The organism is Pedobacter sp. AK017 (genome assembly GCF_014200825.1).
GTDB classification, from domain to species: domain Bacteria; phylum Bacteroidota; class Bacteroidia; order Sphingobacteriales; family Sphingobacteriaceae; genus Pedobacter; species Pedobacter heparinus.
This window is the reverse complement of sequence record NZ_JACHCW010000009.1, coordinates 115,343-173,013: the sequence shown is the minus strand read 5'-3', so window position 1 is coordinate 173,013 and position 57,671 is coordinate 115,343. Positions and strand designations below refer to the sequence as shown.

General features: G+C 40.9%; 38 protein-coding genes (2 of these 38 running past the window's edge). 13 read left to right on the top strand and 25 right to left on the bottom strand.

The genetic code is table 11. The annotated features are described in order from the left end of the window. The 6 genes from purL to HDC92_RS14535 form a co-directional block, all read left to right on the top strand. On the top strand, positions 1-2,310 hold the 3' portion of the coding sequence (gene purL, locus HDC92_RS14560) for a phosphoribosylformylglycinamidine synthase (protein WP_183875539.1). The gene continues 1,359 nt to the left of window position 1, outside the view; 2,310 of the gene's 3,669 nt are visible here — the last part of the coding sequence; the start codon falls outside the window, past its left edge; the stop codon is at positions 2,308-2,310. Positions 2,311-2,361: 51 nt separating this feature from the next. Further along, positions 2,362-3,093, top strand: coding sequence for a head GIN domain-containing protein (locus tag HDC92_RS14555; RefSeq protein ID WP_183875537.1), 732 nt, complete (start codon positions 2,362-2,364; stop codon positions 3,091-3,093). Positions 3,094-3,151: 58 nt separating this feature from the next. Continuing rightward, the gene (locus HDC92_RS14550) at positions 3,152-5,662 is read left to right on the top strand and encodes a DUF2339 domain-containing protein (RefSeq protein ID WP_183875535.1); all 2,511 of its coding nucleotides are present in this window, start codon (positions 3,152-3,154) and stop codon (positions 5,660-5,662) included. Next, positions 5,649-6,551 (top strand): hypothetical protein, encoded by a 903-nt coding sequence (locus HDC92_RS14545; RefSeq protein ID WP_183875533.1) that lies wholly within the window; start codon positions 5,649-5,651, stop codon positions 6,549-6,551. The genes HDC92_RS14550 and HDC92_RS14545 overlap by 14 nt, the downstream gene beginning before the upstream one ends. A gap of 149 nt (positions 6,552-6,700) precedes the next feature. Continuing rightward, entirely contained in the window at positions 6,701-8,887 is a 2,187-nt protein-coding gene (locus HDC92_RS14540; RefSeq protein WP_183875531.1) for a glutamine synthetase III, read from the top strand. Positions 8,888-9,001: 114 nt separating this feature from the next. Further along, positions 9,002-10,183 carry an AIR synthase related protein gene (locus tag HDC92_RS14535; protein ID WP_183875529.1) on the top strand — a complete coding sequence of 394 codons (1,182 nt, stop codon included), beginning with the start codon at positions 9,002-9,004 and terminating at the stop codon, positions 10,181-10,183. On the opposite strand, the gene HDC92_RS14530 is transcribed toward HDC92_RS14535, so the two are convergent. The 5 genes from HDC92_RS14530 to HDC92_RS14510 form a co-directional block, all read right to left on the bottom strand. Then, positions 10,184-11,137, bottom strand: a complete 954-nt coding sequence (locus HDC92_RS14530) for an SGNH/GDSL hydrolase family protein (protein ID WP_255484537.1) — start codon at positions 11,135-11,137, stop codon at positions 10,184-10,186. Positions 11,138-11,238: 101 nt separating this feature from the next. Next, complete coding sequence (locus HDC92_RS14525; protein WP_036674144.1) at positions 11,239-12,138, bottom strand: type IX secretion system membrane protein PorP/SprF; 900 nt, start codon at positions 12,136-12,138, stop codon at positions 11,239-11,241. A 65-nt stretch (positions 12,139-12,203) separates the two neighbouring features. Then, the gene (locus HDC92_RS14520) at positions 12,204-19,094 is read right to left on the bottom strand and encodes an MBG domain-containing protein (RefSeq protein ID WP_183875528.1); all 6,891 of its coding nucleotides are present in this window, start codon (positions 19,092-19,094) and stop codon (positions 12,204-12,206) included. 165 nt (positions 19,095-19,259) lie between these two features. Continuing rightward, positions 19,260-20,456, bottom strand: coding sequence for a helix-turn-helix domain-containing protein (locus HDC92_RS25335; RefSeq protein WP_183875526.1), 1,197 nt, complete (start codon positions 20,454-20,456; stop codon positions 19,260-19,262). A 181-nt stretch (positions 20,457-20,637) separates the two neighbouring features. Beyond that, positions 20,638-21,159 (bottom strand): DinB family protein, encoded by a 522-nt coding sequence (locus HDC92_RS14510; protein WP_183875524.1) that lies wholly within the window; start codon positions 21,157-21,159, stop codon positions 20,638-20,640. 116 nt (positions 21,160-21,275) lie between these two features. Here HDC92_RS14510 and HDC92_RS14505 point away from each other — a divergent pair, with 116 nt between their 5' ends. Then, positions 21,276-23,441, top strand: coding sequence for a S46 family peptidase (locus HDC92_RS14505; RefSeq protein WP_183875522.1), 2,166 nt, complete (start codon positions 21,276-21,278; stop codon positions 23,439-23,441). A gap of 89 nt (positions 23,442-23,530) precedes the next feature. On the opposite strand, the gene HDC92_RS14500 is transcribed toward HDC92_RS14505, so the two are convergent. The 12 genes from HDC92_RS14500 to HDC92_RS14445 form a co-directional block, all read right to left on the bottom strand. Further along, on the bottom strand, positions 23,531-24,700 hold the full coding sequence (locus HDC92_RS14500) for an AGE family epimerase/isomerase (protein ID WP_183875520.1): 1,170 nt from the start codon (positions 24,698-24,700) through the stop codon (positions 23,531-23,533). Positions 24,701-24,708: 8 nt separating this feature from the next. Beyond that, complete coding sequence (locus HDC92_RS14495; RefSeq protein ID WP_183875518.1) at positions 24,709-25,647, bottom strand: DUF4434 domain-containing protein; 939 nt, start codon at positions 25,645-25,647, stop codon at positions 24,709-24,711. Continuing rightward, on the bottom strand, positions 25,648-26,334 hold the full coding sequence (locus HDC92_RS14490) for a GDSL-type esterase/lipase family protein (RefSeq protein ID WP_183875516.1): 687 nt from the start codon (positions 26,332-26,334) through the stop codon (positions 25,648-25,650). Positions 26,335-26,336: 2 nt separating this feature from the next. Further along, positions 26,337-27,014, bottom strand: coding sequence for a GDSL-type esterase/lipase family protein (locus HDC92_RS14485; protein ID WP_183875514.1), 678 nt, complete (start codon positions 27,012-27,014; stop codon positions 26,337-26,339). Between the two features lie 31 nt (positions 27,015-27,045). Further along, on the bottom strand, positions 27,046-28,338 hold the full coding sequence (locus tag HDC92_RS14480) for an MFS transporter (RefSeq protein WP_317618095.1): 1,293 nt from the start codon (positions 28,336-28,338) through the stop codon (positions 27,046-27,048). Between the two features lie 30 nt (positions 28,339-28,368). Continuing rightward, the gene (locus HDC92_RS14475) at positions 28,369-29,769 is read right to left on the bottom strand and encodes a DUF5009 domain-containing protein (protein WP_183875512.1); all 1,401 of its coding nucleotides are present in this window, start codon (positions 29,767-29,769) and stop codon (positions 28,369-28,371) included. A 3-nt stretch (positions 29,770-29,772) separates the two neighbouring features. Then, complete coding sequence (locus tag HDC92_RS14470; protein ID WP_183875510.1) at positions 29,773-30,792, bottom strand: phosphodiester glycosidase family protein; 1,020 nt, start codon at positions 30,790-30,792, stop codon at positions 29,773-29,775. A gap of 1 nt (position 30,793) precedes the next feature. Next, positions 30,794-32,200, bottom strand: coding sequence for an alpha amylase family protein (locus HDC92_RS14465; RefSeq protein WP_183875508.1), 1,407 nt, complete (start codon positions 32,198-32,200; stop codon positions 30,794-30,796). A gap of 72 nt (positions 32,201-32,272) precedes the next feature. Next, the gene (locus tag HDC92_RS14460; protein ID WP_183875507.1) at positions 32,273-33,952 is read right to left on the bottom strand and encodes a DUF5018 domain-containing protein; all 1,680 of its coding nucleotides are present in this window, start codon (positions 33,950-33,952) and stop codon (positions 32,273-32,275) included. Between the two features lie 29 nt (positions 33,953-33,981). Beyond that, the gene (locus HDC92_RS14455; protein WP_183875505.1) at positions 33,982-35,685 is read right to left on the bottom strand and encodes a RagB/SusD family nutrient uptake outer membrane protein; all 1,704 of its coding nucleotides are present in this window, start codon (positions 35,683-35,685) and stop codon (positions 33,982-33,984) included. 10 nt (positions 35,686-35,695) lie between these two features. After that, positions 35,696-38,887 (bottom strand): SusC/RagA family TonB-linked outer membrane protein, encoded by a 3,192-nt coding sequence (locus HDC92_RS14450; RefSeq protein WP_183875502.1) that lies wholly within the window; start codon positions 38,885-38,887, stop codon positions 35,696-35,698. A gap of 33 nt (positions 38,888-38,920) precedes the next feature. Beyond that, the gene (locus HDC92_RS14445; protein ID WP_183875500.1) at positions 38,921-40,789 is read right to left on the bottom strand and encodes an FAD-dependent oxidoreductase; all 1,869 of its coding nucleotides are present in this window, start codon (positions 40,787-40,789) and stop codon (positions 38,921-38,923) included. A gap of 300 nt (positions 40,790-41,089) precedes the next feature. On the opposite strand from HDC92_RS14445, the gene HDC92_RS14440 reads away from it, so the two are divergent. Then, positions 41,090-42,310 (top strand): ROK family transcriptional regulator, encoded by a 1,221-nt coding sequence (locus HDC92_RS14440; protein WP_183875499.1) that lies wholly within the window; start codon positions 41,090-41,092, stop codon positions 42,308-42,310. Here HDC92_RS14440 and HDC92_RS14435 read toward each other — a convergent pair whose 3' ends face one another. Together HDC92_RS14435 and HDC92_RS14430 are read right to left on the bottom strand one after the other, a co-directional pair. Beyond that, the gene (locus tag HDC92_RS14435; protein WP_255484536.1) at positions 42,311-43,489 is read right to left on the bottom strand and encodes a copper amine oxidase; all 1,179 of its coding nucleotides are present in this window, start codon (positions 43,487-43,489) and stop codon (positions 42,311-42,313) included. It lies immediately after the preceding gene. 45 nt (positions 43,490-43,534) lie between these two features. Beyond that, positions 43,535-44,344: an alpha/beta hydrolase gene (locus HDC92_RS14430; protein ID WP_183875495.1), complete on the bottom strand. Its 810-nt coding sequence runs from the start codon at positions 44,342-44,344 to the stop codon at positions 43,535-43,537. A 460-nt stretch (positions 44,345-44,804) separates the two neighbouring features. Between HDC92_RS14430 and HDC92_RS14425 the strand changes: the two genes are divergently transcribed. Next, on the top strand, positions 44,805-46,031 hold the full coding sequence (locus tag HDC92_RS14425) for an ROK family protein (RefSeq protein ID WP_183875493.1): 1,227 nt from the start codon (positions 44,805-44,807) through the stop codon (positions 46,029-46,031). 40 nt (positions 46,032-46,071) lie between these two features. On the opposite strand, the gene HDC92_RS14420 is transcribed toward HDC92_RS14425, so the two are convergent. The 4 genes from HDC92_RS14420 to HDC92_RS14405 all read right to left on the bottom strand — a co-directional run bounded on the left by HDC92_RS14420 (position 46,072) and on the right by HDC92_RS14405 (position 49,515). Continuing rightward, on the bottom strand, positions 46,072-46,488 hold the full coding sequence (locus HDC92_RS14420; RefSeq protein ID WP_221270967.1) for a DUF6691 family protein: 417 nt from the start codon (positions 46,486-46,488) through the stop codon (positions 46,072-46,074). A 1-nt stretch (position 46,489) separates the two neighbouring features. After that, on the bottom strand, positions 46,490-47,047 hold the full coding sequence (locus tag HDC92_RS14415; protein ID WP_255484535.1) for a YeeE/YedE family protein: 558 nt from the start codon (positions 47,045-47,047) through the stop codon (positions 46,490-46,492). Between the two features lie 14 nt (positions 47,048-47,061). Then, positions 47,062-47,364, bottom strand: coding sequence for an RNA recognition motif domain-containing protein (locus HDC92_RS14410; protein ID WP_015808806.1), 303 nt, complete (start codon positions 47,362-47,364; stop codon positions 47,062-47,064). Between the two features lie 522 nt (positions 47,365-47,886). After that, positions 47,887-49,515: a hypothetical protein gene (locus HDC92_RS14405; protein WP_183875489.1), complete on the bottom strand. Its 1,629-nt coding sequence runs from the start codon at positions 49,513-49,515 to the stop codon at positions 47,887-47,889. Positions 49,516-49,677: 162 nt separating this feature from the next. On the opposite strand from HDC92_RS14405, the gene HDC92_RS14400 reads away from it, so the two are divergent. The 4 genes from HDC92_RS14400 to HDC92_RS14385 all read left to right on the top strand — a co-directional run bounded on the left by HDC92_RS14400 (position 49,678) and on the right by HDC92_RS14385 (position 55,037). Next, entirely contained in the window at positions 49,678-51,915 is a 2,238-nt protein-coding gene (locus tag HDC92_RS14400) for a peptidase domain-containing ABC transporter (RefSeq protein ID WP_183875487.1), read from the top strand. Positions 51,916-51,917: 2 nt separating this feature from the next. After that, entirely contained in the window at positions 51,918-53,246 is a 1,329-nt protein-coding gene (locus tag HDC92_RS14395) for an HlyD family efflux transporter periplasmic adaptor subunit (RefSeq protein WP_183875485.1), read from the top strand. 89 nt (positions 53,247-53,335) lie between these two features. Further along, positions 53,336-54,049 (top strand): hypothetical protein, encoded by a 714-nt coding sequence (locus HDC92_RS14390; protein ID WP_183875483.1) that lies wholly within the window; start codon positions 53,336-53,338, stop codon positions 54,047-54,049. Then, on the top strand, positions 54,027-55,037 hold the full coding sequence (locus tag HDC92_RS14385; RefSeq protein WP_183875481.1) for a hypothetical protein: 1,011 nt from the start codon (positions 54,027-54,029) through the stop codon (positions 55,035-55,037). The genes HDC92_RS14390 and HDC92_RS14385 overlap by 23 nt, the downstream gene beginning before the upstream one ends. A 98-nt stretch (positions 55,038-55,135) precedes the next feature. Here the strand turns inward: HDC92_RS14385 and HDC92_RS14380 are convergent, their stop codons facing one another. Beyond that, positions 55,136-56,329, bottom strand: coding sequence for a hypothetical protein (locus HDC92_RS14380; RefSeq protein ID WP_183875479.1), 1,194 nt, complete (start codon positions 56,327-56,329; stop codon positions 55,136-55,138). Between the two features lie 10 nt (positions 56,330-56,339). Continuing rightward, positions 56,340-57,671: the 3' portion of a TonB-dependent receptor gene (locus HDC92_RS14375; protein ID WP_183875477.1), read on the bottom strand. 1,254 nt of this gene lie beyond the right edge of the window; only the last 1,332 of its 2,586 coding nucleotides appear in the window; its start codon lies beyond the right edge, outside the window — the gene reads right to left on this strand; it ends in the stop codon at positions 56,340-56,342.

The window sequence follows — 57,671 nt, the reverse complement described above, 5'->3', positions numbered from 1 at the left end:
GGTGGCCACTTAAACTGCTTATCTGAACTGGTTGAAGAAACAGGCGGAAAGATAGACCTGGATAAACTGCCTGTGGGCGACCCTACCCTTTCAGCCAAAGAGATCATCGGCAACGAATCTCAGGAACGTATGGGCCTGGTCATCGGACAGGAGCACATCAATACTTTGCAAAAAATTGCCGACCGTGAGCGTTCGCCGATGTATACCGTAGGTACGGTTACCGGCGATCATCGTTTTACTTTTGAATCGGCCTCTACCGGTGTAAAACCGATGGACCTGGAGCTGAAGGATATGTTTGGCAGCTCGCCAAAGGTGGTGATGGAAGATAAAACGATAGACAGGAAATACCTGCCTGTTACTTATGACGCTGCACAGCTAAATACTTATTTGGAACAGGTATTGCAACTGGAAGCAGTGGCCTGCAAAGACTGGCTGACCAATAAGGTAGACCGTTGTGTGGGTGGCCGTGTAGCCAAACAGCAATGTGCCGGCCCACTGCAATTGCCGCTAAACAACTGCGGGGTAATGGCTTTGGATTTTCAGGGAAAAGAAGGTATTGCAACATCTGTAGGACATGCCCCTTTGTCTGCGTTGATCGATGCAGGTGCAGGAAGCCGTATCGCCATTGCAGAATCTCTTTCAAATATTGTATGGGCACCTTTAAAGGACGGGTTGAAAAGTGTTTCGCTTTCGGCCAACTGGATGTGGGCCTGTAAAAATGAAGGTGAAGACGCCAGGTTATACGAAGCGGTAAAAGCCTGCTCTGATTTTGCCATCAGCCTGGGTATCAATATCCCTACGGGTAAAGATTCCCTGTCTATGAAGCAAAAGTATAAAGACGGTGACGTTATTGCCCCAGGAACGGTGATCATTTCGGCAGCTGGTAACTGTAACGACATTACCCGGGTGGTAGAACCTGTACTGCAAAAAAATGGCGGTGCCATTTATTACATCAACCTTTCCAATGATACCTATAAACTGGGCGGATCGTCATTTGCGCAGATCCTGAACAGGATTGGCAATGAAACACCTGATGTGAAAGACGCAGCAACCTTTAAAAAGACATTTGATATCCTTCAGCAACTGATAAAGGAAGGTAAAATACAGGCCGGCCACGATATAGGCAGTGGTGGTTTGATCACTACTTTACTGGAAATGTGCTTTGCCGATCGCGACCTGGGGGCCAGCCTCGATCTTTCGGCCCTGGGTGAGCAGGACATCATAAAACTGCTTTTTGCAGAAAATATTGGTATAGTGTTCCAGGCTGATGCCACTGTTGAAGCCAGCTTTGCCGCAAATGGCATTGCCTTGCATAAAATTGGCGAGCTGAGCACTACTGCAACGCTGACCATTAAAAATGGTTCGGCTGAAAGCTTAAACTTTGATGTTGACCAGCTGCGTGACGTATGGTTCAAAACCTCTTACCTGCTGGATAAAAAACAAAGCGGGCCGGTTAAAGCCAAAGAGCGTTTTGACAATTACAAACACCAGGTATTGAAATATAATTTCCCTGCGCATTTTGACGGCAAAAAACCGGTTATTGATGCTTCAAAACCAAGGCCAAAAGCAGCCATTATCCGCGAAAAGGGAAGTAACTCTGAGCGTGAACTGGCGAATGCCATGTACCTTGCCGGTTTTGATGTAAAGGATGTGCACATGACCGACCTGATTACAGGCCGCGAAACACTGGAAGACATTCAGTTTATTGGTGCCGTTGGTGGTTTCTCTAATTCTGACGTTTTAGGATCAGCCAAAGGCTGGGCTGGTGCTTTTATGTATAATGAAAAGGCCAGGGTGGCGCTCGAAAATTTCTTTAACCGTCCGGATACCCTATCTGTAGGTGTTTGTAACGGTTGTCAGCTCTTTGTAGAACTGGGCCTGATCAATAAAGACCATGCTGAAAAGCCAAAAATGCTACACAATGAAAGCCATAAACACGAAAGTATATTTACATCGCTAACAGTGGCCGAGAACAATTCGGTTATGCTGTCTACCCTTGCGGGAAGCACGCTGGGGGTTTGGGTTTCACATGGTGAAGGACGTTTCCAGTTGCCTTATGCAGAAGATAAATACCGCATTGTAGCTAAATATGCTTATGAAAGCTACCCCGCCAGCCCGAATGGTTCAGATTACAACACCGCTATGCTGTGTGATGAGACGGGCCGACACCTGGTAATGATGCCACATATTGAGCGTTCCTTATTCCAGTGGCACTGGGCAAATTATCCTGAGGGCCGTAAAGACGAAGTATCACCATGGATGGAAGCTTTTGTGAATGCCAGGAAATGGATTGAAGACCTTAGGCCCTGATCATTTTGTTAATATCGTGCAACAAATTGTGAAATCCAACGTCTTATACTCATGAAACCTATACTTCCAATACTATTTGCAGCCCTGTTGTTTTCGGCCAGCGTTAAATCACACCCCGTTATACCTGTTGTGCAAAAAGCAGCTGCAGCCGCTTCAGAGGAAAGGACGGTAAAAAACTTTAACGGCATTATCGCTGGCGGCCCTATTCAGGTTGTGGTTAAATTTGGCAATACAGAAAACCTCAGGTTTGAGGGCGACAAGGAAGCCATCGCTACCTTGGTTAGCGAAGTAAAGGGTGATAAACTTGTGATCAGGCCCCAAACCAGTTGGGTAAGCTGGGCAAGGAAATATGAAAATAAAAAGATCGTAGCATATGTTACTGCACGTCAGCTTAGCAGTCTGACAATGAGTGGAGATGGCAGCATTACGGTATCAGGAACGGTTACGGCTACAGAATTTGCAGTAACCCTTAGCGGATCTGGCTTTATACAGGCAAATGTAGAAGCCGATAAAATTACAGGGGTTGTGAGTGGTTCCGGAGCGGCAAACATTAGCGGCAAAGCAGAACAGGCCAGTGTTACCTTGAGTGGCGCGGGTAGCTTTGGCGGCAAAGTACTTACAGTAAATGAACTTTCTGCACGCATTAGCGGTAAGGGGAGTATAAATGTAAATACCAATGGCAAAATAAAAGCGGTGATCAGCGGATCGGGCCATGTATATTATAGTGGAAACCCGGAAATTCAAAAAACAGTGCTTGGCTCAGGCGATGTAACAGAAAGGTAGTCCAACATCTGCATTACTTTTTTATTATCTTTAAGCCCGAACCAAACATCTGCCCTCTATGTTTTTAGAAACGGTTATTTTTATTGTCGTTATTATTCTGCTGATCACTGTACTGCAATTAAAGAAGAGCTTAACGGAAAAACTGGATTTTCTATACCTTAAAATTGAACAGCTATCCAAACAGCTGGAAAAAACCGGGTTTCAGGAGATAAAAACTGAGACCAAACCAGAAAAAGAGAAGCCGGCTGTATTACAGGAGCCTTTTAAGCCTTTTAAGCCTTTTACACCCTATGCACCGAAAGATGTATTTAAGCCCGAAGCTGTCATTATACCAGAGCCGGAACAGCAGATTGTGCCAGAACCGGCAGCCACTGTTCCAGAAGAGATAGCAACTGCTAAACCCGAACCTAAAACTGAACCTGTTGCGGCCATTACTGCCCCGGTACAACCAAGGTCAGGCATCCCTCCTTTCGTACCACCACCGGTTAAAAAACCCTCTTTCAGTGAACGGAACCCCGACCTGGAGAAATTTATAGGAGAAAACCTGTTCAATAAAATAGGTATAGTGATCCTGGTATTGGGTATGGGCTTCTTCCTTAAATATGCCATAGATAAAGACTGGATCAACGAGATTGGCCGGACCAGTATTGGCTTCGTTTGCGGGGGTATTTTAATTGCGCTTGCACATAAGCTGCGTAAATCATTCAGCACTTTCAGCTCCGTATTGGTTGGCGGTGGTATAGCTATCCTTTATTTTACCGTAACAATCGGCTTTCATCAATACCAGCTGTTTAGTCAGACCATGGCTTTCATCCTCACCATCCTGATTACTGGTTTCACCGTTTTACTTGCCATCAGCTATAACCGGAAAGAGCTGGCCCTGTTTGCCATACTGGGTGGCTTTGGTGCCCCTTTTATGGTAAGTACCGGTGAAGGGAACTACGTTGTACTCTTTACTTATATCCTGACCTTAAATATTGGCATGCTGGTGCTGGCCTATTATAAAAAATGGCCTGTTATCAATATCGTCTGTTACCTGTTTACCTTAGTTTTATTTGGCGGATGGCTGCTGAGCAAAGTGCTGGAAAACGATAGCAAAGTTATACCTTATGCAGGTGCCCTTATTTTCGCATCGCTGTTTTACCTGGTGTTCCTGATCATGAACATCATCAATAACATTAAAGAAAAAACAGAGTTCAATGCCCTTGAAATTGGTATTCTGCTGAGCAACACCTTTTTATATTATACGGCTGGGATGCTGATTTTAAGCCATCTTGGCGGGGGCGATTACCGTGGCTTGTTTACAGCATTGATAGGTGTAGTAAATTTAGCTTTTGCTTATGCCCTGTACAAAAATGATAAGATAGACAGGAACCTGATCTATTTGCTGATCGGCCTGGTGCTCACTTTTATTAGCCTGGCCGCACCCGTACAACTAAAAGGCAACCAGATTACACTGTTCTGGGCTGCCGAGAGTGTATTGCTGCTCTGGCTTTCGCAAAAATCGGGCATCACACTGATCAAACAATCCTCAGTTATTGTACTGGTACTAATGGCCATCAGTTTGGTGATGGACTGGCAGCAGGTTTATGGCAGCAGTATTTACAACACCAGCAACCGCCTGCCTATTCTTATAAACAAAGGTTTTATTACAGGCTTAGTGGTAGTTATTGCACTGACATTATATTCGGGCCTGTTAAGATCGGAAATCAAGTCCATATTGTTCAGGGAAGTAAAAACTTCCAGGACCATCCTTGCCATCGCTGCTATTGTAATTGGATACCTGGTTATTGCCCTTGAGTTAAACCAGCAGGCCTGCAATTATTTTCCTCTGATCAGGATACTTGCGCTGGCCTGCTACAGTTACCTTTTTCTTTGTATTTTATTGGTAGCGATACGCAATGCAGAAACTGAGGAATTTAAATTTGTTGTAGGTACATTGGCGGCAGTTTGCCTGTTCTGCTATATCCTGCTCTTCAATCCGGAAACCATAGCTTTAAGGAACAGTTATCTGGAAAAAACGGGCAGTTTAAACAATTACCTTTTCCATTACCTGATGGTACTATTAATTGGCTGCACCATTTACAGCTTGTATAAGACAGAAAAACGTATTGGCGCTGTTGCGGGTATGGTTGCATTTCAATGGTTCTCGGCTTTTATGATCCTGTATGTGGCCAGCGCAGAGCTGGACCATTTACTGGTGATGTCGCAATACACAAAAAGCAGATCTATAGCTGCCATACTCGATAGTTCGCATAAAACAGGTTTTGCCATTTTATGGGGATGTTTTGCCTTGTTATGTATATATATAGGTATGAAGTGGAAATCAAAGAACATCAGGATCATTTCCATCACCCTCCTGGCCCTCACTTTACTCAAATTATTCATTTTTGATCTGAGAGGCCTATCTGAAGGCGGGAAAATTGCTGCCTTTATCTCACTGGGGATATTGCTGCTGGTAATTTCATTTATGTACCAGCGGTTAAAAAACCTGCTGCTGGCCAGCGATACCGAGACACCAGCTGCAACAGATATTGCCGATAAAGACGAAAGGCATGATGAATTGTAAGGCTTATGTGCTGATTTTTCTGCTGGGTTACAGCCTGAGCGGCATGGGCCAGAATTTTAAATGGCGGGCCCCGCTTCAAAAAGTTGACAGCAGCGGCTTTTACAATATTGGGTTAGGCCCTGAACTGGTCTCAAAAACGGCCAGTACTGATCTGGCAGACATCAGGATATATGAGAAAGATAAAGAGATTGCCTGGCTGCTGAGAAAAGGCACAGATAGCACAGATACCATAGGCAGGCTAAATATCAGCCATTACAGCCTGATACCTTACACCGTATTTAAAACAAGGGAAATAAAGACCAGCAAACAATCTGTTGTTGAAATTAATTTTGATAAAGCTTATCAGATAGATAAATTAAGGTTAACCGTTGATGGCTTCAAATTTTACAGACGGGAAGCCTGGCTGGCCAAAAAAAACGGCGACATCAGGCAGAAAGGGAATCAAGATCCTTATCAGCTGATGGACAGCTTTATTATTTTATCAGGAAAAACAACAATAATTGAGCTAAAAGGCGCAAACAGATATAAAACCTTGTACCTGATCATAGAAAATGAGGATAATTTACCGCTGACTGTAAAAAAAATTGAAGCTTATCAGCAAAATATGCATTTAACTGCTTATCTTGAAAAAGATAAAACCTATATCCTTAAAACCGGAGCTCAGGATATGAGTTTCCCAAGGTACGACCTGAGTTATTTTAACGATAGCATTAGCAATGGGGTGCCTTTTATTAAAGTTGGGAACTTTAGCCAAAACAAGGCTGAAGTAAAAAAGGCAACAACTTTTTTCAACAGTAAGGCTTGGATATGGGCAGCGCTTACGGCATTAATTGGCATTCTCGGCTATCTATCCTACAAGATGATCAGGGAGATGCAGAACAAGAAGTGATTTTTTGTTAAATTCACATCAATTTGTCAGAAAAAAACCTCAAAATTCAAATAATTCTTTGAATACTTATCTACATTCGTATTTTTACAAACAATTTATTGAAAATATTCAATAAAAAACTTATTTTTGACCAAACTTTAAACAAATAAATGAAAAGCTTAAGAACAATTGCATTAAAAGAGGCGCAAACAAGAGTTTCACCAGAAGTAAAGTCTCCTTCGGATAAAATTTCTGATTTTTTCGGCGTAAATGTTTTTGATAAGAAAAAGATGAAAGACTACTTATCAAAAGAAGTATTTCAGAAACTTATTTCCTCAATTGAACAGGGTGAGTTAATTAACCATGAAGATGCCAATCACATTGCAACAGCCATGAAAAGCTGGGCAATGAGCAAAGGTGCTACACATTACACCCACTGGTTCCAACCACTAACCGGTACTACTGCCGAGAAACACGATTCATTTTTTGAGCCAAGCAGCGATGGTGCAATTGAAAAATTTGCAGGAAGTGCATTGGTTCAGCAAGAGCCTGATGCTTCAAGCTTCCCTAATGGTGGTATCCGCAATACTTTCGAAGCCCGCGGTTACACTGCATGGGATCCATCTTCACCAGCTTTCATTATGGAAAGCAAAGCAGGTAAAACGCTTTGTATCCCAACCGTATTTGTATCTTATACAGGCGAAGCCTTAGATTATAAAGCACCTTTGTTAAAAGCACTTGCTGCTATGGATAAAGCTGCAGTTGATGTTTGTCAGTACTTTGACAAAAGCATCACTAAAGTAAATGCATCACTGGGTATTGAGCAGGAATATTTCCTGGTTGACCTTGCCCTATACAACGCACGTCCGGATTTAGCTTTAACCGGCCGCACCCTGTTTGGTCACATGTCGGCCAAAGGACAGCAACTGGAAGACCATTATTTCGGTTCAATTCCTGAGCGTGTATTTACTTACATGGTAGACTTTGAGAACGAAGCGTTGAAACTGGGTATCCCTTTGAAAACCCGTCACAATGAGGTGGCTCCTTCTCAGTTTGAATGTGCACCTATTTATGAAGAAATCAACCTTGCGATCGACCACAACCAGTTACTGATGGATTTGATGGAAAAAGTTGCTTTAAGACATAACTTTAAAGTGCTTTTACATGAAAAACCTTATGCAGGCATCAACGGTTCAGGTAAACACAACAACTGGTCGTTAATAACCGATACCGGCAAAAACTTATTGTCGCCAGGTAAAACACCTAAAAACAACCTGATGTTCTTAACGTTCTTCGTGAACACCATCAAAGCTGTACATGAACATGCCGACCTGTTGAGGGCTTCTATCGCTTCTGTAAGCAACGACCACCGTTTAGGTGCAAACGAGGCTCCTCCTGCAATCATTTCTATCTTCCTTGGTTCTCAGCTGGCTGAAGTCCTGGACGAGATCGAATCGTCGAGAAGCATCATTAAAAAAGTGAAAAACGAAGATTCATTGTGGTTGGGTATTCCTAAGATCCCTCAGATCTTGTTAGACAATACCGACCGTAACCGTACTTCTCCGTTTGCTTTTACCGGTAATAAATTTGAGTTAAGGGCTGTAGGTTCTTCAGCAAACTCTTCTGCCCCGATGACCGTGTTAAACACTATCGTGGCAGATCAGCTGACCAAATTTAAAATTGAAGTTGATAAACTGATCAAAAAAGGCGAGAAAAAGGATGTGGCCTTGTTAACTGTGATCAAAAAATACATTAAAGAATCGAAAGACATCCGTTTTGAAGGCAATGGATACAGCGATGAGTGGGCTGCAGAGGCAGAAAAACGTGGTTTATCGAACATTAAGACCACTCCGAAGGCTCTGGATGCTTATGTGAGCGAGAAATCGACTGAGCTGTTTACCAAATTAAACATCTTTAGCGAACGCGAACTACATGCCCGTCATGAGATCCTTTTGGAAAGCTATTACAAAAAGCTGCAGATCGAAGCAAGGGTAATGGGTGAGGTGACCAACAGCATGATCATTCCTGCTGCCATTGCTTACCAGAACTCATTGATCGAGAATGCCAAAGGATTAAAAGACCTTGGCCTTTCAGGTGATGCATTGGCAACGCCGTTGGCGATCATCAATAAATTGTCTGAGCACTTAAATGTGGTTAAAACCAGTATTGATGCCATGCTTGAGCAACGTAAAAAAGTAAATGCAATTGACGAAAGCCGTGAAAAAGCAATTTCTTATGATGAGAAGGTAAAATCATATTTTGATACCATCCGCTACCATACAGATAAATTAGAGCAGATCGTAGACGACAGTGTATGGCCTCTGCCTAAATTCAGAGAGTTGTTGTTTTTAAAATAACCAAACCTCAATACCAGAATTTTTTTAGTTTTATAACCCTGGCCTTCATTGGCCGGGGTTATTTTTTTAATCAAAAGCCCTAACATTCGGGCGTTTGCTTATCTTTGCAGCAACATGAGTGATAACAGGTACAACCAGCGTGGCGTTTCTGCCTCGAAAGAAGATGTGCACCAGGCCATCAAGAATATAGATAAAGGTATTTTTCCCCAGGCCTTCTGTAAGATCATCCCTGATATTTTAGGCAATGATGAAAACTTTTGCAATATTATGCATGCAGATGGCGCCGGCACCAAATCTTCACTGGCTTATGTGTACTGGAAAGAGACCGGCGATATTTCTGTATGGAAAGGAATTGCCCAGGACGCGATCATCATGAATATTGACGATCTGATCTGTGTAGGTGCTACTGACCACATCCTCCTGTCTTCTACTATCGGCCGGAATAAAAACCTGATACCGGGCGAGGTAATTGCAGCGATTATCAACGGTACAGAAGAAATTTTGGCCGAACTGCGTGCACAGGGCATTTCTATTTATTCTACTGGTGGCGAGACTGCTGATGTTGGTGACCTGGTACGTACCATTATTGTAGATTCTACAGTTACCTGCCGCATAGAACGGGATAAGATCATCAGCAATGATAAGATCCAGGCTGGTGATGTCATTGTTGGACTTTCTTCTTACGGTCAGGCGAGCTATGAAACGGAATATAATGGGGGCATGGGTTCCAACGGCCTGACTTCTGCCCGTCATGATGTGTTCGATAAATCGGTGGCCAATACCTATCCGGAGAGCTTCGATCCTGCAGTCCCTTTTGACCTGGTATTTTCGGGTGCTAAAAAGCTTACAGATGAGGTTAAGGTTGATGAACATACAACGGTTACTGCCGGTAAACTGGTGTTATCTCCTACCCGGACTTATGCACCGGTGATCAAAAAAGTTTTGAATGATTTCCGGTCGCAGATCCATGGCATTGTACATTGCAGCGGCGGTGCACAAACCAAGGTACTGCACTTTGTAAATGACAATGTCCATATCATTAAGGACAATTTATTTCCAATACCCCCACTATTCCGTTTGATACAGGAGCAATCGGGTACCGACTGGAAAGAAATGTATAAGGTATTTAACATGGGGCACCGCATGGAACTGTATGTTCCTGCAGCAATTGCTGAAGCTATTATTGAGATCTCAAAAAGCTTTAACATTGATGCTCAGGTTATTGGACGCGTTGAAAGCTCGGCCCGCAAACAGGTAACTATACATAGCGAAAAAGGGGAATTCACTTACTTTTAATTATTTCATTAAGCTGCTGATCTGTTCATCAATTTCAGCTGCTTTAATTGTTGCTTCCTCCAGGGGCAATCCTTTTTTCATTGGACGTTTGTGCCCTGCAGCAGTTAACCATGCATCCTTCATGAGGTCCTGCTTTTGGGCAATCAGCTTTATGAGCTCATATTTCTTGGAATGTGTTACTGCAGCTGGCAGATCGGCTGCCGTGCTGACTTTTTTCTCGCCCAGGTACAGTAAAAGCGCTTTTGCCATTATCCAGTGCCCGGTTTCACCGGGGTGTACACCATCGGCAGCCAAATAAAATCCATTGATGTTTAAGGCTGCATCTACCTTCCGGTGTGCTTCCAGGTATTTTTTCATGGGATAATGCAGATCTGCTACCTCCCAGTTCTTTGCTTTCTTCTGGCCAAGCAACCAATCAGAATACTTGTCCAGAACTTCTGAATAGCCCTTTTTTCCACCTCTAAGTTCATCATAAACCGGCGGGGTAAGGTGAACAATGCGGATGCCTTTAGCAGCATATTTATCGTGCAGCCAGCTGATGCCATCCTTAAATTTTTGAAAACGGACATTGTCGAATGGCATGTACAGACCATCGTTCATTCCGTAACAGGCAAATACCAGGTCAGGTTTGGTTAGTGCCATTACACGGTCCAGCCGTTCATGAAGGTCGGGCCTCGGAAACTTACCACCCGCATGCCCTGCTTCGGACAAACCGGAAACGGTTTCGCTGGGCAGGCCCATATTGATGAATTCGATTTTCTGACCTGGATAGTTCATCATGCAATAGGCTTCTATATCAACAATATACTGACCGGCATAGGTAATGCTGTTGCCCAGGAACAATACTTTTTTTGTACCAGCCGAAAAAGGCTGTGCAAATGAACTCATGTGCTGGAACAACAGGCAAATGCCTGCAAGAAACGCCAAATACAATTTAACTGATGATGATCTCATTTCACTAAATTAGGTGTTTAAAATGAATGATCACGATCAGTATTGGCAATTTATTCAGCGATATTGGTTAAGGCGCGCTGCTTTACAGAAAAATTACCTGGTTATTTTTCAATTTTACTCAGGTTCAATCTCAGGTTCAGTTCAAAACTGCCATTGGTATAACTGCTCAAAGCTGAAGTCTGGGTGGTATAGGTGCCGCTGATCAGGTATTTCTTTCTGAAGTCCATGCCCAGGCCAAAAGTTGCATTTTCTGTACTGTGGTACATGGCCAGTAAAAACACCTGTTTGTTGGCAATGCCAAACTGTGCCCCTGCATCCCAGATGTTGTCAAAGCCCTGTACACCCCTGTAGGCTACTTTAGGTTCTACATCCATACCCTCTGCTCCTTCGCTGATCCCGATCTTGTAACTTGCTGCCGTATAAAAAGTAGCTACATCGGCCAGTTTGATCACATCCTTTTTCAATACACTTTTCAGGTTGGGCACAGAAGCCTGTATGTTCAGTTTCCCGGAAGTATAGGCTACACCAAAATCTCCGTCCAGGTAGGTTTTACGGTCGTTGTACTGCCCTACCATCGGATCGCTGGGATTGCCATAAATGTCTGCATTTTCCAGGCGCTGGCTCATGAAGCCCAGGGACACCCCAAAATGCAGCTGATGGTTGTTGTCGTTCAGTTTAAGGTGATAGGCATAACTGCCCACTACCCTGGTCTGGCGCTGCAAACCTGCACTTTCATTGTTTACCGTAAGGCCCAGGCCAACTTTGTTAAAGCCATAATCGGCAGTGAGGTTTTGGGTCAATGGCGATCCGGGTACATTGCTCCATAGCTTACGGTAAGCCCCGTTTAATTTTAAGCCCTGGTCTGCACCAGCAAAGGCAGGGTTGATCAGGTACTGGTTGGTATAATATTGCGAAGATAAGGGGTTCAACTGGGCTTTTACTGTGCTGCCCCCCATTGCCATTAGGATTATGATGGTGAATGTTTTATGTATTGCGTTCATTTTGTTTTTGTTGATGGTTTAGCCTGCAGGAACGGGAAGGGCCCTGCAGGTTTTTAAATACCTGATTAATCTTGTCTGATAACTGTAATGAAGCCTTTGAATTTAGGTCTGCTGCTTCCGAAATCGATGACATAATAATAAGTACCTTCTGCCAAAGGTGAACCGTTTAATGTAGCATCCCAGCTGTTGTCGTACCCTTTTTTACCGTAAATGAAACGACCGGCCTTGTCAAAGATCCTGACCTCATTGTTTGGATATAGGTCGATGTTATCGATTACCCATTTATCATTCAGCCCATCTCCGTTCGGGGACATGATATTGGTAGCCTTTATTGTGGCAAAGTCTTCCAGTACAGTTAGCGTAAAGCTTTTGGTTGCTGTACAACCGCTGGCATTGGTTACTGTTACCGTATAAGTTGTGGTCTGGCTTGGTCTCAGCTCCAATACTGCAGTATTTTGTCCTCTTATAATACCATTTGCATTTGCCCATACATAGCTGCTGCCACCTGTAGCGGTTAACAATACAGTCTCTCCTTTGCTGATCTCCGTTCCTTTATCACTGCTGATGGAAACTACCGGCAGGGCGTTTACAGTAAGGGTAAAAGTTCTGCTATAGGTATCAATGCCCCCGTTTGCCGTACCCCCATTGTCTTTTACAGTTACGGTTACCCTGGCTGTTCCGGCCAGGGCGCCAGCTTTAATGCGGTAAGTTAATGTACCGGTAGCACCGCTGCCACTAACGTTTAAAGCATCAAATAAACCCGCATTGTTACTGCTCACAGTTAAAGTGGTGGTTTGTGTGGTTTCGGGGCCTGCACTGATGCCAGTTAAAGCAACTGTTTGTGCTGCTGTTGTAAAGCAAATGGTCTGATCGGCAATAGCAGCCAGTGCAGGCGCTTCGTTTACATCGGTTAAATTGATGCTCAGTTCCTTTTCCAGCCAAAGGCTGTTTTGAGTGGTCGACCTTACCCTTATTTTATAGACGGCCTTATTTTCATAATCAAGGGCAGCGCTGGTGTTGATTTTATTTCCGTTAATGGCAAACAGGGAATTGTCGGTATCCCCTGCTCCTGCAGCCAGTGTATAAGTAAAGATGGCCGAAGGATCATCGGAAGTACTGCTCAGTGTACCGGCATTTGTGCCTGCCGGACTGTTTTCATAAAGCATTACCCCAGCAAGACTGATGCTGGTTGGCGCACCTGGTTTAATTTTCAGGTTACCCGGTACATAACTGATGCTATAATTTGCAGCTGCTGCGCCGCCAATATTGATAACATAATCACCAATAGGACTGTTGGTATTTGCAGTGGTAGTTATTTGCGGCTGGGCAGTCAGTGCAGCATTGCTTTCGTTGTTCACAAAGCCATTATAACTTGCAGTCAGGACAGGATTGGCTGTACCTGCAAACTTCTCTTTGTTATCGGCTGTAATGATCAGGGCTTTTTTATTTACGCTCAAAACGCCGTTAACGTAGCTGATGGCATAATTGTTTAATCCTGTGCCTATGGCTGCCGATGGAACAATAGCATAAGGCTGGTCGGCTACTGTTGCAGCTGCTGCTGCGCCATTACTGGTCAAAGTTACGCTGTTTACCACATCGTTATTGATTAAACCTGTTGCACTAAACGCTGTGCCTGCAAAGTTTAGGGTTTCGCCGTAGGTCTTTACCGCCGGCAGGGCCGTTATGGTCAGGCTCCTTTGCGCCACGGTAAGTGTACCATCCGTATTGCTTAATGTATAATTGCCCAGTTTACCCTGCGGATCTGCAAGTGTGGCCACAATTGGATAGTTTACCCCCGCAGCAGCGCCGGCCGCTGCACCTGTGCTGGTCCTGCTAAGGCTGATGAGGTCACCATTTTGCAAACCTGTAAGGCTTCCTGTAAAGTCGGCATTACCCAGGCTTTCTCCATAGGCTTTAGTCCTGCTGTCATTTACAACTACCAGGGCCTTTGGATCAATGGTTAAAGTACCGTTTACATAACTGATGGTATAATTGCTTAGTCCGGTACCACTTGCAGCCGAAGGGACAAGCGGATAGGGACCACCGGCTACTGTAGCTGTTGCCAGGGCACCCGGACTGGATAAATTTACGCTGCCTACTGTATTACCGTAAACCAGGCCTGTAGCCGTAAACTCTGTTCCGCTAAAGGTTAGTGCAGTTCCATAAGTTTTGTTTAGCTGGGCAGCTGTGATGGTCAAAGGTCTTGGGCTAATGGTAAAATCAGCACCTACAAAATTCAGCGTATAATTGCTGCCCAGTTCCAGGGTACCCCGGCTAACCGGGTAAGTATTTACAGTTTCACCGGCAGTTCTGTCCAGTTTGCCCTTAAAGGCATCACCAGGTATAAGGGGTTCAGAGAGTGTATATCCAAACTCAGGGTCCGGCTCACCGTAAACTTTAGCGCCGGTACTTGCTGTTACAGTTACGGCCCTGGCTTCAATTGCACCGGTTACAGCTACATTTGCCAGTTTATAATTGGCTTTGTCGGCCCCTGTTAAATTTAAGTCTGCAAAGGCAACCGGCTTTGTGCTTCCGGCATTTGGATTGTCGTAACTGGCCGATCCGTAAGTTACAGCCAGCTGGTCGTTGGCAATAAGGCCATCGGCTACAGAAAAATCAATAAAATTAACAGTGGCTGCTTCATTTCCATCATATGTTTTACGCACCTGGTTTACCCTTGCAGTTATTGTCCGTGCTGTTATACTTCCTGTTGTGCTTAAGGCCCCTGTAGTCAGACTGTAGTAGTCTTTCTTCGCACCCGAAAGCACAAAACCATTGACCAGCACTGTTTTGTTTTCGCCGGCATTTTTACTGTCAAAACTTGCCGTTCCGCTTACTGTCAGTACATCAGACCCCACCAGGCCTGTTAGCTGGTAATTGCCTTCGCTCAATGACACAGCAGTTGTGCCATCATAGCTTTTGGTGATCAGTGGTGCGGCAGACAGGCTCAGGCTCAGTGCTTTGGGAAGAACGGTTAAGGTTGCCGTAATCGTTGCAGAAGTATAATATCCGTTTGCGGCCTGTGTAGCGGTGATGGTGGTGCTTCCGGGCTTAAGTAATTTAATGGAGCTGCCGTTAACAGCCGCTACAGCAGGGTCGCTGCTGCTGTAAGTAAACGCGCCATCCGCATTGTTACTTTGCGGAGCCGTAATGGTGAAATCTGAGTCGCCATATTGTTTGCTCAGGTTGGCAAAATTACTCAATGTGGCCGGGCCGCTTACGGTAATGTTAAAAGTCTGGTTTGTGCTACCTGCAGTATTGCTGGCTTTGAGCACTACAGGATGCACACCGATGTCTTTAACCCGTGGGGTACCAGTCAGTACAGCAGCCAGTTCGAGCATGTTAATGGTGTTTTCTGAAAAATTGTTGTAATACAGGTTTTCTGAATCATCGAGCAGCAATCCGAGTACATTTCTGGCTTCAGTCAGTTTAGTGACGGAAGAAAGGTCTGCTGTATATTTTGTGAGACCGTAACCCGCCACATACAATGCACCGCTTTTGTCCATATCCAGGTTGTAGGCAAAAACATCCGGAATCAGTGTACTCACTGTTTGTCCGTCAAATTTAGCGATCCTTGTGATGGGGTAAGACTGACCGAACAAAAGGTTCCCTTGCTGGTCGAATACAAGGCCATTAAGATTTGCACCCGGCACATCCAGAAAAGTCTGGTAGGTTTTTGCGGTAGTGTTTATTTTAATGATCTTGGTTTGCATGGCGGCATAGAGCTCATTGTTGTGTACAGTAAAGCTCATGGGTCCGTTAATATTGGTGATGACATCCGACTCGCCTGCTGCAGGGTTTGCCAGCTGGATGCGGGTGATCTTACGGTCATCTACCCGGCTGATGTAAAGATAGCCATTGTACACAGCTATTCCATAAACCCTTCCGGTAACGCGGTTTGCCCAGGGCAGGATGGCCCCATTGGATTTATTGATCTTATAAATGGCCTGTCCGTTGTATTCGGTACTGTAGATGTTGCCCTCGCTATCCTTTGTAAGACCGGACATTTCGAGCGTAGAGGTGGCCAGCACAACCGGATTATATTTCTGGCCATCTAATGTCAGCCAGTCTGGCAAAGTTGGGGCAGCAATGCTGGTTTCCAGACTGCCTTCTTTGCTGGCTTTGATGGAATAACTATAGGCCTGGCCAACAGTTGCGGCAGTTAGGGGCTGGCTGGTAAAAGCAGGTTTGCCTGTTATGCGCAGTGTAGCTGTTATTTGGCTCTGGGTAAAGTAGTCGTACGCCTGCTGGGTAGCGGTAATAACCACCTGCCCTGGTTTATGGATGGTTACCATGTTTCCAATAATGGAAGCTACAGCAGGATTGCTGCTGGTATAAGTAAATGTACCGAGGGCATTGTTGCTTTGCGGAGCGGTAAGTGCAAAAGGTGCATTACCCTCTGCTTTATCCAGATCAGGGAAATTACTCAATGTTGCCGGACCGGTTACCGTAATGTCAAAGTCCTGGTCCTGATTGCCATTGGTGTTTGTAGCCTTGAGTTTTATAGCGTTTACACCAGCTACAGTTGGGGTTCCGCTTAAAATACCCCCGTCTGTAATGAAACTGACATTGAAGTTGCCCTGGTCGCTTATATACAGATTACCGGAAATGCTGCTCATTGCCAGTCCGAAAACCAATTTGAACTGTGCATCGCCAGACAGGCCTTCGGCAAAACCGGATGTCCCCTTACCGGCATAGGTGCTAACTACACCTGCAGGTGTAACTTTGCGGATGCGGAAATTATTTCTGTCTGCCACAAACACGTTGCCGCTGGCATCAACAGCTACCCCTACAGGCATGTTAAACCTGGCGTTGGCCTGTGTCCCATCGGCAAAATCGGCGGTGCCGTTTCCTGCTAGTGTAGTTACTACCCCGGCTGCAGTAATTTTACGGATGCGGTGATTGTCGCGGTCTGCTACATACACATTGCCCGCGGCATCGGCAGCAAGGCCTGTAGGAAATGCAAACTGGGCTGCAGTACCTGTGCCATCTTTAAAACCTTTTACTCCGCTGCCTGCCAAAGTAGATACCACTCCGCCAGGTGTAATTTTACGAATGCTGTTCATGTCCTGGTCGGTAACGTACAGGTTCCCCGAGTTATCGATGGCGATACCTAAAAGGTAGGTAAAAGTAGCGGTAGTGGTAGTACCATTTGCATAGCCATATGTTCCTGTACCTGCAAAAGTGCTTACCTGGCCTGCCGGGGTAATTTTGCGGACACGAAAATTACGGGTATCTGATACATATACATTACCGGCTGCATCTACAGCTACGCCGGAAGGATCATTGAATTGTGCAGCTGCACCTGCCCCATCGGCGAAACCAGCGGTCCCGCTACCGGCCAATGTGGTTACCACACCTGCAGGGCTGATTTTACGGATACGGTGGTTACCTCTGTCGGCCAGATAAGTATTGCCTGCTGCATCCATAGCGATGCCAGCAGGTGAGTTGAACATAGCGCTGGTACCTGTGCCATTGGCATAGCCCAGATCTTTTCCCACAAAACGTTTCACCACCAGTCCTGGTGTTAAAACCAGCCAGTCTGGTAAACCTGCTGCAGTTAGGCTGATGGGTTCTTTGGCGCCAGAGATGGCCTGAACCTGGTAGGTATAGCGCTGGTTTACCGCTGCAGTCGTTACCGGAGTACTGGTAAACTGGGGGCTCAATGGAAGTGGTGGCGCTGGCCTGTTTACGATCAGTGTATAGGTCTTTGTGCTGTTGTTCTGAGCGGTTACCCTTATTTCGATGGTATTGTCGCCCGTTGTTAAAGGCAGTGCGGCAGATGCTGTTCCGCTGCTCAGGGAGGTATAGCTACCTCCGTTGAGCCTGATGTGCAGGCTTGCCGAAGCATGGTCAACAGTTGGGGTAAGGGTGATGCTGCTTACTGCAGGATCAACCGATGCGGTATAACCGAGTGTATTTTTATCAAAAACAGGCTGCAGTGTTCCTGAACTGATGGCCAGTGCACTAAGATTGGCATTGGCAGATGGTACGGCTATTTTATAGATCCTGCGGTTGGTATGCCCTACAAAAATATCACCGTTGGGGGCTATTGTAACCAGTTTTACACCATAAGTATTGCGGGTAATATATATTTTAGTCCGCTGAAATGTGGTCCCATCTATTTTAAGTACATAATCTAAATTGTTTACAAAATACAGGTTACCGCTTTGATCTATATCCAGGTCGCCGGTATTTACCCACAGGTCCGGATCAGAATTTTTAGCAATCAGGGTAGTTACCACACCGGTGGCACCATTTACTTTGGTAAGTGCACCATCGGCATCAATGGCAAAGATATTTCCGCTAGCGTCGATCGCCATGGTATTGATCTGCCCTGTTCCGGGAAGGGTTATCGTTTTAACCAGCGTCCTGGTGCTCACATCAACCACACTGATTCCACCGCTATGTCCCAGATAAAGCGAATTGCCATAGGCTTTAAAGGTATATGCGGTAGGCAGGGAAGATCCGGGATTGGTATGTATGGGCTTCCAGAAGGATACGTTGCCGGCAGAAATTTCACCAAGGGTAAATCCATTATAACCAAAATACATATTGCTGCCCAGTAAGGTAATACGTGTGCCCAACGATGGCAGTGCTGTGCTGCCTGCAGGGCCCGATGGCAGCGGATTGGTACTGCCCGCAGTTGTGGGTATTCCGGCAATTACGCTGACCTTGCCGTTCTGATCGATCTTCCGGATACAATAGTTCCGGGAATCCGTAACATACAGGTTGTTGTTTGCATCTGTAGTTATCCCTCCGATATAAGAAAATTGTGCAGTAATCGCGTCACTGTTGTCCCCTTCATAATAACCATCTACACCTGTGCCGGCATAGGGGCTTACAGTCTGGGCCTGGCTGCTTAATGCTGCGAAGAAATGGAACAAGAACAATAAAATGAAAGTGGCAGATCGCTTTGATGAAGCAAAAAATAGTTGAGTAGCTGTTATATCCATACGGTTCTTTAGATAATTGAAGCGCCAAAAATAATCCCGGAAAAGGGCATACAGAGGAACTCAGCTGGTCAAAATTGTCTTAACTTTAGAAGATAGGACACTAAAAAAGGATTTTTTTTCCTATAACAACACAAAACGGGAAAGAGAATCTACATTGAAATATTTTTATTTACTTTTTCTCAACTGCAGATACTGGGAAGGCGTTACACCGGTAAATTTTTTAAAGGATACAGAAAAGGTGCTTCTGGAAGAAAATCCTGATTCTTTAGCCAGGCCTTCTAAAGTTAGCGACCGCCAGTCGCCACTTTCCATGCGCATTTTTACATAGTCGATACGGAAACTATTGATAAAATCTGTGAACCGCTGTTTATAATGGTTATTTAACACGTAGGATAAATGATGTAAGGGCATTTTCAATGCCAGGGCCAGTTCATTGATCACAAAGCCCTGCTGCCTGAAGGGCGCTTCTTTTTGCATATAGGTTTCCAGCTGGGCCACATAGGCCTGCATCAGCTCGGGGTTAAAAGGTGCCTCACGCAAAAGTGTGCCGGTAGCGTCTGGCACTTCATCTGCTTTATTTTCCGGTAAAGTATAATTGCTTCTGGGTATGCCATATAACACCTCCGGTTTAAAAAAAAGATAGACGCTTAAACAGGTAAAACCGATCACCTGCAAAAGTGTAGGAACAGAACGGGCAGAAGAAAGCACGCTAACTTTGGAACCCAAATTTACCCATGCGATAACAGACATGATACCGAGCCCTAAATAAATGATTGAGCAGAAAACTGTAAAAGCAATCAACCAGCCTTTTACCTCTTTAAAAGCCTCCAGTTTGTCGCGTTTAATTACCTTCGCCAAAAGCAGCCATTGAAAAAGCAGGTACACAATTCCAAGTATCCAGCGCAATTGAAAATGCCAGAATGCTGGAACAATTCCAGATCCTTTTTGATAAGACATGTTAAAATTATTAACTATAGCATCTGCAACAGCTCTTTTAGTTTCTGCATCTGCAAAATAATAGGGCAGCAGATCAACAACATTTAAAATTGCAGGTATAAAATGCAGCCAGTCATATTTCCTGAACTTAATCTCGTCCAGCAGCACACTCCTGACGTATAAGTAGCTGCAACACGGAATGAGGTAATAAAGTGGGCTACCGATGCGAAATATTCCAGGTATATGTTTTAACCAGCCTGTAATCACCAGAAAGTAAAGCAGCACATACCAAAACCAGCTAAAAATCACTGTTCCAAGTAAACGGTTGGCATGGAGCTGGTATCTGCCCCTGGTGAAAAGTAAAATGCTTGTTATAAAACTTGTAAAAAGGCTACCTGCAACAAAAATATCGTAAAAATTAACCACTAAAAAACCAGTTACTGTAATTAAAAGCTAAGCCAACCTGCACTATTAACCAGGTATAGCGATTCCAGACCGAAATTATTAAAAACATCGCTGGCAAGCAAATTTTTAGTTTAACTATTTGCCCAAAACAATCTACAATTTCGTAAAAGAAGCAAGGGAAGGCTTAGCATTGGTATCTGGATCAGTCCCTGTTCCAGAATGCAGGTGGCTCTATACCCAGGCTGCGCAAATAAACAGTACCCTGGGCACGGTGGTGAATTTCATTGTCAATAAAATAAAGAATGCTGGAGAACACCTGTCCTTCGTACATACCAAAAACAAGGGTGTTTTCCTGAAAACGGGCTTCGTTGATTTTAGGCCAATAGGTTTTGATCTCTTCTGTTGCCTGATCCCATAATTGCAGCAGAACTGCTTTGGTAGCTGCGACATCTTTAGCTGAATGGTTGCTGAAACCTGTAGCTTCCGGCCATTCATCTGTTGCAATTCCTTTAATACCAGGCCCGGAAATATCCAGCAGTTCTTTTACCATGTCGGCAAAGGGACGCATCCCGCCAATGGAATAATCGAATATTTTATCTTCAGGGAAAGCCTCAATTACCCTCCTGGTAAGGCGGCGGTGTCCGAGCCATGCATTCAGCATGTCGGTACCGGAGGTAAAAGAAGTAATGGCAAGTGTTTCGCTGTGGTTGTTTTCAGTTGTCATAATGATGTTTTTAAGGTTAATCCTATTTTCTTACACAAAGAAAACATGGGCTACTGACAACCCTATGGCAGCCTGATTTATTTTTTTACCTTTGCTGCAACACTAACTAATGTATTATGATAAAAAGAACAGTTTATCTGCTGTTATGCGCCATAGTATTGTCTTTTGGCAATACCGTTAAAGCAGATGAAGGGATGTGGATCCCGATGCTGATAGGTAAAAACTATGAGCAAATGAAAAAACAGGGCTTTAAACTTACCGCTAAAGACCTGTACAATGCCAATGGTTCCAGCTTAAAAGATGCCATCGTTCATTTTGGCGGCTTTTGTACAGGTGAGATTGTATCAGACAAGGGATTGATCTTCACCAATCACCATTGCGGTTATGATGCCATTGCTTCTAACTCTACTCCTCAGAACAACATTCTTGACAATGGTTTTTATGCAAAAAACTATGGCGAGGAAAAACCGATTAACGGTCTGTTTGTACGCTTTCTGCAAAGAATGGAAGATGTAACCGCTAAAGTTAATGAAGCTACAAAAGGTTTAAAAGGAGCAGAAAAAGAATCTAAAATGCTGCAGGTATTTGAGACCATTGCAAAATCTGCTGTTACAGGGCCAACCATTGAGGCCAATGTAAAAGATTTTTATAAGTCTAACCAGTTTATCTTGTTTGTTTATGAGCGTTTTGATGACGTACGCCTGGTGGGTGCCCCTCCTCAGAACATAGGTAAGTTTGGCGGAGATACAGACAACTGGGAATGGCCGCGCCAGACAGGTGATTTCTCTGTGTTCAGGGTATATGCGGCGAAAAACAATGCCCCGGCAAAATATTCGGTAGAAAATGTACCTTATAAACCTAAAAAGTTTCTTCCGGTTTCTATTAAAGGGGTAAAAAATGGCGACTTCTCTATCGTTTATGGTTATCCGGGCCGTACAGACAGGTACCTGACCTCCTATGGGGTAGACATGGCCACAGAAAAGGTAAATCCTACGATCGTTAAACTACGCGACATCCGCCTGAAAGCCTGGAAAGCTGAAATGGATAAAGATGTAAGCCTGCGCTTAAAGCTATCGTCCAAATATGCACAGATTGCCAATTACTGGAAATATTTTATCGGGCAGACAGAGCAATTGAAACGCTTAAAAGTTTCGGATAATAAACGTAAGGAAGAAAAATCATTTACAGAATGGGCTGCCCAAAAAACAGAATTTGCAGGCTTGATGGAACAATATGATCAGATCTACAAAGATTACGATCCAATTGCGGTTCAGCGTACTTATATCAATGAAGGTTTCCTGGCTTCTGGCTGGGTTAGCAATGCCATTACGATAGGACGTTCATGGGCAGCTATGGAACAGAAAAAAGGTGACGAAAATTTTGCCGGACAGGTAAAAACAAGTGTAAACCAGGCTATAGCTACTTACGGAGAAACCTATAATGAGCCGGCAGATAAAAAGATCTTTGCCCAGATACTGGCTGCATTTTACAACGACGTACCGGTTAAATCGCAGCCTAAGTTTTATGCAGCACTAGCCGAAAAATACTGGACAGGAAACCCTGAAACGACCTTTCAGAAATATGCAGATTACCTGTGGGAAAACAGTAAACTGATCAGACCCGAGAAATTAAAGGCATTTATGGCCACCAACCCTTCGCTGGAAACCATTAAAGAAGATCCTGGATATAAATATGCGGTAAACCTGTACCCTCCTGATTACATCAAAACGAACTTTGGCTCGGCTGTAGCTGATTTTGAAACCAAAAAGGCGGAACTTGACCACCTGTACCTGAAGGCTGTGCTTGAAAAAAATGCAGGCAAGCTGATGTACCCGGATGCCAACTCTACCATGAGGCTTAGCTACGGCAACGTACAGGATTATTCTCCGAAAGATGGCATGGTCTATAAAACCACCACTACCATTGAAGGTGTGATGCAGAAGTATATCCCGGGCGACAGTGAATTTGATTTACCGGCCAACCTGATTGAGAATTACAACAAAAAGAATTTTGGTCAGTATGGTAACGACGGTACTTTAACAGTTGGCTTTATTACCAATAATGACATTACAGGTGGAAATTCGGGTTCTCCGGTAATTAATGGCAATGGCGAACTGATCGGTCTTGCTTTTGACGGCAACTGGGAAGCCATGAGTGGCGATATTGCGTTTGATAAAAAGTTTAAACGTACCATTTGTGTAGATGTACGCTATGTACTTTGGTGCATTGATGTATTGGGCGGCGCGAAGAATATCATTAGCGAGTTACAGATCAGAAAATAAAAAAACACCTTCTCTTTAAGGCTGGAAAGCTTTTTCCTGAAAAAGGAAAAAATTTTCCTATGCCTCTTCAGAGAAGGTATTTTTTATTGCTAAGACGCCGGTTCAGCTACCTGCTGAAGTGTCTTGGCTACCTGGAACAAAGCACGCGGCACATGGAAACAGCATTTCCATTTGCCACCTTTTAGTGGCAGCAATACCTCTCCTCTCCTGTTCAGGTAAGCAAACCACTCGCCATGTTCTGCATCCCTGAAATGGTTCCAGGCATAGTCGTGTAATTTGTCAAACCATTCCCGGCATTCATTTTTTCCGGTAAAGGCATAAGCTTTTGCCATACAGACCAGGGCTTCCAGGTGTACCCACCATAATTTTTGGTCCCATTCCAGCTGCTGAACAGGATGTTTCTTAATGTCCATAAAATAGAAAATACCCCCAAATTCCTTATCCCAACCGTAATCAAGTGTGCGAAGTGCAATCTCTGTAGCCTTGATTATTAATTTCTGATCATTTAAACGCAGGCCAAGGTCCATCATAAACCACATCGCTTCAATGGTATGCCCGGGGTTAACCAGTCTGCCATCAAATGAATCTGAAAAAGAACCGTCAAGGTTTACATTTTCAAGTATCAGACCGCTATCCTGCTGATAAAATATATCCATTACTTCATGGATAACAGATTTAAGCAGGTCATCAACTGTTTTTTTATCCAGGAGATGTTCCATTTCCAGCGCCAGATTACTGAGGATCATGGGTAAGGCAAAGTTTTTAAGCTCGCGGGTACCCGGATACGCCTTATTGTATTTGCCTTTTGGATTGTTTTGACGCTTTAAGATATTATAAAAGGTGTCTTTGGCAATTTTTGCGTATTTCTCCTGCGGATCTGCCTTGTAAAGTGCGGCAAAGGCCATACTGGCAAAACAGTCAGAAAATATATTATAAGGTTGCACCAGAGGTTTTCCGTACTGATCAAGTGAAAAATACCAGTTGCCTTCGGCATCCCGGCCATGTTTTGCTAAAAAATCTGCGCCATGTCTGGCCATCTCCAGCCATTCGGACCTGGCTTCCTGTTCATGGTATAAAGTAGCGAAAGTCCAGACTTCCCGCGCCTGCAGCCACATAAATTTATCGGTATCAAACACATTTCCAAAACGGTCCAGGCAATTAAAATATCCCCCTCCTAATTCATCTTTTGAATGTTTCATCCAAAATGGAATCACATTATTTATTAATTCTTGTTCGTAAACTTCACTATAATTCTTCATCACTATGCTCAAATTGTTAATCCTTGTAGGTATTCTTTATATCGGTTAAATAGATGTCCGGCCTGGAGGTAGGCCGACTGCGGGCTCATAAAATGTGAAAATTCAAATGTAATGGCTTTATCGTATCCGGCCCTGCGGGCAGCTTCCAGTTTAAGCCTTAATTTCTCAAACTTAATGGGTAAAAATTTAATGGGCATGTCGCGGTCAAAGCTCTCTGCATTGGTCCAGCATTGCAAACCATGCTGATCGGCCATCTTCTTGTTCACCGCAAAAAAGTCGTCCAGTTCATGATAATCAATATGGCCATCCTGAAAAGCAACTGCATCAACAGCTCCTTTTATTCCTTCAAATATCTCCCCCCATTCTTTTTCATGTTCCTGTAAAGAAACAGCATCCTGCTTAGTCAGTGCCGATGACGCCGCCATAACAGCCTTCTTCCCATCAATCCATGGAGAGATTAAAGTGGGCAAACCGGCACTAATATCTTTACACTGTATGCCCAATGTACGGAAAGCTTCAGTAGCACCTTTTGTGCCCCTGCTGATTTCCATGCTCAGGTACCAGCCACCAAAGCTTTTGTAATGACCGTATTGTTTCCAGACTTCATCGATCACGAAACGGTTGGCATCTATTTCGTGTTGCATATTGCCCGTATCCCAATATTGTCCGCTATCATATAAACCGAAATAAAATTTCATGTTGTATTTATCTGCAAGCTGCAGATAAAGCTCAACCAGGTCTACCGGTGGCCTGTAGCATCCGTATGCGTTCTGTAAATAAAGAGAGGGATAGGTAATGAACCTCCGGTAGCCACTCCTGATTAAGATCACGGTATCAATCCCTACAGATTTCATATGGGCAAAGTCCCGGTCCCACTCCTGCCGTCCCCAGTTCTGATGCGGAATATCATGAGATATTTCATCTATAAACGTTCCAGTAATCTTCATTTACAAATATTTTTTACTTTTTAAATAATCAACCCACAGTACATACGCAGCAGGCTTAATGTGGATGCCATCCATAGTCAGTTCGGGCTTTAGCTTGCCCGAGCCATCATTAAATACCTCATGCAGATTGACATAGGTTAAGTTATATTTTTTGGCAAGGGCAGCAATTTTTTCGTTGAGCTGAACAATCAGTTGTCCTTTGTTTTTAAGATAAGCAGCAGTAAGGATATCATCATTCATTGGCAACACACTCTGCACATATAATACCGTTTTCGGCGATCCCTTACGGAACTGCTGAATGATCTTTTCGTAGTTACCGGCAATGACTTCGACGGGCAGGTTTCTGCCAATGTCATTTATCCCGATCAGCAAAAATATCTTAGCTGGCTTAGCGGCAATTACGGGCGCAATACGGGCAAGTACACCAAAGGTATTGTCTCCGCCAATGCCACGGTTCATGACAACTTTACCAGGCAATAGTTCGTGCCACATGCCCCGCTCGGTAATGCTGTTCCCTAAAAATACAGTTGCTTTTGAGGGCATAGGTAAGGTAACAAAAAGTTCCATTCTACCCTGGTAATAGGTATTGTTATAACTGCTGTCTATTTTTCCCTGTTGTGCCGAAACTGGCGCCGTGTATAAGAGGCCCAGCAACGCTGCGGCTGAAGAAATCAATTTCAATTTCATATTTATAGGTATTTTTGCTTTTTTAAATATGCTGCCCAAAGCACATAGGCCTCGGGTTGTAAATGCAGCCCATCAGTGGTCAGGCTGCGGATGAGCTGTCCGTTCTCATCTTTAAAAATGTTAAACAAATCTACATAAGGTAAATTATATTTTACAGAAAGGTCCTTTAACAATACATTCAATGCAATGATACGTTTGTTTCTGATGTTATCATAAATAGGCGCCAGAACCGACTCTGTAACAGGTAGCACACTTTGAAGGTACAGCTGCGTTTTTGGATTTTGTTGCTGCACTTTACGGATAATGCGCTCATAGTTCCTTGCGATAACCTCTATTGGTGTGCCCCGTTTAATGTCATTCACGCCAATCAGCAGAAAGATCTTTTTGGGCTTTTGCACCAGGATATCATCCAGGCGGTGAAATACCCCGAAAGAATTGTCGCCACTGATGCCTCTGTTAATTACGTTGTTCATTCCGGTTACATCCTGCCATTGTCCAACTTCTGTAATGCTGTTACCCAGAAAAACAACCGGTTTTTTCTGTACCGGCAAACTTTGAAAATATTTAACACGCTTTACATAATAGCCATTGGCATAGCTGCTGTCTTTTTCAGCTGTTTGTTGCGCGTTGCCATAAAAAGGCAGTGAAAATAATAGGGCAATAAAAAATGGTCTCTTCATGCTATACAACTTTATACATTTCTTTAAACAGTTAATTGGCCGCAGCCTCTTCAGCTTCTTTTTGCGCCGGCATCAATGGTACCAGCCAGGTTACAATGAAGGCTGGAATTGTTGCAATCAATACCCAGATGAAAAATTCTTTATAGCCCAAATAATCGCTGAGCAGACCGCTGATCATAGATGGGATCATAAATCCAAGGTTCATCAGGCCACTTCCAAAAGCGTAGTGTGCCATTTTATATTTACCTGGTGCAATATTTTGCATCATAAACAAGATCAGGCCAACGAAACCATAGCCATAACCAAAATATTCTATAGCTACTGCCGATGCAATGATGTAGATGTCTTGTGGCATAGTAATGGCCAGAAACGCATAAGCGGCAAAGGGCAGGTTAAAAAATGCACATAAAATAAGTAGTGTTTTTTTGGTAAGGCCTTTATTTGAAACGTAATAACCCGCAACAATAGAACCCAGTACAAAGGCAATAGAACCAAAAACGCCGTAGAGTACCCCAATTTCAGAGGTGCTAAGGCCCAATCCACCAGATTCCCTTGATGCCTTAAAAAACAGCGGGATTATTTTAATTGCCTGCCCTTCGGCAAAACGATAAAAAACGATAAAACAAAGGCTAAACCAGATGTTCCTTTTTTGAAAAAAAGTAATGATTACATCTTTTAGTGTGGCAAAGCCATCTTTAACCGAGCTAACAGTTTTTACTTCATCTCCGCCCGGCAATACCCTCATGTTGTATAGGCCTAATGCCACCATGATCAGTCCGTAAGTAAACATGACCACCATCCAGGCATTATGAATGCCTATTTCCTTTTCCAATTGCCCGGCCAGGTACACCAGAACACCACCCGATAACACCTTGGCAATGTTATAGAAGGCACCTTGCCAGCCTACAAATTTAGCCTGGAGCTTCGGGCTAAGTTCATTTAAATAAACTCCGTCTGCCGCAGTATCATGCGTAGATCCGCTAATGGCAATAATGGTTAAAATGCCAATGGAAAAACTAAAAAAATGGCTCATCTGCAAGGTTAAAGCCAGCAGTCCGAATAGTAGGCCAGTAAAGATCTGGGTAGTATAAACGAAAAATTTCTTCGATTTATACATTTCCAGGAAAGGCCCCCAAAGTGGCTTAATGGTCCAGGGAAACATAATCAATGAAGTCCAGAATGCGATCTTGGTATCAGAGATGCCCATGTTCTTATACATGATAGAACTTGCTCCTGATAAGGCAACAAAAGGCAGTCCCATGGCAAACCATGTGGTTGGTATCCAGTAAATAGGGTTTAAATTTTTCGTATTAATTTTCGACACAGTATGGTTTGTTTAGATAATTCAGTTTGATCAGGTTCTCCAAAAAAGATTCTTTTTTGTACAATAAACAGTAATAAGGGATACAATCCCGGTAAATATCAGTCCCCTTAAAAATCCACCCGCAGGCCAGCCAGCCACTGCATCGAGCCACAAACCGGCACCTGTAATTTTCAATAAAGGGATCAGCAATAAATTACCTGCCGTATAAGCCACCATCGGGTTTTTGCCAGTATCGCCCAGGTACCTGATCACTGGTAAAAAACATCCAAGTTTTTCAAAAATAGTCAATGCCATTAACAACAGAAAGGCAAGGCCGGCACAAACAAAATAGTAGCTAAAGGTAGAAATGTCTTTTTTTATACCACCTTCAAATGCTTCGAAGAACAAGCCCAATATTAAAAGATAAATTCCCGCAGCAGCTAACTTTTTGAATAAGGTCTGGTCTGCATTTTCTCCCATCTTTTTAAAAGTGATCAAAATGAAGGCAGACAACAACAAAGTAATGGCCATATTGGGTACCAGGAGTCTTGTATACAAACATACTACATTAACCATTAACAGCACCAGTCCAGCTGAAGCGATGCACAACAATGCCATCTTTCCGGTTAATATTTTACTTTTCTCAGCCTGTCTTGCCCGCTGTAATAACCACTCCCCTGCAAAAGTTCCCGGCAATACTATGAACAGGTATTTAAGGTAGTAAAATTTGTACATCCAAGCTAAGGGCGACCAGTTAAATAACACACTGTTCCAGGAGTTCAATTCGTTTGCGGTAAGCAGCACTGCCATTATAAGGGGTAAAATCCCAATTCTTAATAAAGGACGGTTACGTGTAAACCACCAGATGCTGGTTCCAAAAAACGCCATATTGGCCAGTACAATGATAATGACGTCACTATTATCCAGATTAAAGCCATTTTTAAACGGATAATACAGCAAAAAAGCGGCAGCTAAACTAAAACTGAGCACTTTAATAATTACATATGATACTTTCCCTGTTAGTTCCGGTAACCTTGCATACATTGGAAAAAGCAATAGAAAGCAACCTATAGAAAGCAAATACTGTTGCCATCCGGCATTTGCAGTCATTACCCAAGCCCTTGCATAAAAGGTGAACAGGGCAAAAACAACCAGCAGCAAATAGCGCTGTATGATTTGTGCGGCAGTTTTAATCACCGGCTGTACTGCAAGCTTCTTATGCAGGGCCAGAGGGATAGCAGCGCCCATTGTAAACAGAAAGAATGGAAAAACAAGGTCTACCCAGGTTATTCCCGGAAGTTCAGGCTTAAAAATATGGTAAGGTGGTGGTACCTGGGCATGGTACATCCAGCTTGGTAAAACTCCAAAAGAAATGCTGCTGCTCAATACCATTAGTAGTATGGCCAGCCCCCTCAGGGCATCGAGGCTATGGTTTCTTGTGATAACCTCCATGTATTATTTCTTTTTTATAACAATTGCACTCATGACCGGCCTTTCTCCTGCTGCGTCACTTGGCTTTACAGTCTGCTGGCCATTTACCATCATGGTTGTGGAACCTCCACCGTCAAGATTTACTGCGCCGACACATCCCATTTCTTTCATCAATGTAGCAAGCTCAGCCAGATTTAATCCTGTACCACCTGCAGAATTGTTACCTTCTACGGCCAATAGGATCACCTTTCCTGTAGCCGTATAGCCAATTGCAGAACGTGCCCGTGATGAAGTGTTGTCTATATCTATCAGTTCCTGCTTATCGGTTACATTCACCTGGTTGTTTTTAACCAACATTGGCGACCCGCCGATGGCACTTGTAACGTTCCATATTGTAGCTCCGGCCGGGCTGCTTACACCTGGCTGCGCTGCAGGTGCGGTATTAATTTCATTTGCCGCAGGTGCCGTATAGCTATATACCACACCATTTCCTGTGCCTACATTATACACCCAGCTTACATCGGTAGTACCATCTGCAGCCATACCAAATGTAGCCCTGGTTGGATAATAGGCTGTAGAAACAGTGTTATACGTTCTGTTCAGCGATTTTATGTTTGGCGCAAGTACAGCATTGTTGTACATCACGAGGCTATAGGAAGCATTGGTCCCAAAAAAACCTCCGTTTAAACAAACGTATTTTGTACCCGCTTCCTGGGCGTATAAATCGCTCACTTTTTTATTCGCAGCAGGTAGTACTGGTTTAAACTCTAAATCTGACGATTTCGGATCAAATACTACACAATAGGCATTCATTGCCTTGGTATTATAGGCTGCGGTTCTTTTGTAAACTTCTATTCCTTTCGGAAAACCGCTCATCAATGAAGTAGCTTTAACCCAGTCTGAAGGTAATTTGATCAACTCCTCCTCTACAACAACTACCAGATCTGGTTTGGCAGGATCCTTTTTTCCTGAACAGGAAGTTAGCAGCATACCTGCCATAAGGGAGTAGCTGAATACATGCTTAAAAATGCCCCTGATGTTCATACTACCGCTTTAATCCTTCTCTTAGTGCATTCCAAAGCGGCTGTTTAAGTCTGTTGTATTGGGGTGCGTATACGTGCACCACATCAAATAACATTACCCCACCGGTGGCATTCGCACGGATGTATTTAATGGTATTACTGATTGCCTGTTGGTTTGGCCAGTCTACATTCCCCATATCTATACTGCCATACAAAGGCATTTTATTACGTGTGATGTATTTTCCACCTTTTAAAGAGCCTTCTACACTCCACCAATGGTAAGCCAGGTTTGCAGTTGCAGGGTTGTCTGCCAACATCAGCTGGGTAAAGTAGTTACCGGTCATCAGCAGGTCCAGCTGTTCTGCATAGCCTGTTTTATTGTAATCTGGATACGCCCAGTCAAATCTGATTTCGCTATCATTAAACGGGTCGTACTCTTCACTGGCCCAGTTTACACCTACCTGGTAATAAGTAGTATACCAGGCACCTACATAAGTACCAAATTTCACAGCAGGTTTTACACTTTTAACTGCAGCCCGGGCTTTGACAAAGAAATCGTGAATAACAGTTGTCCTGTAAATCAGCCATCTTTTATAATATTTTCCTGTGGCATTTGGTAATACCTGATCGCCAGAAAGCTTCCAGCTGGTAACGATATCCGAAGGGAAGTTCATTTTCTTGGCTTCAGAATCCTGGTATTTATTTTCCAGGAACTTGATAAAATCATTCTTACTGAAATCAGAAAAATCAGCAGTTATATCAGTATAACGTGCATAATCGAGGATCATTCCATCAATTTCATATTTACCTACTATTTCTTTAATGATGTTCAGCGCTCTTTCCTGTACAGCAGGTATAGCCGGATTTACAAAACCATTTTTACCTGTACCGGTAACCGGAACCCTGTTGCCGTTCACGTCGCATACAATAGACTGGTACTCATCCCTCCAAAGCGGATCTTCGAACACTTTACCCCTGGATTTTCCGCGTTCCCCCTCTACAAAAGTTACGATAGAAGCATACACTTTAAAGTTTCTTTTCCTCGCCTCTTTGATCATAAAACCAACGTAATCCACTCCAGCTGGTATGGTTTTTCCATCCTGTGAAGTAAGGTACTCACTATAATTACTTGGATACATGGTAAGTCCGGATGAACCCTTAACGTCAATTACCAAACCGGTAACTCCAACATCCTTCAGGGTATCCAATGTTGTTTTGATCATGGAAGTATCACTTAAACGGCCATATGTACCAAAAACATTTGAACGTGCATCTACCCAGGCCAGGGCCTCGTCTCTGCGCTCTTCAACAACAGGTGGCTTTTTTTCACCTTCATCTTCCGGTTTTGTTGAAGGTGATTTTTTACAGGACGACAGACTGAAGAGTCCAATCAATATTAAGCCTAAATTGATATGAATAAACTTTTTCATAATTAATTCTTTATGATGGTAAAAAGGCCAACCGCATCTTTAAGATTGCGATTGGCCGGGTTAATCGTTTTATTAAGGCGTGTACTTTGTAAATTCGTGTGCCATAATTCCTCCGTTGGTAAGCAGCATATATACTTGCATGCGCTCTTTATCTGCCGAGAAAGCAATACAGATATCTCCAGTACCATTTGCATTCGCATTAGCGCCTATAAATTCTTCGGAGTTGTAAATATTGAATGTTGAATACCGGGGATCTGTCGGGGCCAGACTGATTTTCGAGTTTTCGGTAACATCGAACAGACCAAGAACGGCATTGTTGTAGCTATAGGTTTTTACAAATTTTTGTACAGCAAGGTATTTCGCATTGTTAAATTCAACATAATCTGTAGCAAAATGGAAAATTCCAAATACTGTAGTGGAATTGTTAAAGCCATACATCCTTTCATGGGTAACGCCATTTACCAGACCAATTTCAAACTGATAGTTGATAAAATAATTGGTATTTGCATCCGCAGAAGTTGGCTGTGCATCTGCATTATAGCCCATAAAGCTGGCTGCCCCCCCTGTTACAGATTTGTAAGTAATTACCTCAGGTGTGTTGCTTACCAGTACTCCATTTGCAATTCTCCATTTGTAAATGACAGACGACTGTCCGCCTGGCGACATGATCACTGCATTGGTATTGAGGTCACCATATACATTTACCCTTCTGCCTACACCACCGTCGCCGGTAATTCCGGCAGGGTTATTATTCGTCCAGTCGATTACTTTAACCGGGGTAGCATTGATATTGCTCCATTTGTACAACTGGAACTTACCATTTTTAGCTGCATAAGTAGTACCCAGTAAATTACCACCCGCATCATGTACCACCTGGAAAGAAAGTGCGCTAAACGGAAGCGGTAAATCTTTCACATAAGCACCGGTAAACCTGTTATAAACCTTGTAAACCGATGGGTTTGTTCTTACTACAGTAACCATGTAATCTCCGGTTATGGCCAGTGATGTTTCATTATTGCTGGTAAAACCAAGTTCACTTGCAGTTTTGGTCCATAACCTCCTGTTTATACCTACACCATAATCCAGTTTAACCGGCTCGGTAGCTTTAAGTGTATATGTTTTTTTAGACCCGTCTACTCCCGTTATTACCAATGGTAAATTCTGTGACAAATTAATTGAGGTGCCATTTCCAATTGAGCTTGTAGAATGCTTACTGATGTTTATGTTGAATTTCACATTAGAAACGTCGGTTCCGGGTAAAATGTAAAACAGCACATCCGAATCTTTGATCACAGCTTCTACCTGCTGTACACCTGCACCTGGGTTATATTCTATCTGGGCATTGGTAATGGATAAGTCTCCAACCTTACGGGAAACCACGATATATGACCTGGCGTCTCCTGATCCCGGGGTAATGGTCAGTTTAAATGGTTTCGACACATCCTGCACCGAGCCTAAAGCAGGCGTAACCATGGCGTCAGAAGGTACGGTAGAGCGAAGGATCACTTTGGAAAGGCTTACTTCATTATCCGAATTTACAGGATAAAAATAGGGGATATCAAAATAGATTGTATCCTTATTTGCACTAAAACGCGGTTCAAACAGGCGATCTTTTCCTGAACCTTCCAGGGTAGCAAAAATATCTGCAAGTTCATTACTGGTATTTCGTACCACTTGATCAGCCTTCTTACAGGAGCTTAGCATCATACATGATAATGCCGTAACTGTAAATGCTAATGATAATTTTTTCATTATTAAAAATTTAATGTTATGACCAGACATTACCATCCTTTGATTTGAGAGATGGCATTATTTCTTAAAACTTCATCTAATGGAATAGGGATATAATACAGCGGCGTTGTAAACTGACGGTTGGCATTATCTACCGTGACGGTTGTATAGGTAACACCTGATCCGCTTGGTGTTAGTTTGTGTCCGGTAAAGCGAATATTATTCAATGTGATGTGTGCTTTTCTCCATCTTCTTAAATCCCAATAGCGATGGCCCTCAAAAGCAAGTTCTATGATGCGCTCATGTTCAATCGCTTTCATCATCTCAGGGGCTGTTTGAGAAGGTGTGTTTGGCAAGCCTCTTTTATTCCTCAGTTCATTTAATGATATTTTAGCACCTGGAATGTCGTTGATCTTTGTTTTTGCCTCGGCGTCGATCAGCAATACTTCTGCATAACGCATCTCAATCCAGCTTTGGTCGCTCTTGTTCACTACAATATCCATGTTTGTTGGGTCAAGCAGCTTTTTAGCATAATAACCCGTTACCGTTCTTTTAGCCTCGCCAGCACCATATTCTGTAAATCCTTCTATCACATCACCGGTAGTGGTATTCAGCGTTCTCCCTTTCCAGGACGAACCGTTGAACAGAATTGTGGCATTGAACCTTGCCTCTCTGTTGGCATAAGGATTTGCTGCCATAACCGGGTTAGACCAGGAGAATGCTGAGCCATCACTCATTTCAAATTCATCAACCAGATTTGCAGTAGGCACACCATAAACCAATGCTGTTGAATTGTCTTTTGGGGGAACAAAGCCCAAATCGTATTGATGGGTAATTTTTGGTCTTACAAAATCGATTTTAAAAATTGCCTCTTTTGTATTCTTATTTGTAAATATAGAAGCAAAGTTGGGATCAATTGCGTAAATGCCCTGACTGGCAAGCTTTTTAACTTCATCTGCCGCATTAGAAGCATTGGTATAATATGTCGTCGCCTTCGCTGCAGGTACACCGGTCAGCGGATCACTGTTAAATTGCTTTTTATCATATTCTGCAATAGAAGCAGCATACAGCCATGTTCTCGCCAGCATACCATAGGCAGCACCTTTGGTTGCCCTTCCGGAATTTGCGGCATCCCAGGTAGGCGGAAGAAATTGGGCAGCAAATGCAAAATCTGCAGCAATAAAATTATAGCAATCGTCTTCGCTTGACCTCGGCATATCCTTATTTTCAGTACCTGCAAGTTTATCCAGCAACACCACACTTCCATGGAGTTTTACAAGCCAGAAATAAACGTAGCCACGAATAAACCTGGCTTCTGCCTCAAATACTTTTTTCGTATTGTTGTCCAGTCCTTTGGCCTTGGTATCCAGACCGTCCAAAAATTCATTTATTCTTCTGATCCTGGTATAACCTGCAGACCAGTAGTTTAGCTGCGGGCCGGCGGCACTTACGCGAGATGCATCTGAAGCCAGGATATTTACAGTACCATTACCGGAAACACCAGATGAATATTTCATCAGGTCGGTTAATGCATCGGTAGCATTGTCATATCCTATCGGGAATGTTCCGAATTTAAATGTGTTAAATTCATTGTACATTCCAATAATGTAAAGCCGTATGTTTGCAGGGTTCTGATAAACAGCAACATCAGTATATCTGTCGCCAGGTTCTGTATCTATTTTACATCCGCCCATGGCCAAGACCATACCGGCTATTAAAAATGATTTCTTAGTAAATTTTATATATTTTCTCATGGCTAAAAGATTAAAAGGTTAAATTAACACCACCTGAAACCAATTTTTGCTGCGGATAAAATCCGTTGTTAACGTTAGGCATTTCAGGATCCAGGTATTTTAGCTTATCCCAGGTGAACAGGTTAAATCCTGAAACATAAAAACGAACCCGCTCTATTTTAGAATTAAATACCTTTTTAGGTAAGGTATAGCCCAGCTGAATAGACTTTAACCTTAAATAGCCATTTTTTATAATAAAACCTGAGTTCTGATTGGCATTATGTGGTGAAAGTGATACCCCACCAGAAGTTAACCTAGGGTACTTTGCATTAGGATTATCAGGTGTCCAGGATTGCTCAACCAGGTAATATGGAGAGTTTCCGTAGCCGTAAAAGGTTTTGGTAAACGGACTGTTGTCTTCAATTCCCGAAGTACCCGATGAACCTTCATACAAACCACCAAGTGCCAGACTGGATAATGCGGCACCTTGGAACAAGGCAGAAAAATCAAATCCTTTGTAACTGGCCTGCAGGTTAAGCCCGTAAGTAATTTCTGGCAGATTGCTTTTTCCTATTGTGGTCATATCTGCATCTCTTGTAATGCGGCCATCGCCATTCAGATCCCTGTATTTAAAGTATCCCGGAGCAAGGAAACCTGCACTTGGAGAAGTGCCATTTCTGGCTTCTTCCCAATTCTGGTAAAAACCATCTACAACAAAGCCGATCTTTTCTCCAATTGGTCTTCCTGTACGTTTTTGCCATGCCGGAAGGTTTTGGTTCTCATTGATCCTGATGATCTTGTTACGTGCCCAGTTAAAGTTACCGGTAACAGAATAGTTAAAATCACCTACATTATTTTTGTGTCTCAATTGTAGATCAAAACCACGGTTATCACTAATACCATCATTAAAGGTAGAAGGGAAATTACCACCCAGTGAAAGCGGGTAAATTGCACCCCTGCCGGTTAAAATATCTGTAACTACGGTATAAAAATAATCAAAGTCCACACCCAGTTTACCATTCCATAATTCAGCTTCAAAACCAACATTCGTCATGTGGTGCTTCTCCCAGGTAATATTCCTGTTTGGAGGGGTAAGTGTAGACAGTGAAGCTGAAGGAACACCTCCAATTACATACGATGCGTCATTGTAGCCAAAACTGTTTAAGTAAGCAAAACCAGTTTGCGTACCATCTTTACCCAATTCACCATAGGACGCTTTGATCTTCAGAAAGTTCAGTGTACTTTTTAGACCCGAAAAGAAATTCTCCTCACTCGCTATCCAGCCGATACCTCCGCCCGGGAAATATCCCCAACGGCCCTGCTCAGGGAAATTGATCGAAGCATCTGCCCTGAAAGCAGCTTCTACCAGGTATCTGTTCTTATAACTGTAATTGATCCTTCCTACATAACCTTGCCTGGCGTTACCACCACTTGATCCTGTAGGGCTAATAAAATCAGTTGCTACTGAACTTCCAAAATCCAGTTCCTGCAAGTCGGTCAGTGCAAAATTTCTTGCTCCCGCAGAGAAAAGATTTGATTTATATCTAGACCATTCATATAAAGCAAGGGCAGTAAAAGTATGCTCTTTAAAGGTTTTGGTATAATTCAGGCTTGGCTGAAACGACGTTCTGTTGTTCTGGCTATAGCTTTGGCGTAAGGTGGTTACAGTTATTCCCGGAGGAGTTTGTATCAATGCAAAGTTACCTGTTGTTTGCCCCCTTAACCTACCCATAAGCGAATAAGGTGTTAACCAGCTTTTATTTTCAGTAGCATTCTTGTCATAAGAAGTCAGCAACTTAGCACTAAGTCCGTCTACCCAGGGCACTTTTACATTAAAAATTAATGTGCTTTGAAACACATTTGTTTCTCCATGCTGATAACCTGATTGTTCAACAGATGCAATTGGGTTTACATAACCAGCATTGCTCTGATAAGCTGTGGGTATACCATTTTCTGCATACATTGGCATGTTTGGCAATGTTCTTACCGCCTGATAAAAAGGGTTCATATAGGCCGAATTGTCTGGAGAAATACCTGGTGTATTTACCTTTTGCATCCTTGCCCCCAGATCCAGCTGAACAGAAAATATGCTGTTGATCTGTGCATCCACATTTGTACGCAGGTTGTATCTTTTAAACCCGGTATTCTCAACAATTCCATCCTGGTCCAGATAGCCCAAATTAGAAAAATACTTTACCTTCTCTGATCCTCCTCTTAAAGTAACGCTATGATTTTGGGTTAAGCTTGATTTACCAAGCAGCATACCTACCCAATCGGTATTTCCCAAAAGAGGATTGGTATTTGTGCCATTTCTTAATGCATCTATCTGTGCCTGGTTATAAGTTAAAGGAGCAGGGTCCATCCCAACATTGATGCGATAATCATTATCCAATACCTCTGACCTGGAAAACCAGTCCATATAATCCGGTCCATCAAGAAACTTGGGAAATCTGGTATTCGTATTTCTGGTTACAGCGCCATCATAAGTAATCTGCGGAGCCATTGCTTTTCCTCTTTTGGTAGTTACCAAAATGATACCATTTGCAGCCTGCAAACCATAAACTGCCAAAGCCGATGCATCCTTTAATACTGTGATGGTTTCAATCTCATTGGGATCTAATTGTGCAAAGGGGCGCTCTACCCCATCTACTATTGCAACAGGCCCCTGTGACCCTGCATAGGTGGAAGTACCCCTTACACGAATAGAGGCATCATCTGCACCCGGCCTTCCTGATTGCTGCAAACTGCTTATACCAGGCAAACGACCAGCCAGCATATTGGTAAGGTTCATGGTTGGCGCCTGCTTTAAATCTGAACTGGTAATTTGCGCTACAGATCCGATAACATTAGATTTTTTTTGCGTGCCATAGCCCACCACAATCACTTCATCAAGCTGCGAATTGGATTCCTCGAGTATTATGTTTGCAGTTGTTCCTGTTACAGCAAATTCCTTTGGTATAAATCCGAGATAAGAAAATGTCAGCGTACTTTGTCCGGCCTCCAGCGATATGGAATATTTACCATCGCTATCTGTAACCGAACCTTTACTCGCATTTTTAACTTTTACCGAAACTCCGGGGATGGGTTTACCACTTTTATCCGTGACCGTTCCGTTAACTGTTCTTGATTGCGCATAAGCCGCAATATTGAAACAGAACATACAAAGCAACACAGGCAAAATCATCCATGGCAGCTTTTCTCTTTTTGTAAAAAATTTCAACATAAGGTTAGGGTTCTTGTTTATTTGGATTATTAATTAAATTAAATCGCCACTAAAATTGACCTGCTTTGCAAATGGGTTTAAGTACCCATCAAGCAGTACCGCCAGCTCACCTCTCTTTATACCATTACTTTGTATTTCATCCTGCTTTTCATGCAGCTTTTGCAGATCTGCTGTTACCTTTTGAAGGGTAATCGATTTATCCAGTCTGGACATCACCTGAGTAAAAAAATCTACCCCCAGGTCCTTTCCAGACGCTGCAATATCCGAAACCTCAGGGTAGTAGGTTTTCAGGCCATTGATAAAATCCAACTCGCTAATGAAATGATGTGGATAAAACCACATTTGATTGGCCCATTTATAGGAAATGCCGGTTCCTTTCAGGATACCTGTAGCCCCAATCCTTTGTATCGCCTTAAAATTAACATCCGTTGGTTTAACATCTATAAAAGGCATCAGGTAGGCATTGCTGTTTAATAAAGCCTCCTGTACCTCCCTGATGTTGACATCTGCAGGTTGCACAGATTTTTTAATTGCAATTGCAGCTAAGGCACCTGCTGCCTGCCCAATTCCTAAAACAACGGGCTGTAACCTGGTAGCTCCGGCCACAATATTTGAAGCACCAATACTTTTTTCTGCTACAATCAATCCTTTTTCTGTTTTTGGAATAAGTGTCCCCAAAGGGACATTATAAGCCGGTATTTTTATTTTTACAAAATCGATAGCCGGTGCCTCAGGATTTTTTAAATGATGATGATCAATGGTATAGTCGCCCACAATTACTCCGGTACGGTAATAAGGTTTTGCCTGCCCGTAAGGCTGGGCAACATAAGGCACGGTGAGCATGGTCAAAGCGTCTAACCTTCTGGATTCTCTGTAGTAAGGAATCATCGGCAATTTATCTTTTGTCGGAAATTCATCATCGGCAAGGCCCAGATTTTTAAAGCCCATTGCCGTTTGCAGATAATAAATAAATCTTAATGTGTGTAATTTTGCTTCTTTTAAATCAGCAACACGATCTTTCGCATTTTTTTCAACGACGTTTAAATAAATATCATTTCCATGTTTGGGCCAGTTGATCATGTACTTTCCATTTGGAAGTTTGCCATAAGTGATCATCCGGTTACAGTCTATAACAGGTGTATTATCTTTTGATGCCGGATCCGAAACGTCACAGCTATGTTCAAAAATCTCAGGGCGATAACCTGCAGGCTTTGAAATTGTCCGGTCAGCATCCTTTCCATAATCTTTAAGTATAGCCACATAGGTCATGTCCTGAATGATGCCGTTTGCCTTTTCCGGAGCAAACGACTCCCCTAAATCAAATCTGCTGTCCATACCAAGCCTGTAAGGCACTTTTAGATAAGCCATTACATCACCTAACTCCGTTGCATCAATAATCAGGTCTGCATTAACAATCACTGGCTTTCCCTTTACCGCAACCTCAACGCTCCACCTGTTACCCCTGCGCATGATATTTTTCCATGAGCTGCGGTACCAGATGGTTAAATTTGGATTTACGGCCAGTTCTTTCAATATCTTGTTGCCTTGGGCAGGTTCAAATAAGGTATTACTCACCCAACCGGTTTCTACAGCTTTTGGCCCGCCATAATGATCATATAATTTTTGCCTGAATTCTCCCCATAAACCTGATGGCATATTGTGATTGCCATCTATTGCCGAAACACCGGCCGAGGTGAGCATGCCGCCCAACCAATCCGTCTCTTCGATGAGCAACGTTTTTACCCCCATCCTGGATGCCTGGATCGCAGCTGTGGTTCCACTGGCTCCAGCGCCAATGATGAGCAATTGCACATCATTTACTGGGCCTGCTGCAAAAACTGCTCTTTCTGCTGAAAGCAACAATACACTAAACAATAGAATGTGTCTTAAAAAGTAAAGCATAATATCAACTGTAAGTTATTTTCGTTTGGATAGAATGTAAATGTAATAACTTTTTTAAAATTATTAAAAACAAATGCAATATTTATTAAAATATTTTTAATAAGTCAAAAAACAAGCTTAAAAATAAGTAGAAATAACATTTCAGTTTCATCATAATAAAAAAATACAATAAACAATTCGATAAATAAGATAAATGTTTTCTTTAACTTTGCAGTTACGCAATAATTATTAAACAATAAACCTAATGATTTGTATATTATTTAATAAGTTACTAACCCAGTCCTACCAAAACGCATCTGCATGAAAACAGCCTTCTTTAATGAACACGATGAAAATATGACCGGGGTTGCTTATAAAAACATCCACATCAGAAAAACCATTGTAGCTTATTTTGCAGATACCGGAAATGCTACTATAGCAGACCTTTGCAAAGAGACCAACCTGAGCGTACCTAAAGTAACTACACTAATTACCGAATTGATAGCAGAGGGACTGGTAAAGGACTTTGGAAAAGTTGGCTCTACTGGTGGACGAAGGCCAAATATATACGGACTTGTTCCTGACTCTTGTTTTTTTCTGGGGGTTGACGTAAAGCACAATCACATTAACATCGGCCTGATCGACCTGCAAAAGAAGCTGATCAAAATATCTAAGGATGTACCTTATAATCTAGAAAATACAGCAGAATCTCTTGCCGCACTCTGCGAACTCATAAAGAATTTCATTAAAGAATCAGCAATTGCCCGTGAAAAAATACTGGGACTTGGGTTAAACCTTTCGGGAAGGATCAATTATGCTACCGGTTACAGCTATAGTTTTTTTCATTTTAATGAAGACCCGCTAAGTAACCTACTGGAAAAAGAACTCCATTTAAAAACCTATCTCGAAAATGACTCGAGGGCTATGGCTTACGGTGAGTTTAACTGTGGGGTTGTCAAAGAAGAAAAGAACGTTTTGTTCTTAAATTTAGATTATGGTCTTGGTATGGGCGTACTGATTAACAACGAACTGTACTATGGGAAATCCGGCTTTGCCGGGGAAATCGGACACATCCCTTTGTTTAACAACGAAATCATCTGCCATTGCGGAAAAAAAGGCTGTCTGGAAACCGAAGCTTCAGGAAGGGCATTGATAGAGCTATTTAAAGAAAAACTGCTTGCCGGCTCCTCTACCTCATTAAATAAAACTGCTGAAGATAACATTCAAATGCAGGACATCATCAATGCAGCAAACAACGATGATGTCCTGTCAATAGAACTGATAGCCAAAGTCGGCGAAAAACTTGGACGGGGCATAGCACTGCTCATCAACATTTACAACCCCGAGCTGGTTATCCTTGGTGGCGCACTTGCCTCAACCGGCGAACACTTACACCTACCCATAAAGAGCGCTTTAAATAAGTTCTCATTAAGCCTTGTAAACAGTGACACGCAGTTAAAACTATCAAAACTCGGTGAAACGGCAGGCGTTATTGGCGCCTGCCTGCTGGTTAGAAAAAGACTTTTAGAATATTCTGCCTGATTATTTTACCAGGTCCATATCTACCGGAACAAATACCAGCGGGGTTGGCAAACATGATGCACCTGGCGGGGAATAGGTAAATTTAATTACCTGCTCTTCCCCATTCTTTGCTGGTGGAAATACCTGGATCAAAATGACTTCAGGCGCACCTTTAGTCGCCAACCTGTCGTTAGGTAACTGAACAATCCCTTCATTAAATTTTCCTTTACCTACAACCATGGTTGCCGCCATGCCATTACACCATTGATTATCTCCCGAACGGGAGTTCCAGGTAACCAGGGCCAAACCTTTACCATCCGTACTTTTCCATTTCATTTCCATATGATAGATCACCCCATAATTTCCGGCAAGGGTAGACTCCTTTCCACTCGTACCCTCCACACCTAATACCCAGGGATCTTTAACCCCGTCAGCCACAACAAATTCAGCCGCACCATTTTTTGTATCCAGTACATCAACAGCTGTAACCTTATAATTACTTACACCAAACAATCCTCTTCCGGCATTTTTATGCCCGGTAGGAATAACTGTTTTTATTCTCTTTAAAGCTACAGGCCCCGGAGTGTTAAGATCCGTCTGAATGATATTGATTTCTCCCGGCTGATCGATTACAAAATCATAAAAACCATGCGTTAGCTCATCATATTTTACCACATTACGCTCCAGCTGCTCATCTATGGCGATCGCTGCACCAGGCTCAACCACGCGCACCTGCTCATTTCCATTTGAAGCAAAATAATCGGCTAGGCCCTGTTTACCAATCTGAAAATAATTTGTACTTGGCTTCTGGGATGAATACTTCAGCATACGGATGTGCATTTTTCCCTTACCTGTATTTTTGATAACAGCGGTTATTTTACGGTCAATCTTTACCGGATCTTTAACTCCATTTACATTGTACACATACAACCTTACCGCCCCTGGCTGTACAGCTTCCTTTAAAGCAATCCCCTCAGGTATCCTTATATATTCCGGATCATCAGAAATGATAAACTGTGGCCCGGGCAAAACCACCTTATTGTACTTAATGTCGGCGGGTTTAATCGCAAAAAAATCCTTTAACAAAACAACGTTTCCCTGTTTAGCTTTCAACAGACTTATTGCTTCTTCAGATTTAATTGTTTGTGCATTCAGCTGCATGGTTCCGCAAATAATTGCCAAACCTAATGTAATTTTCAAGTTTTTATATCTCATAATTAATTTGTGTGCTTCTGTCAAATTCCGCTAGCTTTTATTAGCCAACTCATAAAAAAAATCAAAATGCGCCCTTATACTTTTAGACCAGTAAGCGCCGGTATGCCCTCCTGGTTTAGCAATATAGGTAGCCTTTATTTTCAGTTCATCACATTTCTGCCTGAACTGGTTATTAGCCTTATATAAGTAATCTTCTGTACCACAATCAAAAATCAGGGTCTTTTTCAACTCTTTAATACTTTCGAGCCTGTTTACAGGCGAATATTCATCAAATGCCTTGTTATACTCTGTATAAGAACCAAGTAAATCAGCTATCGTGGTCTTTTTAAAACCGGAATGCCTTAAATTCAGCACCCCAGAGGTACTACCAGCACTTAAAAATACATCCGGATGATTCAAAAAAAGATACATGGCACCAAAACCTCCCATGCTGAAACCTGTAATAAATAATTTTTCGGGGTCTGTTTTATAAGCACCGGCTATTTTTGGCATCAACTCTTTCATAAAAAAGTCTTCATACTGCACACTGTCCGCGTTAGGCGAGTTCATATACCAGCTCTTCTTTAAACCATCAGGACATACCACAATAAAATTATAAGTATTGGCAAGCTGCTGCAGATCTGCCAATTTACTCCATGACCTATAGTCAGCTGAATGCCCATGCAGCAAATATACCACAGGATACTTCAGCTCTTTATTATAAACAGCAGGTTTATAAACCAATATGCTATCGCTAGTTTTAAGACTAGCAGATTTGAGCACCATAATATCCTGCGCCTTTACAAATAAAAACTGAAACACCAGAGACAGCAAAAACAAGTATGTAAATTTATTCGTCATTTTAGATTACAGCTGCTAAAAAGCTATTTTATAGTTTTAATTACTTTTTTAATTTTAATTAAAAAGTTCAACCTTGCAATTCCAATAGTATTAATTACCCCGCTTTTTAAATAAAACTTAGCATTAATATTTACCAATGGCCAAAATCTGTTTTAAAGATGATTTAACCAAAGCTTATCAAAAGGAATGTGAATATAGATATATTTTAATAACTCACAAATAATTAATAATATTATTTATAAATAATAGTAATAAATTAATTTTTAAACATAAAATTTGGATACTTAAAAATATTATACACTCAAGTATCTATAAAAAGAATTAAGCAATAAAAATTACAGACCTCATTTTTCTGCACTCCCGAAAAACTTTCCTCTGATTAGGAATAAATAGCGTTATTTTGCACGAATAACACCATTATAATCATAAAATTTTTAAAGAAGAATCTGTAATACACAAAATGGGAAAGACTTTTTTCGAAGAATTAAATAGTGAAAATGTAACAGGTGTTGCATACAAAAACGTTAGTCTCAAAAAAAATGTCATCAGCTATTTTGCCAACGTAGGCAATGCTACAATAGCAGATCTTTGTAAAGAACTGAATCTGAGTGCCCCTAAGGTCACTGCTCTTTTAAGTGATCTGATACTGGATGGCCTTATAAAAGATTACGGAAAAGTTGAGTCGACAGGTGGCCGAAAGCCCAATTTATATGGCCTTGTTCCGGATTCCGCTTTTTTTATAGGTGTAGATATCAAACAGAACCACATCAACATAGGTCTGTCTGACCTTCAAAAAAACCTGATCAAAGTATCGGAGAAGCTACCATACCATCTTGACAACAATAAGGAGTCGCTCGAATCATTGTGCAGCCTGATCATTGATTTTATTAACGAACTTACCATCCCTAAAGAAAAATTACTGGGCATTGGCATCAATCTGTCGGGAAGGATCAATTATGCAACAGGTTACAGCTACAGTTTCTTTTATTTTAACGAAGAGCCGCTCAGTAAGATCATCGAGACAAAAATAGGTATCCGTGTTTTTCTGGAGAATGATTCAAAATCGATGGCCTACGGAGAGTTTTCTGCAGGTGTGGTAGGTGCAGAAAAGAATGTACTTTTCCTTAATCTGGATCATGGAATTGGTTTGGGTATATTGATAAACGGACAGTTGTACTACGGTAAATCAGGATATTCAGGTGAGTTCGGGCACATCCCCCTTTTTGACAATGAGATCATTTGTCATTGTGGTAAAAAAGGCTGTCTGGAAACAGAAGCCTCGGGCTGGGCATTAACCAGAATGTTTAAGGAACGGTTATTGGAAGGCTCGTCTTCTATATTATCCCAAAACAATGCAAGTACAGCGGCACTGAAGATGGAAGATATCATTAACGCAGCCAATAACGATGATGTACTTGCCATAGAGCTGATTGCCAGAATAGGTGAAAACCTTGGTCGTGGTATTGCCTTGCTGATCAACCTGTTTAATCCTGAACTGGTCATTTTAGGGGGGAGCCTTGCAGCTACAGAAGAATACATCAGACTGCCAATCAAAAGTGCGATCAACAAGTACTCATTAAGCCTGGTAAACCAGGATACAAATTTAAAAATGTCGAAATTAGGTGAAAGAGCCGGGATTATTGGGGCATGTTTACTGGTACGCAACCGTCTGCTGTCACTCAGTTAGAAAGTAACCCTATATCTTTGTTTTACCTGACCATTAAACACTAATGTGGTAGTTTATTTTTAATGACACCGTAAAGATACGTACCTGCCAGTGCACCTATAATTACCACAATCATAGCCAGGTAACCATAGCCCAGGTTAACAAACATTGGGCCCGGACAGGCGCCGGTTAAGGCCCAGCCCAATCCAAAAATGACACCACCAATGATATAACGAAGGTAAGGTGGTTGTTTATCCTTAAAAACAAGGGGTAAGCCTTCGGTATCTTTAAGTTTAAACCGCTTGATGAGCCATACGCTTATTGTACCAAGAACTACCGCAGTACCTATAATTCCATACATATGGAAGGACTGAAACCTGAACATTTCCTGAATACGGTACCAGGATACTGCTTCAGACTTACTCATCACAATACCGAAAAGTATTCCTGCTAAAATAAATTTTACGGATTTCATCATTTTAAAATATGAAGGGCATAATCAACCATGTCATCATTAAGCCGCCAATAAAAAATCCCACTACAGCAAGCAAGGATGGCAATTGAAGATTTGAAAGACCAGAAATGGCATGTCCCGATGTACAACCACCTGCATACCTCGATCCAAAGCCAACCAGTCCGCCGCCTATAACCAGCAGAAAAAGCACCTTTGGATTACCCATTGCCTGTAAAGAGAACAATTCATCAGGATTTACCCCCCCGTTAAAACCAATTCCCAGGGCATTAAGATCTGTTACAGTTGCTGCAGATAAATCAAGCCCGGCAGGGCTGCTGAGCAATGTTGAAGAAATCCATCCGCCTATGATGGCGCCTACCAGAAAAAGCAGGTTCCAGCGCTGGGCCTTCCAGTCAAAATTAAAAAAACCAGTTCTTTTACCCGCACCTGCCATGCTGCAAATGGTGCGGAGATTGGAAGAAAAACCAAACGATTTGCCCCAAAAAATTAACATCAGCATAATCACTACGATCATTATGCCGGAAAAATACCAGGACCAGGGTTGTCTAATCAGTTCTATCATATCCATATTCCAGATCAGATCCTTGGTCTTTTCTTTTGATAAGTATGATTGGTTTTTATTTTAGGCGGAGGAGCGACTTCCTCCGAAATTTTAATATTCAATACCTGACCCTGATATTCTTCTCCATTTAACAAAGCAACTGCTTTCTCGGCTTCAGCCTGACTGGTCATTTCTAAAAAAGCATATCCTTTACACCGTTTAGTTATTTTATCGCGTACAACTTTAATGGTGTTTACCTGCGCACGGAGACTTATAAACATAACCAGATCCAATTCAGAAACGTCCGGCCTAAGCCCCCCAACAAAGATTTTAACCATAGTATGAAATAATATTTCCCGTGTAAAAATAGAAAATATATTGATATTGAGTGCATCAATAATTATTACAAACAGATTAAATCTGGCCTCTTTCTAAATATGCGCTTAGAGTAAATCCTTTAAATTAATTTCTAAAGTGTCTATTATTTCAAATAATGTTGAAATAGTATTGTCTCATCCTGATAAGACCTTATTCGATATACCTTTGGAATTGGTTAAGCGTTGGTAAACATTATGTAATGTGGGTGATTAAGGGTTGATAGACTCTGAACTGAAGCCACCCCTTAAGCTGGTGTTTAGCAAATGTAAGCAGCCCGAACACTCCCCGAAAGTATTGGCCGAGCAAATGGGTGTACTACCCTTGTACATCTGTATTGTAATATTCCACTAACCAGCGTCTTTTATGACGATTCCTTGCGCCTGACTTGTGCCTGTCCTCAGGCCAAGCACAAGGAAACCCGAACGTATCCTGGCTAGATCTATGGAAATTACAGGGGTGGGTATATTAGGATGGTGTAATTACTAACTAAAATTTTGAATACATATTTGACTCTCATTTAACGTAAAGAGTAATAAACAGCTAAAACTATCATTAATATTTAATGATCTAACAAGGTGTTCAAACGTTAAAATATATAATAAAGCCCCTCTTACGTCCTTAATTTTGAAATGATCATTTAATACACTTATAGTAAGCTTATTTGAATTAACTAATTCGGACAAATTATTTAATTCTGAAGTTAAAAAGCTAGTTAAGCTTTCTACAATAGAATAATATAGAGGGGTTTGTGCCTTTGAATTAAGATATAGAAGAGATGCACCGTTTGAAATTAATTTATCTACATATTCCTGATGGGTAGCATAATATTTTTTTAAAAGCTCATATTTTCTTTTCCGGATCAAATTAAGTTCTGACGGGACTTTAATGCTATCTTGTTCTTTAAACGTATATGTATGACGTAGACTGAGATAATAATTACATTTTAATAAATCAGCTTGAGTCAAATTTATTTTCTCACTCACAAATGTTAATAAAATAAGGCCAATTGAATAGTACCTCTCATCATCATGTATAATGTCTTTTCGTAGATATTTAATATAGACCTGACTTACTGATTTAGCAACATGCTCAAATCTATAATAAAAATCACTGTTCGGATTTTGTATATCAAATATACTTGTTGGAAGCGTTGACAAACTAATCCTATTCTTAGATTTGCTCATTAATACCTTTTTAAAGGCAGTAAAAACGTTCTCTCTCGAATAACTTGGGCTAATATTAAAAACGATGCAAATGTATTTTTTATAAATTCTAAAGCTTTGTTTGGGTGAAAGATAAAAATATGAGTAACAATGTTGCAAAATTGGGTCTGCAAGTACATCGTCTAAAATTGAGTGAATAAAATCAGTAATAGATATATTTTCATAGGTTAAATCCAAAACCAATTTATCTTTAACGTAATTTTCAGTATTAAATCTGAAAGGTTCAGACAAATAAAAGTCTATATAAGCACTTATACTTGATAAGTCATTATATCCCTCTTTTAACTTTGAAAATCCAGCTACTTCGATAAGCCGTTCAATAAAATGAGCATTTTTAGAAATTAAAAATCTTGGTTTATGTTTACCGTTATAGCTCCAGTTTGAATGCCTAAATACTTCGGCTTGGGAACATTGGAAAACAAACTCATTTAAAAGTAAAAATGCTTCCTTATATTCTAAAAGTTTATTAAACTGCGGCTGAATTTTTTTTAACTCATGCACAAAATTCTCATATGCTTTCTCATTAATTGTTTGAAAATTTGAACATGCTAATGAAACCTTTTGCTGTATTTGTTTTAAGAGCATATTTTTGGTATCCTTAATTATTTTACCATTTGAAATCATAGTAATTAATATTCCTTTTGGATCATAAAGCTCATCAAAAAGAATATTCTCTAAGTTTGAAAGTGGGATTTGAGTGAAATCAAATCTTTTTCCTTTAATTACAATAACAATTGGAGATATAACACTAAACTGTTCATCAACGATTACAACATCAATGTCACTCTGATTATTAACGGTATTATTTAATGAACTGCCAGTCCATATAACTCCCACGCATTTAGGATAATGGTAATTTACTACATTTAGTATGTCCTCGTCATTCATTGTACTGTTTTATGCTGTGAAAATAAGTGTATTATTTATACTTTAAAAATGTGTAATCTTTTTATGTCACTTACTCTTTTATAAGACATTGTATACTTGTTATATTTTTTTTACTTTCGTTAACAATTAATAATAGTAATGCTCATACAAATCTAAACTAAATTGTTAAAACGCTTTCCTACTGACCGCCAGTACGATTTGATGGACTGTGGCCCCGCTTGTTTAAAAATTATTGCGAAGTATTACGGCAAGTACTATTCAATGCAATATTTAAGAGATAAATGTGGTACAACACGTGAAGGAATATCATTTTTAGATCTTAGTTATGCCGCTGAAACGATTGGCATAAGAACTTTACCCATTGAAGCATCCATATACGATCTTAAAAATGTAGTTCCACTACCTTGTATTATCCATTGGAATCAAAGTCATTTTGTGGTTGTCTATAAGGTTACGAGCAAATTTGTTTTCATTTCGGATCCTGCACGCGGATTAGTGAATTATACCATTCAGGAGCTACGTGATAAATGGTATAACCCTGGCAAGGAAATAGGATCTTTAATGGTGTTGGAACCTCAGGCTGATTTTAAGCAAAGAGAAACCGGCGAAAAGATTGAGCGAAAAAAAACATTGGAGAATTTTCTCGGATATTTTACAAGTCATAAAAAGAGTTTTTTTAATCTCTTTGTAGTGATGCTATTGGTATGTATTCTTCAAGCATTTCTCCCATTCATCTCAAAAGCAGTAATTGATGTTGGTATTAGAACCCATGATTTAAATTTTATAAACTTAGTATTGATTGCAAACGTTACCATTTTAATCACCATTACTTTGTCAAATGCTATTAGGGATTGGATACTTCTTAATGTTACCTCACGTGTTAATCTTGCCTTAATATCTGATTATCTTATCAAATTGATGAGGTTACCAATAATTTTTTTTGAAAACAAGGCTGTAGGAGATATACTACAACGAGCAAATGATCATGAAAGAATTAAAAGTTTCATCATGAATAATTCATTAAGCCTTATTTTCTCAAGTATAACATTTTTAATATTTAGCACAGTGTTGTTGATATACAACAAGGTTATGTTTCTTATTTTTCTCATTGGAAGTCTTTTTTATATTTTATGGGTGTTATTGTTCTTAAAACTCAGAAGAAAATTGGATTGGGAGTACTTTGATCTTGTTTCACAAAATCAAAGCTTCTGGGTTGAGATGGTTTCTGCAATTCAAGATATAAAATTGAACAATTATGAAAGACAGAAAAGGTGGAAATGGGAAAAAATTCAAGCCAGGATGTTTAAAGTAAACCAAAAAGTGATGGTTATCTCAAACTGGCAATCATCTGGCGCTCAATTTATAAACAGTCTTAAAAATCTTTTAATAACCTTTTACTGCGCTAAAGCAGTCATTTCTGGAGAAATCACTTTCGGGATAATGATTTCAACTCAGTTTATAATTGGAATGTTGAATGCTCCATTATCTGATTTTATATCATTTATTATATCTGCCCAATCTGCCCAAATTAGTTTTTTACGACTAAATGAAGTTCATAAAATTCCTGATGAACAAGAAGAGGACCAATCTAATAATATCGTTTTGCCAGAAGATAAGAGCTTGTTAATTAAGAATCTAGTATTTCATTACAATACTAATGCACCGGCAATTTTAAAGAAAATAAATCTTTCTATTCCTTCAGGAAAAGTAACGGCTATTGTCGGGGATAGTGGCAGTGGGAAAACCACTTTGCTTAAACTTTTATTAAGAATGTACGAACCTACTTTTGGCGACATTTTTATTGGAAATATGAATATAAAAAATATTAACCTGAAGCAATGGAGAGATAAATGTGGCGTAGTACTTCAGGATGGAAAAATATTCAATGATACAATAATGAATAACATCATTTTAGATGATGAAAATATCAATTATGATAGGCTAAGGCTAGCTGTCAGTGCCGCAAATATTGGAACTGAAATAGAACAACTACCTAAAAGCTATAATACTGTAATGGGAGAAATGGGAAGAGGATTAAGTGGCGGACAAAAACAGAGAATATTAATTGCCAGGGCCTTATATAAAAACCCTGAATATCTTTTTTTAGATGAGGCGACTAATTCTCTTGATACTATTAATGAACTAAAGATTATTAAGGCATTAGATGAGCTTTTTAAAGAGCGAACTGTAGTTGTAATAGCACATCGGCTCAGCACAATAAAAAAAGCAGACCAAATTATTGTTTTTAAAGATGGATTTATTGTAGAAGTGGGGAATCATAGTTCACTGATGCAAAACAATGGTCAATACAGTAACCTCATCAAATCTCAGTACGAAGGTAACCAACTTGAAAATTTAACGCACAAAAGTAATTTTGAAAAATTTGCCGACCTAATATAGTAATGAAAACTCCTGTAAAAAAAAACAAAATGCTTAAACAAAGAAGTGAGCAGATAGATGACATTATAGAAAGAATTCCTACAAAATTTGGCATATGGGTTACGGGTATTATATTATCGATATTTATGTCACTTCTTCTATTTACATGGCTTATACAATATCCAGATACAGTAAGTGGAAATATAACAATCCGCTCTCAATATGCACCTATTAAACTTGTAGCAAATTCAAGTGGCAAACTATCTTTGTTCAATTTTAAATCGAAATCTGTTTTACAAAGTGGTGATTATATAGCTATAATTCAGAATTCAGCTAATACCAATGATGTTAAACTTATAAAACAATTACTTGATAAATTCGACATCAAAACTTTTGGGTTGGACTTAATTAATTCATTACCCAGAAATGCCTCAATGGGAGAGATTAATGTTAAATACTATAATTTTTTATTGGCTTTAAAAAAATATTCTGATTACAACCAAGGAAATTTATTTAAAAAACAAACAAACGGATTAAAAACAAAGATTGAACAGTTGCTGACATCAAAGATGAATACGGAGCTACTAAAACTTACGCGTACAAAGAATATGGCAATCTATTATAAGGCCCATATTAAAGATTCTCTATTATTACTAAATAAAAATGCTACAGAGTTAGAATTTGACAGGAGTCAGCTTTCTTATTTAAATAGTAAAGAAAGTGTTCAAAGCACCAATAATGAGCTAAATAATACACAGCAACTTATTGATGAATATCAAAATTCATTACAAAGACTTATTATAGAAAAGGACGTGGAGGAAAGTAAGATTAAGCTGGAACTTTTAACTGCTTATGCTGATTTAAAAGATAATATTGATTCATGGGAACGACGATATGTTTTTAAAGCACCGATATCAGGGAAGCTTGATTTTTCCAAATTCTGGAATAATAATGATTTTATCCAATCCGGTGAAGTTGTATTTACTATTGTTCCAAAATTAAACAAATTGATAGGTCAAGTACAGTTGCCTTCGTACGGTGCAGGAAAGGTAAAAATAGGACAAGAAGTTGCTATTAAGCTTGAAAGCTATCCTTATGAAGAGTATGGAATTGTAACCGGATTTGTTAATACGATTTCATTGTCTACGAATGAAACCAAAGAAAATGGACAAAGTATTATAAATACTTATCTGGTTGAAATAAGATTACCAAAAAACCTGAATACGAATTATGGATTTAATATAAAATTTGCATCAGAAATAAAAGGAACTGTTGACATAATCTGCAGTAAACGCAATCTTTTAAGCCGGTTTTTTGATAATCTAAGACGCATTACCAGTAAGGACAAATAATATAAAGCAATAATACTCATTTGTAAAAAATAAGTGTAAAAAATTTTTATTTATATCTAAAAAAATTAAATTTGACTAAACGCAAACTCATGAAAGACATCCTCAAAAGTATTTTCTTACTACTTATATATACATCAGCTCCTCTATTTGGCTTCAGCCAGTATAAAGTAGATTGTGGGAATATTGAACTCACTATCCCTGAATTCAAGAGTGATGCAACTTATCGCAAACGGTTTTTAGTAAATATGCACGTACTAAAACCTATCGATCAATCCGATGCAAATTTAGAGTTGCGGTTTTATTACGGCGAGATTACGCCAATTAAAACAATTGTAATTAAGTGTATTAAGGATTCAGTATATGCAGCTAAATATACTGCTTTAATTACCCCAGGTAAAAAACAACTTCCCACTGAAGGCACAAACTACAAAAGTTTGGGATATATAGACAGCATAAACAAAAGTGCAATTTATAAGATAGAAAAATACAAACCCATACCCGAGATAAGCTGGCAACGTTTTTTAAGTTTAATGATTCTGGATAATCATCTATTTGAATTACCTGATCAAAAAGAGCTAGATAAAAATGAATATCTAATACCGACTACAAATGAGAACAGAGTTTATCCTTATTCTTATATTGGATTTGAACTTTATGTAAATGGTCGTTTTCGTTCATTTGATCAATGGAAGGTGTCTGCTTATAAAAACACAAATAATTTACCCGTCATTACCTACTATAAAAATATAACATCATTACTTAACAAATTAATCGCTTATAATGGAAAAGAAATCATTAGATAATCTATTGCGCACCTTTTTACCAATTCCTATAAATGTCCAAAGACAAATTTTAGGGGGATATGCTGAAAATCCCGGTGGTCCACTAACTCCAGAACAACTAGCAAAAATTTTTAATTATGGTAACTTAAGTGCTAGTGATATCCTCAAGTTTAATGAGATGATTCAAGATATTAATTCAACTATACTAGGTTATAGCGTATTAACGGGTCTAATGACTGACGATAGTGCATTAAGAATTAATCTCTCAATTCTCCCTCCAGTTACTCCTGGCGCTATGGCAGAATATGAGTATTCAACAACTACTGGAAGTAAAATTAAAATTAAAGATCTATTAGATTATTCAGATCAGTATGATCAGTCTGGAAATGAAGGGGTTCTTGCCCATGAATTATATCATGCCTATAAGCACAAGATTGGAGATTCAGATCATGGTAAAGTTGTGTCTGAGGTAGATGCTAATCTATACGCAGGAATGGTATTGAAACAATTAGATGAAGTAAAACGAACCGATTGGAGGTATCACTCATCTCCAATAAACGCAGGTGTGGCAAATAGTGCTCAGGGATTTCAAGATGCTTGGTATCGTATTATGGATGGAAATTTGACCCAAAACGATTATAACACACTAATTGATGGATTTAAGCAAACAGAATTCAATCAAAGAGGAGTTTATAACAATTATACTACGGAAAAAGATAGTCTAGAATCGCAGGATATTAAAGCTCAATTTTCAAGCTATATTGCACCTGCGCCGGGCGAGGGCAGTAATAATCCAGGTAATGGATCTGGATCCGGTACTGGGCCTGGCACAGGAGGTGGAGGGCCTGATGATTCAGGTTCTTTTGAAACGCCATCATGGATTTACGGTTCATATAACCCTAACCCTAACCCGAATCCTAACCCGAATCCTAACCCGAATCCTGATCCAGATCCTGATCCTGATCCTGATCCATATCCACCGATACCTTCCTATAGAAGTTGGGCCTAAGATAATCTCTGGAACTTGAATATTAGCGGATTACTTTAGGCTATATATAAAAAAGGAGGATGTTCATGCTTTGAACATCCTCCTTTTTTATTGAAATATTAATTCTCTACTGGCACAAATACAAATCCTGTACTAGTTTTTGCAAATGTTTTTACTGCTGTAGGTGTAGCACCTCTAAATAGTGCGTAATTTATATTATATAGAACACTTTCATCAACAGGTGCACTTGCATACTTACCATTCAGGATAAATATTAAAGCATCATTGATTTGAGCATCAGTCCAGCTGTTAGGTCCCCCGGTTACATCGAAAGATCCAAAGTCAGCAGCATTAATCCTGCCCGCATCTGTGCCAACCTTAGCATCAATAGCAGCTTGCGATTTAAGTACGGCGTATTCAGCTTTAAGTAAAGTATAATAAACTGTAGGATCAAGAATCCATGTACCTTTCTTTTTAAGGAAAGACTTAGGGCCTATTGCAACTGATTTATTTATCCAGTTTGTACCATCAAATATTAAAGGTTTTATCCTTCTATAGGTCTTACTACTGGCAAAATAATCAAATGCAACATATTTTACATCTCCTAATTTTGCTTTAGCCGTCACACTGGCGTCTGATTTCAAAAAAACATTGAAGTAACCCGCTAAATTAGGTTCATCAGCAGCTCCAAAGTTAAACAACGCCAATTTACCAGCAGAAATATATTGGGCCTGACTAACCGTATAGGCTTTAATCCATTGTCCATTTAGGTAGATGAATGTATCTACAGCAGGCACTCCGGCGCTTGTGGTTGACCCCGATTCAAAGTAAGCATAGGTCAATATAGAAAGTTGGTTATTTACAGCAGCAGGATATTTTTTTACTAAAAATTCCAAAGACTTTGCTGTAGTGAAGTTTTTATTATTATTACCATTTATAGCTAAATAATCTGCATCAGTAACCGTATAAGTAAAAGGATTTGTGTTACCAGTGATCAAACTATCTGCCGGTTTAACCTGAGCAGGCAGAGAATTATAAGTTATGTTTGCTTTAGTTCCATCGGCAAGCTGAGCAAACCTGGAATTTAAAATTACCGGAATTGAAGCATTTGCATCCTGTTCATTGGCAAAATAAAAACCCTTTTGTGCATAATTACTTGAAGGTAGAAGTGCATAATCTGTATTTGCAAGGGTAAAGGCCAATGTCTTGGTTTCAGTAACTGGCTTTAAGTTATTCATTTCATCCTTTAAAGGATTACAAGCTGTGAATATCACACTGATAAACGCAACCATGTACAATAAGTTTTTTTTCATGATCATCATTTTAGAAATTAACTTTTAAACCAACAGTCCATGTTCTGCCAGCACCATAGTATACGCTGGCATTATTTGCATCACTAATCTTGTTGATAAACTGTGCGTTTGAATCTGAGATATATACTACATCCAGTAAATTGTTTACATTGGCAAACAAAGATGACTTGATACCTGCAAATTTGAATTTGAACACTGCATTTACGTCAACAAGAGAATAGCTAGGTACTTGCCATGGCACCAAATTCTCAGAAGTTATCAAAGTAGGGACAAATGAAGAGTAATATCGGCCAAAATAATTATAATCTGCACCAATTCTTAGATCTTCAGTGACATCAAACGAGGCACCTAGCGCTAAAGTTGTCTGCGGCTGGTCGCCTACCTTGAGGCCCTTTGTATAAAGAGGACCAATTGAACCGTTGTTTAAAACATTGCCATTAACATCCGTAATAACAGCCTTTGGAACATTACTATCCCATTTCCAGTCGCCCACAGAAAGCATACCATTAATGGTCAAAGATTGCACCGGAGAATATTTGAAGTCAACTTCCACACCTTGATGTAATGCATCTACACCACTTAAGTTCGCAGTATAAAACTGTTGGGTCGCCTGATCATAATAGGCATTGACAGTAGACCTGTCTTTCCAGCTTGTACGATATAAATTAACATTACCAGAAAATCTGGTGCTTCTGTAACCATAACCTAATTCGTAGCTAAGAATTTTTTCAGTTACCGCATCGGTATTCTTCTTATTCTGATAGCCTGCAAAAACAGCTTCAAAAATCGGCGCTTTTTCGAAATAACCTATATTGGCAAATACGTTATGGTGCTGATCCAAATTGTAGTTTGCACCACCCTTGGCCTGATAACCAAAATAGTTTACTTTTACACTTTTGCGCAACGGATCAGTATCCAGATACCGGAAATGATCTACACGCTGATAAGAAGTACTAGAACCAGATAAAGACAGAAATGTAGAAAGATTTCCGTAGCTATATTCACCTTGTACGAAAGCACCCTGCCAACCCACTAAACCATCATAGTAAAAACCAATTTTATCGCCTGTCTTGGCCATGTTAATAGGATTATTGATATTACCACCCCCTCTACTGGTAGTAGGCGTTCCACTGTATACATCCAGAACATATTCAGCACCCAGTAAATTCCTTACCGAATTGTAATGTACACCTTTATATTGTCTTAAATCAAGTCCTGCAAGTAAATCAAATTTATCATTTAACTTTTTCTTGTAGGTACTCATTAAACCACCCCATGTATGGTCGTTTCTGTACGACTGAAGGTAAGCAACTGCCTTACCATCCTGTGCCGCTGTATTTAA

What these genes read in the sequence shown, in the direction of transcription:
- HDC92_RS14555 (WP_183875537.1), top strand. Translation starts at nt 2,362, where the DNA reads ATGAAACCTATACTTCCAATACTATTTGCAGCCCTGTTGTTTTCGGCC.
- HDC92_RS14550 (WP_183875535.1), top strand. Translation starts at nt 3,152, where the DNA reads ATGTTTTTAGAAACGGTTATTTTTATTGTCGTTATTATTCTGCTGATC.
- HDC92_RS14545 (WP_183875533.1), top strand. Translation starts at nt 5,649, where the DNA reads ATGATGAATTGTAAGGCTTATGTGCTGATTTTTCTGCTGGGTTACAGC.
- HDC92_RS14540 (WP_183875531.1), top strand. Translation starts at nt 6,701, where the DNA reads ATGAAAAGCTTAAGAACAATTGCATTAAAAGAGGCGCAAACAAGAGTT.
- HDC92_RS14535 (WP_183875529.1), top strand. Translation starts at nt 9,002, where the DNA reads ATGAGTGATAACAGGTACAACCAGCGTGGCGTTTCTGCCTCGAAAGAA.
- HDC92_RS14530 (WP_255484537.1), bottom strand. Translation starts at nt 11,137, where the DNA reads ATGAGATCATCATCAGTTAAATTGTATTTGGCGTTTCTTGCAGGCATT.
- HDC92_RS14525 (WP_036674144.1), bottom strand. Translation starts at nt 12,138, where the DNA reads ATGAACGCAATACATAAAACATTCACCATCATAATCCTAATGGCAATG.
- HDC92_RS14520 (WP_183875528.1), bottom strand. Translation starts at nt 19,094, where the DNA reads ATGGATATAACAGCTACTCAACTATTTTTTGCTTCATCAAAGCGATCT.
- HDC92_RS14510 (WP_183875524.1), bottom strand. Translation starts at nt 21,159, where the DNA reads ATGACAACTGAAAACAACCACAGCGAAACACTTGCCATTACTTCTTTT.
- HDC92_RS14505 (WP_183875522.1), top strand. Translation starts at nt 21,276, where the DNA reads ATGATAAAAAGAACAGTTTATCTGCTGTTATGCGCCATAGTATTGTCT.
- HDC92_RS14500 (WP_183875520.1), bottom strand. Translation starts at nt 24,700, where the DNA reads ATGAAGAATTATAGTGAAGTTTACGAACAAGAATTAATAAATAATGTG.
- HDC92_RS14495 (WP_183875518.1), bottom strand. Translation starts at nt 25,647, where the DNA reads ATGAAGATTACTGGAACGTTTATAGATGAAATATCTCATGATATTCCG.
- HDC92_RS14490 (WP_183875516.1), bottom strand. Translation starts at nt 26,334, where the DNA reads ATGAAATTGAAATTGATTTCTTCAGCCGCAGCGTTGCTGGGCCTCTTA.
- HDC92_RS14485 (WP_183875514.1), bottom strand. Translation starts at nt 27,014, where the DNA reads ATGAAGAGACCATTTTTTATTGCCCTATTATTTTCACTGCCTTTTTAT.
- HDC92_RS14475 (WP_183875512.1), bottom strand. Translation starts at nt 29,769, where the DNA reads ATGGAGGTTATCACAAGAAACCATAGCCTCGATGCCCTGAGGGGGCTG.
- HDC92_RS14470 (WP_183875510.1), bottom strand. Translation starts at nt 30,792, where the DNA reads ATGAACATCAGGGGCATTTTTAAGCATGTATTCAGCTACTCCCTTATG.
- HDC92_RS14465 (WP_183875508.1), bottom strand. Translation starts at nt 32,200, where the DNA reads ATGAAAAAGTTTATTCATATCAATTTAGGCTTAATATTGATTGGACTC.
- HDC92_RS14460 (WP_183875507.1), bottom strand. Translation starts at nt 33,952, where the DNA reads ATGAAAAAATTATCATTAGCATTTACAGTTACGGCATTATCATGTATG.
- HDC92_RS14455 (WP_183875505.1), bottom strand. Translation starts at nt 35,685, where the DNA reads ATGAGAAAATATATAAAATTTACTAAGAAATCATTTTTAATAGCCGGT.
- HDC92_RS14450 (WP_183875502.1), bottom strand. Translation starts at nt 38,887, where the DNA reads ATGTTGAAATTTTTTACAAAAAGAGAAAAGCTGCCATGGATGATTTTG.
- HDC92_RS14445 (WP_183875500.1), bottom strand. Translation starts at nt 40,789, where the DNA reads ATGCTTTACTTTTTAAGACACATTCTATTGTTTAGTGTATTGTTGCTT.
- HDC92_RS14440 (WP_183875499.1), top strand. Translation starts at nt 41,090, where the DNA reads ATGAAAACAGCCTTCTTTAATGAACACGATGAAAATATGACCGGGGTT.
- HDC92_RS14430 (WP_183875495.1), bottom strand. Translation starts at nt 44,344, where the DNA reads ATGACGAATAAATTTACATACTTGTTTTTGCTGTCTCTGGTGTTTCAG.
- HDC92_RS14425 (WP_183875493.1), top strand. Translation starts at nt 44,805, where the DNA reads ATGGGAAAGACTTTTTTCGAAGAATTAAATAGTGAAAATGTAACAGGT.
- HDC92_RS14420 (WP_221270967.1), bottom strand. Translation starts at nt 46,488, where the DNA reads ATGATGAAATCCGTAAAATTTATTTTAGCAGGAATACTTTTCGGTATT.
- HDC92_RS14415 (WP_255484535.1), bottom strand. Translation starts at nt 47,047, where the DNA reads ATGATAGAACTGATTAGACAACCCTGGTCCTGGTATTTTTCCGGCATA.
- HDC92_RS14410 (WP_015808806.1), bottom strand. Translation starts at nt 47,364, where the DNA reads ATGGTTAAAATCTTTGTTGGGGGGCTTAGGCCGGACGTTTCTGAATTG.
- HDC92_RS14405 (WP_183875489.1), bottom strand. Translation starts at nt 49,515, where the DNA reads ATGAATGACGAGGACATACTAAATGTAGTAAATTACCATTATCCTAAA.
- HDC92_RS14395 (WP_183875485.1), top strand. Translation starts at nt 51,918, where the DNA reads ATGAAAACTCCTGTAAAAAAAAACAAAATGCTTAAACAAAGAAGTGAG.
- HDC92_RS14390 (WP_183875483.1), top strand. Translation starts at nt 53,336, where the DNA reads ATGAAAGACATCCTCAAAAGTATTTTCTTACTACTTATATATACATCA.
- HDC92_RS14385 (WP_183875481.1), top strand. Translation starts at nt 54,027, where the DNA reads ATGGAAAAGAAATCATTAGATAATCTATTGCGCACCTTTTTACCAATT.
- HDC92_RS14380 (WP_183875479.1), bottom strand. Translation starts at nt 56,329, where the DNA reads ATGAAAAAAAACTTATTGTACATGGTTGCGTTTATCAGTGTGATATTC.